We start from the raw sequence: 57,671 nt of genomic DNA, 5'->3' as shown, positions 1-57,671 counted from the left end.
CATGGACAGGCGAACACGCTCTTCCTTCTCGTTGGCGACCGGGTTGTAGAAACCAACGCGCTCGATGAAGCGGCCATCGCGACGGCTGCGGGAATCAGTTACTACCACGCTGTAGAACGGGCGGTTTTTAGAGCCACCACGTGCAAGACGAATCACTACCATTGTCGATTGTCCTTAAAATTACGGAATCGTAGAAAAGCTTCCGATTTTATGGCACTTTTCCCTTATACCGCAAGCGCTTATTGCAGCGACTTCACCGTCGCCTCGCCCTGCAGGTCTTTGGTCACGATGGTCAGCGCCCGGTCTTCCGGATGCGTGGTCACCACAAACCCCAGCCGTGCCATCAGTTTCAGCATGCCCTTGTTGCCGGCCAGCACCTCGCCGACCATGGTTTTCAGCCCCTGTTCGCGCGCCGCGTCGAACAGTGCCTGCATCAGGGTCACGCCGATACCCTTGCCCTGCCACGAGTCGGCCACCTCCAGCGCGAACTCGCAGCTCTCGTTGTCGGGGTCGGTAATGTAGCGTGCCACCGCCAGCTGCTCTTCGCCGTCATCGGTCTGCCGCACCATCGCCAGCGCCATCTCGCGGTCGTAATCGAGCTGGGTGAAGCGCACCAGCATGCTCTGCGACAGCTGCTTGATACTGGACATGTAGCGGTTGTAGCGGCTTTCCTCGGACAGGTTGCGCACGAACTCCTGTTGCATCTGCGCATCTTCCGGGCGCACCGGCCGGATCATCACCGTGGTGCCGTCCTTCAGCATCGCGCAGTGCACGATGTGCACCGGGTACGGCATGATCGCCATGTGGCCATAGGGTTTGCCCTGCGGTTGCGGTTGCACGATGATGCGCGCGTCCAGCGCCACCACACCGGACTCGTCCGCCATCAGCGGATTGATGTCCATCTCGCGCACTTCCGGCAGCTCGCACACCAGCTCCGACACGTGCAGCACGATATTCTTCAGCGCTTCCATATCAATGCCGGGCATGTTCTTGAACGGGCCGAGTATCTTGCCGATGCGGGTCTTGTCGATCATGCGCTCCACCAGATAGTGGTTGACCGGCGGCAGGCTCAAAGCGCGGTCCTGCATCACTTCGACCGCGATGCCGCCGGCACCGAAGGTGATCACCGGCCCGAACGAGGCATCGTGGGTCACGCCCACCATCAGCTCGCGGGCAAAGCGGCGCTTGCGCATCGGCTGCACCGAGATGCCGACGATCTTCGCCTCCGGCCGCGCCTGCAGCGTGCGGCCGATGATGCCGCGATAGGCGTCGCGCAGCGTGGCTTCATTGCTGATATTGAGTTCGACGCCACCGACATCCGACTTGTAGATGATGTCCGGCGAATCGATCTTCAGCACCACCGGGTAACCGATCTCGGCGGCGTAGCGCACCGCCTCGTCCTCGCTTGCGGCCAACCTTGTCGGGTTGACCGGGATGTTGAAGGCGGCCAGCACCGCCTTCGATTCGCGCTCCGACAGGATGCTGCGTCCTTCCGCCTGCGCCGTGGCGATTACCGCGCGGGCGCTGAGCACGTCCGGCACCAGCCGCTCGCCTTCCAGCGGCCCCGGTGTCTGCAGCAGCAACTGCTGGTTCTGGTGGTAGGACGCCAGGTTGCGGAACACCTCGATGGCGAACTCCGGCGCACGGAAATGTGCGCACTTCGACTTGGAAAACAGCTCACGGCTTTCCGATACCTTGGCATCGCCCAGCCACGACAGGAACAGCGGCTTGTTGCTCTCGCGCTGCAAGCCGACCATCAGCTGCGCGGTGGTCAGGTGGTCGGTACCGGCCTGCGGCGTGAAGATCACCAGCACGCCGTCGACATTGGGATCATCGAGACAGACCTTGACCGCGGTACGGAAGCGCACCGGGCTGGCGTCGCCGATGATGTCGACCGGGTTGCTGCCGGACCAGTTGCGCGGCAAGGATTCGTTGAGCAGGTCGAGACTGGCGGCAGACAGCTTGGCCAGCTCCACACCGTACATATAGGCACTATCGGCGGCCAGCACGCCGGGGCCGATGCCGTTGGTGACGATCGCCAGCCGTTTGCCGGTGACGCGATAGTTGGCCGCAAGCACCTTGGCGGCGGTAAACAGCTGCGCGATGGTCGCCACCCGCAGTACACCGGCCCGCGACAGCGCGGCATCGAATACATCGCCGCTTTCGACCATGTTCGAGGAGTGGGTGACACCGATCACGTCGTCCTCGTAACGCCCCGACTTCACCACCACCACCGGCTTGGTCCGCGCCGCCGCCCGCAGCGCGCTCATGAAGCGGCGCGAATCGTGCACGTGGTGCACGTGCAACAGGATGCCCTGGGTGAAGTTGTCGGCGATCAGGTAATCGAGGATTTCGCCGAACTCGACGTCCAGCGCCTCGCCGACCGACACCACGCTGGAAAAGCCGATGCCCTTGCTGTCCGCCCAGTCCAGCATCGCGGTACACAGCGCCGAGGATTGCGACACCAGCGCCAGATTGCCCGCCTTGACCCGGCTGTTGTAGTTGCTGGCATTGAAGCCGGCCACCGGCCGCATCAGGCCCAGCACATTGGGGCCGAGGATGCGGATGCCGTAGTGGCGCGCCAGCGAGCGCGCCTCGTCCATCGCCGCGCGCTCCACGTCCTCCGAATCGGAGAAATCCTTGGCCAGCAGGATCGCCTTGACCCCCTTCTTGCCACAATCCTTGACGATGGCCGGTAAACCGCGCAACGCCGTGGTCACCACCGCCAGGTCGATCGGCCCTTCGATCAACCGCACCGACGGGGTGGCGGCAATGCCGCCGACGATGCGGTGATTGAGGTTGACCGGATACAGCTTGCCCTGGAAATTGCCGGCCAGCAGGTTGGCAAACACCGCCTGCCCCACCGAGCCGGGCGTATCGCTGGCGCCGATCACGGCGACATTGCGGGGAGAGAACAACGGGGTCAGATAGTGCGGTTTCATAGTTTTGCCATCCTGATGGACAGAGGTTTTCCGGCCTGAGTGGCGCTACCGGCCGCCGGTTGCCATTGCAGATGTGTAAAGATACAGCTGCCACTTGCCTACGGCATACAACGCATCTCAACAGTAGCGCCGCGCGATCATTATTGCTAATCTTCCCTGTTTGGCGCTGCATTTTTGTTGCGCCGCATCAAGAATCAACGCCAACAGCCAGGGCCCACGCCCGCGCCGGGGATTGCTACCATGTCTAAACGCGTCGTCACACTTGCGCACTACTACACCCAGCCCGAAATCCAGCAAATGGCCGACAAGGTGGGAGACAGCCTCGAGCTGTCCTTGTTCGCGCGCGAATCCAAAGCCGACATCATCGTCTTCGCCGGTGTGCGCTTCATGGCCGAGACGGCAAAAATCCTGAACCCGCAAGCCGAAGTGATCCTGCCGGACGCCGGCTCCACCTGCTCGCTGGTGACGCAGACCGATGTCGAGGCACTGCGCCAGTGGCGCGAGAGCCACCCCGATCACGTGCACGTGTCCTATATCAACTCCTCGGCCGCGCACAAGGCACTGTCGGACTGGATCGTCACCAGCCGCAACGTCGACGACATCATTGCCCACCTGTATGAGCAAGGCAAAAAAGTCATCTTCTCGCCGGACCGCAACATGGGTGGCTACCTCAACTACCAGTACGGCTACGACATGCCGCTGTGGTCGGCGGTGTGCGAGGTGCACGACAAGTTCAACGAGGCCGCGCTCAACGAGGCGCTGGAAGCCGTCAACAGCAAGGCCTACCTGATTGCCCATCCGGAGAGCCCGCTGCCGGTGCTCAAACGCGCGCAGTACGTCGGCTCCACCTCCGGCATGCTCAACTGGATCAAGGCCTATGACGGCGCGGTCAGCGACGTGATCTTTGTCGCCACCGAAGACGGCATCCTCTACAACATGCGCCTCGTCCGCCCGGAACTGGACATCCGCCAGGCGCCGATCTACGCCGGCTGCCAGTGCAACTCCTGTCCGTACATGAAGATGAACACCATCGAAGCAGTCAAGCGCGCGCAGCAAGGCCTCGGCACCCGCATCGACTACCTGAGCCAGGCCGAGATGGACGCCGCCAGACTGCCGATCGAGCGCATGCTCGACTTCAGCCAGCGCTACTACGTCTGAGCGATAACGCAACGCAGCACACCGGGCCGGCCGTACGCCGGCCCTTTTTCATTCTGCGCCGGCGGCCGTGCCGGCCGGACAGAGAAATTTTGCGCCACCAGCATACGCGGATACAATCGGATGGTCTGGATGGAAGGTTGCCATGAAATTTCTTGTTAGCAATGATGATGGTTATTTCTCGCCGGGGATCGCGGCCCTGGCCAGCACCCTGGCCAAATACGGCGAGGTAGTGGTCGTGGCACCGGAGCGCGACCGCAGCGGCGCCAGCAACTCGCTGACGCTGGACCGGCCGCTGAGCGTGAAGCAGGCGGCATCCGGCTACTACTACGTCAACGGCACCCCCACCGACTGCGTGCACGTCGCCGTCACCGGTTTTCTCGACTTCAAGCCGGACATGGTGTTCTCCGGCATCAACCACGGCCCGAACATGGGCGATGACACGCTGTACTCGGGTACCGTTGCCGCCGCTACCGAAGCCTTCCTGCTCGGCATTCCGGCAGTGGCCGTTTCGCTGGCCGGCAAGCACCAGCACTTCGCCAGCGCCTGCCATGCCGTCGACCTGCTGATGGCCAATACCCTCAAGACACCGTTTACCCACCCTGTACTGCTGAACGTCAATGTCCCCGACGTGCCGGTAGCACAGCTGCAAGAGATCGAGGTCACCCGCCTCGGCCGCCGCCACCATGCCGAGCCGGTGATTGCCGGCAAGAATCCGCGCGGCGATACCGTGTACTGGGTCGGCCCGGTCGGCCCGGAGCAGGACGCCGGCGCCGGCACCGATTTCCACGCCATTCGCCATAACCGGATTTCGGTCACGCCGCTGATGATAGACCTGACCGCCAGCGAACAAATGGGATCCATCCGCACATGGCTCAACCAGTAAGCGTTGCCCAGGGCAGCTACGGCATGATTTCCGAGCGCACGCGCCTGCGCATGATCGAGCGCCTGCGCCAGCAGGGCATACGCGACGAGCGGGTGCTGGCGGCAATGTACGAAGTGCCGCGCCACCTGTTCATCGACCAGGCACTGGCAACCCGTGCCTACGATGACGTGTCGCTACCGATCGGGCAGGGGCAGACCATCTCCCAGCCGCTGACGGTGGCACGCATGACCGAAAAGCTGCTGGAAGGACGCAGCAGCCCCGGCAAGATCCTCGAGATCGGAACCGGCTGCGGCTACCAGACGGCCGTGCTGCTGAAAACCGGCGCCCAGGTCTATTCTGTCGAGCGCCTGTCCGGCATCCTCGACAAGGCACGGCTGAACCTTCGCAATGCCAAGCTGGTCCATGCCAGACTGGTGCATGGTGACGGCCATCAGGGCCTGCCTGATGTAGCGCCGTTTGACGGCATCATCATGACCGCCGCCGCCCGCCAGGTCCCACCAGCGCTGCTGCCACAGCTGGCAACCGGAGGACGGCTGGTTTTGCCGATCGGCGACCAGGAGCAGCACCTGTGGCTGTACGAAAAGACCGCCACCGCAATTCAGGAAACCCGGCTGGAAGCCGTCCGCTTTGTGCCGCTGCTACCCGGCAAGCAATGATGCAGGGCACAAACGCAACAACACGCCCCAGCCGGATTGTCAGACAATTTACAGCCAGCTCAGAACTGGCATATAACATCCTCAAGCCAATGTACAAGCAAGTATTTAAACTGATCCAACCGTTGCCTGTCGTCTTGCCACTGCTGTTGGCCGCCTGCGCCACCAGCAACCCGACGCCGGCACCGATTGTGGCCGGTCAGGCCAGCGTTCTCGGCAGCACCGCCAGCGGCAGCAAAGCCGCCAACAGCAGCCCGGTAACGGCTGGCACGCAGAGCAGCCCGATCCGGCTCGGCTCACTGCCGAAGGCGAATACGCCGACTGCCGGCAGCACGCACCAGGTCCAGGCCGGCGAAACGCTGTACCGCATTGCGGTTAATAATGGTCTGCGCTATCAGGATCTGGCGGAATGGAATAATCTGGATGGCTACAACATCAAGGTTGGCCAGACGCTGCGCCTGACGCCACCCGGCACCACCAGCCCGGTGACGGTGGCCAAGCCGCCAGCCGAAGTGGCAACGGCAAGCAATACGGTCAGCAGCGGCGCAAAGAACGGTAACGAGACGCTGAAACAATATCCGAAGGCATTGAAGCTGCAGTATTCGGAGAATGCGAACAAACAGCTGCCGCTATTGGCAGAGGGCAGCAGCGGCAGTAAGCCGCCGGCACCACTGGAGAAGCTGCCGCAAGAGAAGCAGCCACCGAAGGTTGCCGGCACCACGGCTCCGGGCACCCCGGGTGCGGCAGTCGACAGCAGCCGCCCGGAAGCCTCGGCCGCTACCGGCAGCCAGTGGCAGTGGCCGACGCAGGGCAAGGTGGTCCGGGGCTTCTCGGAGCAAAACAAGGGCATCAACATTAGCGGCAAACTGGGACAGCCGGTGATGGCAGCCAATGACGGCAAGGTGGTCTACAGTGGCAGCGGTTTGCGTGGTTATGGCAAGCTGATCATCATCCGCCACGACAAGACTTATTTGTCAGCCTACGCACACAACAGCGCACTAGTGGTCAAAGAAGGACAAGCGGTCAAGAAAGGCCAGAAAATTGCCGAAATGGGTGATACCGACGCAGATCAAGTAAAACTCCATTTCGAGATCCGGGAAATGGGCAAGCCGGTAGACCCGAGCAAGTTTCTGGAAGCTAAACCCTAGCAGGGACTCCCCTGCACCGGGGTAACTGCAAGCGGGGGAAAGCATCATGAGCGATGATCTGGAACTACTTGAAGAAGTGCTGGATGAAGAGGTAGAGCAGGAGGCGGAAGCCAAGGAAGCCGTCGAGGCCGAGGAAAGCAGTGTCAGCTCGGCGGTCAGCGAAGTCACCGACGTCACCCAGATCTACCTCAACGATATCGGCAACAATGCCCTGCTGACACCGGCGGAAGAAGTGGCGCTGGCGCGCCGCGTGGTGCAAGGCGATTTTGCCGCCCGGCAGAAGATGATCGAGCACAATCTGCGGCTGGTGGTCAACATTGCCAAGCACTACATCAATCGCGGGCTGGCCTTGCTCGACCTGATCGAGGAAGGCAATATCGGCCTGATGCACGCGCTGGAGAAGTTCGATCCGGAGCGCGGCTTCCGCTTCTCCACCTATGCCACCTGGTGGATCCGGCAGAGCGTGGAACGGGCGATCATGAACCAGTCGCGCACCATCCGCCTGCCGGTGCACGTCATCAAGGAACTCAACATCTACCTGCGCGCCTCGCGCCATCTGGAAAGCCAGATCGGCCGCGAACCGACCCTAGACGAAATCGCCCATCTGGTCGACAAGCCGGTGGAAGAAGTGCGCAAGGTGATGAGCCTCAACGAGCGCATGGCGTCACTGGATGCGCCACTGGATATCGATCCGATGCTGTCGATCGGCGAATCGATCCCCGACGAGCAGCACGAGGAACCGGACGCGCAGCTGCACAATGTGCAGATCGAGCATTTCGTGCATGAATGGCTGTCACAGCTGACCGAAAAGCAGCGCATGGTGATTGAGCGCCGCTACGGCCTCAACAACCACGAGATCTGCACTCTGGAAGAACTGGCCGCCACGCTGAGCCTGACCCGGGAGCGGGTGCGCCAGATCCAGATCGAGGCACTGGAGCACCTGCGCCGCATCCTGCGCCGCAAGGGCATCTCCAAGGACTTCCTGCTCTGAGATCACCACCAGCCGGCAACACGCACAGGTGCTAACGCCCTGTGCGTTTTTTTGCGGCCAACCTTGGTGGCCGGAAACGGCGCACCTGCCACCACCAGCCACGCCAGCGCGGATCGGCATCGGTGGCGCCCTCGGCGTAGCGCCATTGCTGCCAGTCAGCGAGCAGGCGCGCCAGTTGTTGCTGCAACACTGGCGCCAGCAGCACGGCCTTGTCGCGCAGCTGCGCCGGTGTATCGCTGGCCACGGCCGCGACACCGGCCTGCTGCAGACGCGACACCAGCAGGAGCCAGCCGCGTACCGGATAGCTGCGCGCTGGCGGCCGGCGCCACAACAGCCATAACAGCAACGGCAACACCAGCAACACACCGCCGAGCAGCAATAGCGTCATCACACTGCCCACCCCTACCCGGCCCAGCCCCAGACGCTGGAACAGGCTCTGCTGCCGCCGGGCATCGTAATCCACCACCCACTGCTGCCAGACAAAGCCCGCGCGCTGCCATTGCGCATGAACCGTGTGCCACCACTGTGGCGGACGGCGTCCCAGCACCGGCACCACCGCCTGCGCCTCCGGCACCAGCTCGCCGACCTCGCTGACGATGCGCGACGGCGCCACCAGTGCCGTCGGGTCCACCCGCTGCCAGCGTCCCTGCAGCCACACCTCGGTCCAGGCGTGGGCATCGGAGGAGCGCACCAGCCAGAACTGCCCGCCCGCGTTGAATTCACCGCCCTGAAAGCCGACCACGATTCGTGCCGGCAGGCCGGCGGCACGGGCCAGGGTGGCGAAGGCCGAGGCGAAGTGCTCGCAAAATCCCTGGCGGCTGGAAAACAGGAAATCATCGACCACATCACCCTGCAGCAGCGGTGGCGACAGGGTATAACGCAGTCCCTGCTGCTGCAGCCAGGCACGCAGCGCAGCCAGGCGCCCGGCCTCGTCCCGGAACTGGCGCGCGAAAAACTCTCCCTGCTGCCGGGTGCGAAGGTTGGCCGCAGGCAGTTGCAGATAGTGATCGCGCTGTTCGGCACTCAGCGCCGCCGGATAAGCGGCTTGTGCCACGCTGCGCACGTCGTAGCGCAGACGTGCCTCGTTGCGGGCATCGATACGCCGCACTAGCTGGGCGGCGACCTGCTGCACGCCCTCGCCGGCCCACACCGCGTGCTCCAGCACCGGCAGCGCGCCCTTGAACGGCGTGGCGGTAATCGAGTACGACAGCTCGCCGGCCACACCAGGCAGCAAGGCAGCGCCGCTGTCCGGCACGCTACCCGCCGTCCAGCGCGCACCGTCGAAGCGATCGAACACCATCACCCGCCAGTACAGTTGTTCTCGCACCGGCTGTCGTCCGCGAAACTGGGCGGTAAACGCCGGCTCACGCGACGGAATCATCTGCCCGATACTGCCCGGCGCCAGACTGTCACTGAGACCGCTGGTGGCGCGCTGATCCATTGTCGGCATGCTCCACAGCGGGCCGGGCAGCCGCGGCATGGCGACGAACAGCAGCAGCATCAGCGGCATCGCATATAGCAGCGCCAGCGCGGCGGCACGCGGACTGGCGGCACTATCGACCCCAGCGAGCAACACCATCGCCCAAGTCAGCACGAACAGCGACAACAACAGCCACAACGCCGACGGCAGACTCTGGTCGAACAGCAGCGGCGTCGCCGCCAGAAAAAAACCCAGCCCCAGCAGCACGCGCCAGTCGCGCAGCGTCACCGTCTCGAAGGCCTTGAATCCGGTCAGCAACAGCAGCAGCGCCACACCGCCTTCGCGGCCAACCAGGGTGCGCAGGCTGAGCCACAACAACAGCACTGGCACGATCATCGCCAGCAACAGCCACACACGATGCGGCAATTGCCGCCCCTGCCACGCCAGCCACGCGCGGCCGCCCAGCTGCAGCGCAAACAGCAGCGGCACCCACGGCGGCAACTGCAGGAACAGCGGCAGCACGGTCAGTGCCAGCGCCGCCAGCACGGCAAAGTGGGCCAGACGCGGTTCACTGCGCATCGCGTACTCCAAAGCCGGCCAGCGCCCGCAGTCCCGGCCGCACCTCGCCCGCCGTCAGCCGCAACTCCTGCTGCGGCAGCCGCAGGACGACATCTTCGCCGCGCCGCGCCGCCGCCAGCAGCTGCCAGCACAGCCGCGACAGGCGGGCCTCGGCCGCCATCTCCGCCGGATAGGCGGACCACTCCAGCAGGCAGGTCGCCCGCGCCGCTTGCGGCTCCTCGAAACGCCGCGCCAGCAGCACACCGCGGCGGGCGTAGGCTTTCCAGGCGATGCGCCGGGCACCCAGCTCCGGCTGCCAGGCCACCAGATGGGAAAACAGCTCGCCCGGCACCGGCTGCTGCTCGCGCAGCTGGCCGCCGTCGGGCAGGCTGGCCGCCGCCCGTTCGTCGGCACAGGGCAGTGGATAAACGCACACCTGTGTCTGCAGCCGCAGGTAGGCAAAGGCCCGCACCAGCCCCAACGGCGATTCGGAATAGACCCGCAGCGGCGGTATCGTCATTTGGCCGCGCTGCAGCGTCAGTCGCGGCAACAGCACCTCGCCGGGACGGTCCAGCACCACGCCACCGGCTTCGTCATGCCAGCCGAGGCGCAACAGCCGCGACTCGCCCTCCGGCCACTGCAGTTGCAGCGGAAACAGTGCGTGACTGCCAGCCACCACATCGTCGGGCGCCCCGCAACGGATCGCGAGGCCGGCCAGCTGGCGATAGGCCAGCACCACCGCAATCAGCACCAGCGACACGATCCAGAACGACAGCACGTAGGCGAGACTGACCGCATAGTTGAGCGCGCCGATCCACACCGCCCACGCCACCAGCAACAGTCCCCAGCCAAACGTGGTCGGCAGCAGGTAGATGCGCGACTGCCCCAGCACCAGCTGCTGCTGTCGCGGCAGCCGGCGCAGCAGCCAGGATGACGCCGCCTTACGCCAGCGGGACATGGTCCAGCAACCGCTGTGCGGCATCAATGCTGTTCATGCCCGGCAGCCGCGACTGCAGGCGATGCGCACACACCGCCACGAACACCGCCTTCACGTCTTCCGGCAGCACGTGGTCGCGACCGTCCAGCATCGCCCAGGCGCGGGCAGCGGCCAGAATGGCCAGGCCGGCACGCGGGCTGAGGCCATGCATGAACAGCTCGCGCTTGCGGCTGGCCAGCAGCAAGGCCAGCACGTAGTCGGCCAGCGCGCTGCTGACGGTGACCTGCGCCGCTTTCTGCTGCAGTGCCAGCAGCTCGCCGGCATTCATCGCCGCCGGCAATGCCGACAAGGCCTGCCGCCGGTCACCGGCCAGCAGCAATGCGCGCTCCGACTCCGGTGACGGATAGCCCAGCGAGATGCGCATCAGGAAACGGTCCAGCTGCGACTCCGGCAGCGGAAAGGTGCCCAGCTGGCCATCCGGATTCTGGGTGGCAATCACGAAAAACGGTTTGGGCAGCGCGTGCGTCTGACCATCGATCGACACCTGGCGCTCTTCCATCGCCTCCAGCAACGCCGACTGCACCTTGGGCGAGGCGCGGTTGATCTCGTCGGCCAGCAACAATTGCGAAAACACCGGTCCCGGCTGGAATTCAAAGCGCCCTTCGTCGGGGCGGAACAGGCTCACCCCCAGCATGTCGGCCGGCAGCAGGTCGCTGGTGAACTGCACCCGGCGATAGTCCAGCCCCAGCACCCCGGCCAGCGCATGCGCCAGCGTGGTCTTGCCGACGCCCGGCACATCCTCGATCAGTAGGTGACCACCGGCCAGCATGCAGGTCAGCGCCAAGCGGATTTGTAGCGGTTTACCCAGAATCAACGCGTTCAGTTGACGATACGCAAAGGAGATGGATTGCATTTGAAGTCCGTTGGCCGCACACTTTATAAAGATTTCATATATCCCTTTTGCCACCACAACGCAACAAGGAAACGCGCGTGCTCACCTGGCTCAAATCGCACCTGACCGGCGGTGGACTCACCGCCTTTATCAGCCACTCCGACTGCTTGCAGCACAATATGGGTAGCGGCCACCCGGAATGCCCGGAGCGCCTGGTCGCCATCAAGGACCAGCTGATGGCGGCGCAGCTGTTTGACAGCCTGCAGGAAGTGGAGGCGCCACTGGTGAGCGAACAGCAACTGGCCCGCGTGCACCCGCCCCATTACGTTGAATACATCGAGGCGTGCTCGCCGTCGGTGGGCACCTTCCGTGTCGACCCGGATACCGCGATGTGCCCCGGCACGCTGCAGGCCGCCAGGCGCGCCGCCGGTGCGGTGGTGAAGGCGGTCGACATGGTGTGCAACAAGGAGGCGCCGAATGCGTTCTGCTCGATCCGGCCGCCGGGGCACCACGCCGAAAGCGCCCGCTCGATGGGCTTCTGCTTTTTCAACAATATCGCGGTCGGCATTGCCCACGCACTGTCGACCTACAAGTTGCAGCGCATCGCCGTCGTCGATTTCGATGTCCACCACGGCAATGGCACCGAGGAAATCTTCCGCGATGATCCGCGGGTGATGATGGTGTCGATTTTCCAGCATCCGTTCTTTCCCTACAGCGGCGACCAGCCACTGGGGGCGAACATGCACCATGTACCGCTGAAAGCCGGCAGCGGCAGCCGCGAATTCCGTGAGGCGGTCGAGTATCTGTGGCTGCCGCAACTGGAGGAATTCAAGCCGGAAATGATCTTCATCTCGGCCGGTTTTGACGCCCACCGCGAAGACGACATGGCCTCGCTGGCACTGACCGAGGCCGACTACGAGTGGGTGACGCGCAAGCTGCTGCAGCTGGCGGCCACCCATTGCGAGGGACGCATCGTGTCGGTGCTGGAGGGCGGCTATGACCTGTCGGCACTGGGCCGCAGTGCCGCGGCACACATCAAGGTATTGTCCGACGGCTAATCGTGCCGTACGGTCGTAAAAAAACCTGCACCACGGTGCAGGTTTTTTGTTGGGGCTGGCGGGTGTTCAGCTTACGGCTTTTTCGCCGGGGCCGGTGCCGGTACCACGGTCGGCTTGGCGGTAGTCGCAGGTTTGGCTGCCGGTGTCTTGGTCGCCGCCTTGGCTGTGCCACCACCGACCTGCAGATCCGCCTTCAGCTTTTCCAGGGTCTTGGCACCGATGCCCGGCACGTTTTCCAGATCGGCGTAGCTCTTGAACGGGCCATTCTTGGTGCGATAGTCGATGATCGCCTTGGCCTTGACCGGGCCGATGCCGTTCAGCGACTCCAGCTCCTGCTGGCTGGCAGTGTTGGCATTGACGGCAGCGAACGCTGCCACGGAGAACAGCAGGGACAGCAATGCAGCGAAGAACAGTTTCATTATTTGGCTCCCATGGTTTTTAATGACCGCGCAACAAATATCCCAAATAAATAAACATCAATGCAAGACAAATTGCATTACCGCCTTGGTTCCGATGTACGCCAGCAACAACAGCGCAAAACCGCCCAGCGTCCAGCGTATCGCCATCCTGCCGCGCCAGCCGCGATACTTGCGGCCAACCAGCAAGGCGCCGAACACCAGCCAGGACGTCACCGCAAACACGGTCTTGTGGCTGAATACCGCCGGCTTGCCAAACACTTCCTCGGAAAAGAGCACGCCGCTGGCCAGACTGGCGGTCAGCAGTAGGAAACCGGTGCCCAGCGTCTGGAACATCAGGTTTTCCATCACCATTAACGGCGGCAGCTTGCCGGACAGGCGCCCCGGCTTGCGCTCGTGCAGTGCCCGCTCCTGCATCAGCATCAGGATTGCGATCAGTGCCCCGATGGCAAACAGGCTGTAAGCCAGCAGCGACACCACCATATGCAGCAGAAAAGCGACATCGTTCACGGCATAGGTATTGCGCGGCAGCGGCAGGATTTCCGCCAGCAGCACCGCGACGAACGCGACCGGCACCAGAAAGGTCTGCAGCCCTTCCATGCGGGAGAAATAGCTGCCGGTCCAGAAGATCAGCAACATCATCCACGACAGCAGCGACAGCGCGGTACCCAACCCCAGGCTCACCGTGCCGCTATGGAAAACCGGCAGCGTCAGCACGATGGCGTGCAGCAGCAGCAGCGCCCCCAGCAAGGAGTGCTCGATACCGCTCTGGCGTGGCCACAGCACATGCCCGCGCCAGTGGCCAAGGTAGTGAACCGCCAGGCCCAGGTAACCAAAAGTCAACAAAGTGACCAAGATGAAAAGTAATCCGCTCATGGAGGTGTGGCAGGTCTGCGAACCGGGGGCGGCTCGTGGTAAAATAAATGATTAAAGAGTCTACACCAAAGCAGCCCTTGCTTGGCAGACAGAAGGACACCGCATGCTCGACAACCTTACTTCCAGACTTACCAGTGCACTGAAAACCATCCGTGGTCAGGCGCGCATCAGCGAAACCAACATCCAGGACGCCTTGCGCGAAGTACGGCTGGCCTTGCTGGAGGCCGACGTCGCGCTCCCGGTCGTCAAGACTTTCATCGCGCAGGTCAAGGAACGCGCGCTGGGCCAGGAAGTGATGGGCAGCCTGACCCCGGGCCAGGCGCTGATCGGCATCGTCAACGACGAGCTGGTGCGACTGATGGGGGACAAGAACGACGCGCTGAACCTGGCCGCCGTACCGCCGGCGATCGTGCTGATGGCCGGCCTGCAGGGCGCCGGCAAGACCACCACCGTCGGCAAGCTGTCCAAGCTGCTGAAAGAGACCCAGAAGAAGAGGATTCTGGTGGTCTCCGCCGACGTGTACCGTCCGGCCGCGATCGAACAGCTGAAGACGCTGGCCGAACAGGTCGGCGTCGAGTTCTTCCCGTCGTCGCCGGACCAGAAGCCGCTGGACATCGCCGCCGCCGCGCTGGATCACGCCAAACGCCACCTGTTTGACGTGCTGATGGTCGATACCGCCGGCCGCCTCGCCATCGACGAAGCGATGATGGCCGAGATCAAGGCGCTGCACGCCTTCCTCAACCCGATCGAAACCCTGTTCGTGGTCGACGCGATGCAGGGCCAGGATGCGGTCAACACCGCCAAGGCCTTCAACGAGACCCTGCCGCTGACCGGCGTGATCCTGACCAAGATGGACGGCGACTCGCGTGGCGGTGCCGCGCTGTCGGTACGCCACATCACCGGCAAGCCGATCAAGTTCATCGGTGTCGGCGAAAAACTGACCGGCCTCGAGCCGTTCCACCCCGACCGTCTCGCCAGCCGCATTCTGGGCATGGGTGACGTGCTGTCGCTGATCGAAGATGTGCAGAAAGGCATCGACGAAAAAGAAGCGCAGGCGATGGCCAAGAAGCTGAAGTCCGGCAAGGGTTTCGACCTCGAGGACTTCAAGGCGCAGATGCAGCAGATGAAGAAGATGGGCGGCATGACCAGCCTGCTGGAAAAGATGCCGGGCGAGATCGGCCAGCTGGCCAAGGGCGTGCAGGGCGCCGAGGCCGAAAAATCCATGCGCCGCATCGAGGGCATCATCAACGCGATGACCATGGAAGAGCGCCGCAAGCCGGAATTGCTGAAAGCCAGCCGCAAGCGCCGCATCGCCACCGGCTCCGGCGTCAGCGTGCAGGAAGTCAATCGCCTGCTGAAACAGTTCGAGCAGACCCAGAAGATGATGAAGCAGTTCTCGTCCAAGGGCGGCATGATGAAACTGATGAAGGGCATGAAAGGCATGATGCCTGGCATGTAAGGCAACGGGTGCCGGCGACGGCCGGCCCCGTTTTTCACATTGCACACGGATTAGAGTACCGCATATGCATTACGACGTAGTCGTGCTGACCGATCACAAACTGCTGTCGCTGGATGCCGCCGACTGGTACAGCCAGCAGGTGCACACCGAGGACAATCTGGTGCTCGCCGCCCTGGAACAACAGGGACTCAAGGTTGGCCGCAAGGACTGGGCCGACCCGGCCTACGACTGGACACAATGTCGCGCCGCCGTGTTCCGCAGCACCTGGGACTACTTCCACCGCTTTGCCGAATTCGCACCGTGGCTGGCCCAGGTCAGCCGCAGCACCCGCCTGTTCAACGAGGCCGGCCTGATCCACTGGAACATCGACAAGCACTACCTCGGCGTGCTGGCCGAACGAGACGTCAACATCGTGCCGACCCTGTTCATCGAGCGCGGCGATCCGCGTTCGATGGCGCATATCGTCGCCGAGAGCGGCTGGGAAGAAGTCATCCTGAAACCCACCGTCTCCGGCGCCGCCCGTCACACCTATCGCTTCCACGCCCTCGACAGCGAACAGCACGAGTGCACCTTCGGCGAACTGGTGGAACAGGAAGCGCTGATGCTGCAACCGTTCCAGCGCAACATACTGGAACAGGGCGAGCTGTCGCTGATGGTGATCGACGGCCAGTACACCCACGCCATCCGCAAGACCCCCAAGGCCGGCGATTTCCGCGTGCAGGACGACCACGGCGGCAGCGTGCACCGCTTCGAGCCGTCGGCCGACGAGATCCTGTTCGCCGAGGCCGCGGTTGCGGCGGTACCGTTCGACGTGCTGTACGCCCGCGTCGACCTGATCCGCGACAACGATGGCGCGCTGGCGATCATGGAACTGGAAATGATCGAGCCGGAACTGTTTTTCCGCTTTTGCCCGCCCGCCGCCGACAAGCTGGCTGCCGGCATCGCACGCCGCCTGGCCGCTTGATTGCGGCCAACCTACCCCATTTCTTTTTGAAGCAACCGGCCAGTTCTGCTGGCCAGCAACCTGGAAGCACTGAGTGATGAATCTGACAACGCTGACCGCCCTCTCCCCGCTCGACGGCCGCTACTCCGGCCAGGCAGAGCCACTGCGCGCCATTTTCTCCGAATTTGGCCTGATGAAAGCGCGCATCAAGGTCGAACTGGAATGGCTGAAAATGCTGGCAGCCGAGCCGGGCATCGAGGAGGTAAAGCCGTTCTCCGCCGCCACCATCCGTGAAATCGACGACGTCATCGACAACTTCTCGATCCAGCACGGCGAAGAAGTGAAGGCGATCGAAGCCCGCACCAACCACGACGTGAAGGCGATCGAGTACTGGCTGAAAGAGCGCCTGTCCGGCAACCCGGAAGTGATGGCCGCCAGCGAATTCATCCACTTCGCCTGCACCTCGGAAGACATCAACAACCTGTCGCACGCACTGATGCTGAAGACGGCCCGCAACACCGTGATGCTGCCGGCAGTGGACGAAGTGATCGCCAAGCTGTCGCAACTGGCACACGACCAGGCCGCCATCCCGATGATGAGCCGCACCCACGGCCAGCCAGCCACCCCGTCCACCATGGGCAAGGAACTGGCCAACGTGGTGTACCGCCTCAAGCGCCAGCGCGAACAGCTTGTGAAGCAGGAGCTGCTGGGCAAGATCAACGGCGCGGTCGGCAACTACAACGCCCATATCGTCGCCTACCCGGACGTGGACTGGGAAAGCCTGGCCGGCCGCTTCGTGACCGGCCTGGGTCTGACCTTCAACCCGTACACCATCCAGATCGAGCCGCACGACTACATGGCCGAGCTGTACCAGCAACTGTCGCGCATCAACACCATCCTGATCGACCTGGATCGCGATATCTGGGGCTACATCTCGCTGGGCTACTTCAAGCAGAAGGTGAAGAAGGACGAAGTCGGCAGCTCGACCATGCCGCACAAGGTCAACCCGATCGACTTCGAAAACTCGGAAGGCAACTTCGGCCTCGCCAACGCCGTGCTGGGGCACCTGGCGGAGAAGCTGCCGCTATCGCGCTGGCAGCGTGACCTGACCGACTCCACCGTGCTGCGCAATATGGGCGTCGGCTTCGGCTACACCCTGCTCGGCTTCAAGGCGCTGATGAAGGGCCTCAACAAGCTGGAAATCAACCCGGCGATGCTGGCTTCCGACCTGGACGCCACCTGGGAGCTGCTGGCCGAGCCGATCCAGACCGTGATGCGCCGCTACGGCGTACCGAACCCGTACGAGCAGCTGAAAGAGCTGACCCGCGGCAAGGACGGCATCACCCGCGACACCCTGTCCGCCTTCATCAAGGGCCTGGAAATTCCGGAAGCGGAAAAAGTCCGCCTGCTGGAGCTGACCCCGGCCGGTTACGTCGGCAAGGCAGAAGAGCTGGCCCGCCGCATCTGAGCTGCGGCCAACCTTGCAAGCACAAAGCCACCCGTCGGGTGGCTTTTTTTCATGGCCGCACCATGATGGCCGCCGGTCTGCACAAAAATTGTGCACGACAAAAAGCCGTCAATCTGATTGATTGACGGCTTTTAAAATCCTTGGTTGCGGGAGCAGGATTTGAACCTACGACCTTCGGGTTATGAGCCCGACGAGCTACCAGACTGCTCCATCCCGCGACTGAGAAAGAGATAGTACCTTGCCTGGATCCCGCCGTCAAGCATTAAACGCTCCAGCTCACCCAGCCCCAGTACCAGGTCGCCAGGATGACCACACCGAACACGATACGGTACCAGGCAAAAACTTCGTAGGTATGGGTGGCGATGAAGCGTACCAGGGTGCGCACCGCCAGCAAGGCACTGATAAAGGCGGCCACGAAGCCGACCGCGAACATCGGCGCATCGCTCAGCGACAGCACGTCGCGATGCTTGTACAAGTCGTAGAAAGTGGCGGCAAACATGGTCGGCACCGCGAGGAAGAAGGAGAACTCGGCAGCGACCTTGCGATCCAGACCGAAGAACATGCCGCCGATGATGGTGGCGCCGGAGCGCGAGGTGCCCGGAATCATCGCCAGCACTTGGGCACAGCCGACCTTCAGCGCATCGCGCCAGCCGATGTCATCCACCTGGTGCACCCGTGCAGTGTGGGTGCGGCGCTCGGCGTACAGGATCAGCAGCCCGCCAACGATCAATGCAGTGGCGACGCTGACCGGATTGAAGAAGTAGAACTTGATCTGCTTGATGAACAGCAGCCCCATTACCGCCGCCGGCAGGAACGCCACCAGCAGGTTCAGCACGAAGCGTTGCGCCTTGGGATCGGAGCGCAAACCGGTCGCGACACTGACAAAACGCTGCCGGTACTCAAACAGCACCGCCAGGATCGCCCCCAGCTGGATCGCCACTTCAAACACCTTGCCTTCGTTAAAGAAGCCGATCAGGTCGCCGATCACAATCAGGTGGCCGGTACTGGATACCGGCAGAAACTCGGTCAAGCCCTCCACCACCCCCAACAACAATGCTTTCGCCAAAAACAACCAGTCCACCACGCCCCCGATCTTTCACTTCAATATAAAAGGGCCGTCCACAGACGACCCTTGTGTTGCCCGCGTGCGGCGCTTATTTGCCGCTCGCCACCTTGGCCACTAGCTCGTTGACCACCTGCAGCAGGCGTGCCGGCTCCGCCGGCTGCGCCATGTACTTGCCACCGACCACGATCGCTGGCGTGCCCTGCACCGCATAATCGCGGGTCATCTTGCTGGCGCGAGCTACCTGCGCATTCACGCCAAACGACTTGTAGGTCTGCATGAAGCTGGCGGTATTGACGCCCTGGCTTGGCAGCCACTGGCGCAGCTTGTCTTCCTCACCCAGGTTGATGCTCTTCTTCATCACCGCTTCAAACGCAGGCTGATGCAGCTTTTCCAGTGTCTTGGTAGCATTGAAGGTGGCATACAGGCGGGCCAACCCTTCCATCGGCTTGTTCCATACGATCTGCTCGCGACGGAACTCCACATTGGCTGGCAGCTTCTTGCGCCAGGCTTCCAGCGCCGGATCCAAGTTGTAGCAATGAATGCAGGCGTAAGAGAAGAACTCGATCACCTCCACCTTGCCGGCGGCAACGGTAGGCTGCGGCTTGGCCAGCACGGTGTAGTCACGGCCTTCGACCAGCGCAGCATGCACCAGCGACGACGACAGGAATAGTGCAGCTAATACCCATTTTTTCATCATGAAATCCACTAGATTATTGTTTGGCTGACAACTTCACCACCACGACATCAATACCGTCCTGCCGCAGGCGCTGACGCAAGGCGTCGACATCGGCAGCCCGCTCGAACGGGCCGATCCGCACCCGGTGAATCAGGCCTTTTTCCGGCACATTGCTGGACAGGATGTTGGCCTCCACCCCCATCAACGCCAGCTTGGCCTTCATATTGTCGGCATCGCTTTCGTTATTGAACGCGCCAGCCTGCAGATAGAGCTTGGCCGGTGCCACTGTCGGACGCTCGGCCTTGGCATCAGTTCCCTGCGCCGGATCGACCGGTACCGCTTCCAGCTGCCCCGGCAGGATCTTGTAAAAATCAAAGCGCTGCTCGTCGTCCTGCGGCGCCACGGTAGCACTCTGCGATGCCACCGCTTTCGGGGTCGTCACCACCGGTGCCGGCTCGGCGGTATTCAGTTTTGCCCCCGGCACCAACACCTCGGTAGCCGGAGCCGACGCGGTGGAGCGCGTAGCCTGCAAGCGCTCCAGATTGCTGTACGGCACGCTGGCCTTGTTCATGTAAAACGCCACGCCGATCGCCACGCCGACGCCGACGATCAGGCCGACCAGCACGCCGGCCATCATGCCGCCACCGCCCTTGCTGTTGCCGGACGGTTTGCGGGAGGAACTACGCACCTGCTTCAAATCTCGATTACTCATGAAACTCACTAAATGGAGGGTATTGCCAACAACACGGGGATTCAACGACTGCCAAAGCTGGCCAACCCTCGCCTGAATTGTACTGCCTGCAACAGATGTGACCGTAGCGGATAGGCGTGCCCGCCAAGATCCGCCAGCGTGCGCGCAATGCGCAGCACCCGGAAATAGGCACGCGCCGACAAGTCCAGCTTGTCCAGCATCTGGTTCAGTAATGCGCTTTCCGCCGCCGGCAACGGGCAGACCTCGGCCAGCTCCGCCGAGTTCAACTCGGCATTGATCTTGCCCTGCCGTTGCAACTGCCGCTCGCGCGCCGCGGCCACCCGCTCGCGTACCGCCTGGCTGCCTTCGCCACTGGGCAAGGCCTGCAGCTCGTCAAGCGACAAACCGCCGACTTCCACCATCAAGTCAAAACGGTCCAACAACGGACCCGATATTTTAGCGCGATATCGGCTGACCTGCTCGGGCGTACAGCGACACGGCTTGCGCGGATGGCCCAGATAGCCGCACGGGCAGGGATTCATCGCTGCCAGCAACTGGAAACGCGCGGGATAGGTTACCTGCCGCGCGGCTCTGGAGATATGGATCTCGCCGCTCTCCAGCGGTTCCCGCAACACCTCCAATACTTTGCGATCGTATTCCGGCAGCTCGTCCAGAAACAGCACACCGCGATGGGCAAGACTGATCTCGCCGGGACGCGGCTCGGAACCGCCGCCGACCAGTGCCACCGCAGAAGCGGTATGGTGCGGCGAGCGATACGGACGCGTCCGCCAGCGGGACAGGGCAAAACCCTGGCTGCCCAGCGACTGTACCGCCGCGCTCTCCAGCGCCTCGTCCAGTGTCATCGGCGGCAGGATGCCGGGCAGGCGTGCGGCCAACATCGACTTGCCGGTACCCGGCGGCCCCTGCATCAACAGGCTGTGGCCACCGGCGGCGGCCAGCTCCAGCGCCAGCTTGGCTGCGCCCTGGCCACGCACTTCGGACAGGTCGGGATAGCCTTGCTCCGCTGGCGGCGTCAGCGTTGCCGACACCGCCGGCAAACGGGCGACACCGGCCAGATGCGCGCACACCTCGGCCAGCGTATCGGCGGCAAAGATGCTGACGCCGTGCACCAGCGCCGCCTCGTTGGCGCTGGCACGCGGCAGGATGAACGCGCGGCCGCTGTCGCGCGCGGCACTGACCATCGCCAGCGCGCCACGCACCGGACGCAACTCGCCGCCCAGCCCCAGCTCACCCGCCAGTTCATAACCGGCCAGCTGTTCTGCCGGCAGTTGCCCGGCGGCGGCCAGCAAGGCGATCGCCAGCGGCAAATCGAAACGCCCGGACTCCTTCGGCAGGTCGGCCGGCGCCAGATTGACGGTAATGCGCCGCGCCGGGAAATCAAAGCCGGATTGCAGCAGCGCGGCACGCACCCGCTCACGGCTTTCCTTGACCTCGGTATCCGGCAGGCCGACCAGCGTGAACGACGGCAAGCCGTTTGACAGGTGCACCTCAACGCTGACTTGTGGCGCACACAAGCCGGACAGGGCACGACTGAAGCAAACGGCCAGCGTCATGGGTTTATTGTGCTTCGCTGTCAGCCACGGGGGCGTCAGTCGCAGCGGTGCCGTCGGCAGGCGCGGCAGCGGCTTCCAGCGCCTGCAGGCGCGTTTCCAGCTGTGTCAGCTGCTCGCGGGTGCGGGCCAGTACTTCCTGCTGCACGTCGAACTCCTCGCGCGTCACCAGATCCATGCGCGCGAAGGTGGCGCCCATCATCGCCTTGATGTTTTTCTCGATGTCCTTGGCCGGACTGGCGGCGATGGTCTCGCTGATCTTGTTGCTGATTTCATCGAACAGTTTCTGGCTAAGCATGGCAGTTCCTTGACTTTGTCATGATGGATTGAATTTGAGTTTAGCAAAAAGCGTTCACCACTGCAGAAACACGCACGCACCACACTGAGGCATGCGACGGCCGGATTGCAGTGCATGACGAGAAAAATGATGCACCAAAAAGGAAATCACAAACTATGCTGCTGATAAATAAGGGAAATACATTGCTGGCACAGTTCATGCATTGGCCAAATCGTCTTTTTACGCACAACCTCGCATCAAGGAGTCAAACATGAAACTGGTCAGCGCGATTATCAAGCCGTTCAAGCTTGACGAAGTCCGGGAGGCGCTTTCTGCCATCGGTGTTCAAGGCATTACCGTGACCGAAGTCAAAGGCTTTGGTCGCCAGAAGGGGCATACCGAGCTGTATCGTGGCGCGGAATATGTGGTCGACTTCCTGCCCAAGGTCAAACTGGAAATCGCCATCGCCAACGAATTGCTGGATCAGGTGGTCGAGGCCATCGAGAGCGCCGCCCGCACCGGCAAGATCGGTGACGGCAAGATTTTCGTGATGGATCTGGAACAGGTTGTTCGTATCCGCACCGGCGAAACCGGCGCCGATGCCGTCTGAACTTGATGCAAGGGGAAACATAATGAAGAAACTGTCAATCGGCGCCTCGGCGCTACTGTCGGCACTGTTCGCGGCACCCAGCTTTGCCAACCTGCCGCAACTGGTCGCCACCAGCACCATCAGCGGCGGCGACACCGCCTGGATGCTGACCTCCACCGCGCTGGTATTGTTCATGACCATTCCCGGCCTGGCCCTGTTCTACGCCGGCATGGTGCGCAAGAAAAACGTGCTGTCCACGCTGATGCAAAGCTTTGCCATCTGCGCCATGATCACCGTACTGTGGGCGGTGATCGGCTACAGCCTGGCGTTCATGCCGGGCAACCCGTACATCGGCGGTTTCGACCGCATCTTCCTCGACGGCATGCTGTACCTGAAGGACGAAGCCAAGCTGACGGTACATCCGCTGGCGGCCTCCATTCCTGAAGGCGTGTTCATGATGTTCCAGATGACGTTTGCCATCATCACCCCGGCGCTGATCGCCGGTGCCTTCGCCGAACGCATGAAGTTCTCGTCGATGATGGTGTTCATGGCACTGTGGTCGCTGGTCGTATACGTGCCGGTCGCACACTGGGTGTGGGCACCGGGCGGCTGGATGTTTGACCATGGCGTGCTCGATTTCGCCGGCGGCACCGTGGTGCACATCAACGCCGGTATTGCCGGCCTGGTGGCGGCACTGGTACTGGGCAAGCGGGTCGGTTACGGCCGCGAAGCGATGGCGCCGCACAACCTGGTGCTGACCATGGTCGGTGCCTCGATGCTGTGGGTCGGCTGGTTCGGCTTCAACGCCGGCTCCGCTGTCGCGGCTGACGGTCGTGCAGCGATGGCGATGGTCGCCACCCAGGTTGCCACTGGCATGGCGGCACTGGCATGGATGGCGGCGGAATGGATCGCCAAGGGCAAGCCATCGGTACTGGGCATCGTCTCCGGCGCCGTCGCCGGCCTGGTGGCCATCACCCCGGCAGCCGGTTTTGTCGATGCCAAAGGCGCACTGGCCATCGGCCTGATTTCCGGTCTGGTGTGCTACTGGAGCGCCACCTCGCTGAAGCACATGCTGAAGTATGACGATTCGCTGGATGCCTTCGGTGTGCACGGTGTCGGCGGCCTGATCGGCGCCATCCTCACCGGCGTGTTTGCGGTGAAGGAAATCGGCGGCGTGGAAGGCAGCGTGATGACCCAGACCGTGGGCGCGCTGGCGACCGCCGTTTACTGCGCCATCGTCACCTTCGTGCTGCTGAAGATCATCGATGCGGTAATGGGACTGCGTGTCAGCGAAGAAGAAGAACGCGAAGGTCTGGACGTGGCGCTGCACGGCGAACGGATCGAGTAAGCCTGCCGACATCGCCTGCGGCCAACGTTGGCCGCAATCACAACCGCCCGCTTGTCGGGCGGTTTTCCTATTGCCGCAAGCAGCGCGCGATGTTGTGCTCGGGCACCGGCCGGGGCAGCGCAGCAGCGCGGGGACTGGATAGCCAGTAACCAGTCCGCAACCGAGTCAGACCGCCTGCGGGCAACCTTGCCGCTGGTGCGACAAAAAAAACCGCCCCACTTCGGGCGGTTCTTTCATTGCCAGCGACAGCCGCATGACTTACTTGACGATACGCAGGTGCGCACGCGACGGCTTGTCCTTGCCGCTGACCGCGGTGTCGGTCGCGGCCGACTCCGACTCGGCAGCCGGCTGCGGCCGCTCGCCAGTGACCGGTTCCAGCTCGAAGCCCATGCCCTCGCCGGTTTCGCGCGAGAAGATGGACAGCACATTGCCGATCGGCACCCAGATGTCACGGCTGACGCCGCCAAAACGCGCCGAGAACGACAGCCAGTCATTGTCGATCTGCAGGTTCTTGGTGGCGTTGTAGCCGATGTTGAGCACGATCTCGTTGTCTTTCACGAACTCCAGCGGCACCGTGACACTGCCATCGACATGCACCACCAGGTACGGTGTCTGCTCGTTGTCGGTGCACCACTGGTGTAGTGCGCGGATCAGGTAGGGCTTGGTACTGGTCGACACGGCGGTCCCTTACTTGCGCATGGCTTTTTCAGCCGGGGTCAGCGAATCGATGAACGACTGGCGCTGGAACAGGCGCTCGGCGTACTTCAGGATCGGCGCCGCGCTCTTGCCCAGGTCGATGCCGTAGTGCTCCAGACGCCACATCAGCGGCGCGATCGCCACGTCGATCATCGAGAACTCTTCGCCGAGCATGAACTTCTGCTTGGCGAAAATCGGGGCGATGGTCACCAGACCGTCGCGGATGCCTTCGCGGGCCTTGGTGGCTTCCTTGCCGCTGGCACCGTTTTCCAGCGCCTTGACGTGTACGAACAGCTCCTGCTCGAAACGGAACAGGAACAGGCGCGCACGGGCACGCATCACCGGATCGGCCGGCATCAGTTGCGGGTGCGGGAAGCGCTCGTCGATGTACTCGTTGATGATGTTGGATTCATGCAGGATCAGGTCGCGTTCGACCAGCACCGGTACTTCGTTGTACGGGTTCATCACAGCCAAGTCTTCCGGCTTGTTGTGGATATCCACGTCGATGATCTCGAAGTCCATGCCTTTCTCGAACAACACGATGCGGCAGCGCTGGCTGAAAGGGCAGGTAGTACCGGAGTAGAGGGTCATCATGGCGGATTGGATTCCTTAAAGCGGGCAAGTTGATGAAATAACAGGCAATTTTAACACTTTTGACTTGACAATTACCAGAAAAGTTTCACAAGCCATTGATTGCAAACAAAAAAGGCGATGCCGCAGCATCGCCTTTTTTCTGTCAAAGCCCGCTTAGTGCACGTCTTTCCAGTATTCCTTCTTCAGGAAGTAGGCCAGCGGCAACAGCAGCAAGGACAGGAACAGCAGCACCATGTAACCGATTTGCTGACGCTTGACCTGCATCGGCTCGGCCATGTACACCATGAAGTTGGTCAGGTCAGCCATACGCTTGTCAAACTCGGCGGTGTTGGCCTTGCCGTTTTCCAGCTTGGTCAGCGTGCCGGCCTTGACCAGCTTCAGCTGGTGCTCTTCGTGGCCTTCCGCATTCTTCACGGTTTCCAGCACCTGCTCACCCTGCCAGTTCCACAGGATGTGCGGCATGCCCACCTTGTCGAACACCAGGTTGTTCCAGCCGGTCGGACGGCTCTCGTCGCGGTAGAAACCGCGCAGGTAGCCGTACAGGTAATCGGCGCCACGCGAACGCGCGATCACCGACAGGTCCGGCGGTACCGCACCGAACCATACCTTGGCATCCTTCTTGTCCATCGCCACGTTCATCTGCTCGCCGATCTTGTCCGTCGCCAGCATCAGGTTGCCCTTGATCTGGTCTTCGGTCAGGCCGATTTCGGTCAGACGGTTGTAGCGCATGGCGCTGGCCGAGTGGCAGGACAGGCAGTTGTTGACGAAAATCTGCGCACCGCGCTGCAGGCTTTCCGTGTCCTGGACGTTGATCGGCGCTTTTTCCAGCGCCGGACCGGCCGCAGACGCAAATGCGCCGGCAGCAGGAACAACGAGGGCGACAGCGGCGATCAGTTGACGAATAGTCTTGTTCATAGTGCCCCCTCTATCAGATGAATTTCGCAAACAGGGTTGCGGCCACCAGCGTCACGACCACCAGTACTGCGAAGCGTACCTGACGGGCAGGCGTGCTCATGGTGACGCGAGTCGGAACCGGGGTCGAACCCACATCATTCTTGGTGTAGAACGGCATGGCCAGGAAGAATGCGAAGTACACCACAGAGAAAATCTGGGCCACGAGCGTCCGCACGTTGGTCGACGGCAGTGCACCAAGGATGCCAAGACCGATGAAGCTGATGATGAACAGCACCAGCATGGTCTTGAACTTGGAGCCGCGATAACGGATCGACTTCACCGGCGACTTGTCCAGCCACGGCAGGAAGGCGATCAGCACCACGGCGGCACCCATCGCCAGCACGCCCCAGACCTGGGTACCGGCAAACGACGGTACCGCACGCAGAATGGCGTAGAACGGGGTGAAGTACCATACCGGCGCAATGTGTGCCGGGGTCTTCAGCGGATCGGCCTGGTCGAAGTTAGGATGCTCCAGGAAGTAGCCGCCCATCTCCGGTGCGAAGAACACGATCGCGGAGAACACGATCAGGAACACGGCCACACCCAGCACGTCTTTCACGGTGTAGTAAGGATGAAAAGGAATGCCGTCCAGCGGAATACCCTTGTCGTCCTTCAGCTTCTTGATCTCGACGCCGTCCGGGTTGTTGGAGCCGACTTCGTGCAGTGCGATCAGGTGGGCCACCACCAGCGCCAGCAGGATCAGCGGTACCGCGATCACGTGCAGCGCGAAGAAGCGGTTCAGCGTTGCGTCGCCGACCACGAAATCACCACGGATGAATACCGACAGGTCCGGACCAATCACCGGGATCGAGGCAAACAGGTTGACGATCACCTGCGCGCCCCAGAACGACATCTGGCCCCACGGCAGCAGATAGCCCATGAATGCTTCCGCCATCAGGCACAGGAAGATCAGGGTACCGAACACCCACACCAGTTCGCGTGGCTGCTTATAGGAACCGTAGATCAGGCCGCGGAACATGTGCAGGTACACCACCACGAAGAACATGGATGCGCCGGTGGAGTGCATGTAACGGATGACCCAGCCGCCGGCCACGTCGCGCATGATGTACTCGACGGAAGCAAACGCCACCGGGATGCCGGCGCCGTTCAGGGTACCGTCCGGCTTGTAGTTCATGGTCAGGAAAATGCCGGTCACGATCTGGATCACCAGCACCAGCATCGCCAGGCTGCCGAAGAAGTACCAGAAGTTGAAGTTTTTCGGCGCGTAGTATTCGGTAACGTGCTCTTTCAGCATCGACGACAGCGGGAAGCGGTCATCAATCCAGTTAAGCACTTGTTGTCCTTTGCTCATGTGTTCTCCCCTCGCTTATTTGTCGTCGCCAATCAGCAGACGGGTATCGGACATGTATTTGTGCGGCGGGACTTCCATGTTCTTCGGCGCCGGCACACCGTTGTAGACACGGGCGGCCAAGTCGAACTTGGAGCCGTGGCAAGGACAGTAGAAACCACCGACCCATTTCGGACCCAGATCGGCAGGCGCCAGATCCGGACGATGGGTTGGCGAACAGCCCAGGTGCGTACAAATACCTACCGCGACCAGAATCTCCGGCTTGATGGAGCGGGTCGCGTTCTTGCAATATGCCGGCTGTTCCGGCGATTCCGATTTCGGATCCAGCAGTTCGCCTTCGATGGTCGCCAGGTTCTTCAGCTGCTCCGGCGTGCGGGACAGCACCCACACCGGCTTGCCACGCCATTCGACGTTGATCTTCTGGCCCGGCTCCAGCTTGCTGATATCGACCTCGACCGGCGCACCAGCAGCCTTGGCACGCTCAGAAGGTGCAAAGCTCATCAAAAACGGCACAGCCACCCCGGCTGCCGCCACACCACCAACCGCGCTGGTGGCCACCGTCAGAAAGCGACGGCGCCCCGTGTCAACGTGTTGTTCACTCATTACAGTCATCCTCAAACGTGGAAACCGAGCTCTAAACTTAAAACCTCGTAATTCTACCTGATTACCGGATGGAACTTGAAGCACAGCGACGACAAATCACCTGATTGACGTCATGGACATCGCATTAAACCGGGTTGTACAGGTCAATAAACTGCACATTTAGCGCACATTCCGTCGCCAGCCATTCACCCAGTGCTTTTACACCATAACGCTCGGTCGCATGATGACCTGCCGCAAGAAATACGACACCGCTCTCTTCGGCAAGGTGCAGATTCTGCTCGGAAACCTCGCCGGAAATGAACACATCCACCCCCAGCGCGATCGCCTGCTCGAAATAGCCCTGCGCGCCGCCGGTACACCACGCGATGTGGCGGGCACGGCGCTGCGCGTTGCCCAGCAGCAGCGGCGTGCGCCCCAGGCAGCTGGCCAGCTGCGCGGCAAAGTCCGCGGCGGTGCCCTGCCCCCAGTCGCCCTGCCACAGCAAGGGCTCCGTCGCGGTCGGCTGCGGGTTGGCAATGCCGAGCTGCCGCGCCAGCTGCGCGTTATTGCCCAGCTCGGGGTGGGCATCCAGCGGCAGGTGGTAGGCCAGCAGGCTGATGCCGTGCTGCAGCAGGCTGGCGATGCGCTGGCGCTTGATGCCGACGATCGGCGCCGCCTCGTTTTTCCAGAAATAGCCGTGATGCACCACGATGGCATCGGCCTGCGCCGCGATGGCGGCGTCGATCAGCGCCTGCGAGGCGGTAACGCCGGTCACGATCTTCCTGACCTCGCTGCGGCCCTCCACCTGCAAGCCGTTGGGGGCGTAATCCTTGAACCGTGCCGGCTCCAGTTTGGCGTCGAGCACCGCCAGCAATTCCGTCAATTGCATGATCATCTCCTTGAATTGCCGCCATTGTGCCAGAGCAGCGCCGGAAAACAATGCGGCCAACCTTGCCGCAAGGTTGGCCGCAATAAAAAACCCCACGCCGTAGCGTGGGGTTTCCAGGTCGCGGAAGCGAGGCTGCTTACATCATGCCGCCCATGCCGCCCATACCACCCATGCCGCTCATGTCCGGCATCGCTGGCTTGTCTTCCGGCAGTTCGGCAACCATGCAGTCGGTGGTCAGCATCAGACCGGCGATGGACGCCGCATTTTGCAGTGCAGTGCGGGTCACCTTGGCTGGATCCAGCACGCCCATTTCCAGCATGTCGCCGTATTCGCCAGACGCCGCGTTGTAACCGAAGTTACCCTTGCCTTCCAGCACCTTGTTCACCACCACCGATGGCTCGTCACCAGCGTTCTGCACGATCTGGCGCAGCGGGGCTTCGATCGCCTTCAGCACGATCTTCACACCGGCGGCCTGGTCGGCGTTGGAGGTAGCCAGGCTGGTCAGGGTGGAGCGGGCACGCAGCAGGGCAACGCCACCGCCAGGCACCACGCCTTCTTCAACGGCAGCACGGGTCGCGTGCAGCGCGTCTTCGACACGAGCCTTCTTCTCTTTCATTTCCACTTCGGTGGCAGCACCAACCTTGATCACGGCCACACCGCCGGCCAGCTTGGCCACGCGCTCTTGCAGCTTTTCACGGTCGTAGTCGGAAGTTGCGGCTTCGATCTGCTGGCGTACTTCGGCCACGCGTGCCTGGATGGCAGCAACGTCACCGGCGCCGTCGATGATGGTGGAGTTTTCCTTGCCAACTTCAACGCGCTTGGCTTGACCCAGCATTTCCAGGGTCACTTTTTCCAGGGTCAGGCCCACTTCTTCAGCGATCACGGTACCGCCGGTGAGGGTGGCGATGTCCTGCAGCATGGCCTTGCGACGGTCGCCGAAACCTGGCGCCTTCACGGCAACTACTTTCAGGATGCCACGGATGGTGTTCACCACCAGGGTGGCCAGCGCTTCGCCTTCCACGTCCTCGGCGATGATCAGCAGCGGGCGGCCGGACTTGGCCACCTGCTCCAGTACCGGCAGCAGGTCGCGGATGTTGGAGATTTTCTTGTCGAACAGCAGGATGAACGGATTGTCCAGGGCGGCGATCTGTTTTTCCTGGTTGTTGATGAAATACGGGGACAGGTAGCCGCGATCGAACTGCATGCCTTCCACCACGTCCAGCTCGTTGTTCAGCGATTTGCCGTCTTCAACGGTGATCACGCCTTCCTTGCCGACTTTTTCCATCGCGGTGGCGATGATGTCGCCGATATCGCTATCGGAGTTGGCGGAGATGGAGCCAACCTGGGCGATTTCCTTGGTGGTCGCGCATGGCTTGGCGATCTTGGCGATCTCGCCGACCAGGGCAATCACGGCCTTGTCGATACCGCGCTTCAGGTCCATCGGGTTCATGCCGGCAGTCACGAACTTCATGCCTTCGTGCACAATGGCCTGGGCCAGTACGGTGGCGGTAGTGGTGCCGTCACCGGCCACGTCGGAAGTCTTGGAAGCGACTTCTTTCACCATCTGCGCGCCCATGTTCTCGAACTTGTCCTTCAGTTCGATTTCCTTGGCAACCGATACACCGTCCTTGGTGATGGTTGGCGCGCCGAAGGAGCGATCCAAGACCACGTTGCGGCCTTTCGGGCCGAGGGTCACTTTTACGGCATCAGCCAGCACATTGACACCCACCACCATCTTGGCGCGGGCGGAATCACCAAAGCGTACGTCTTTTGCAGCCATGTTCTTCAATCTCCAGAATTCAGTTCAATAAAACGGTAACGGGTCGGATTACTCGACGATGCCCATTACGTCTTCTTCGCGCATTACCAGCAGCTCGTCGCCGTCAACCTTGACGGTCTGGCCGGAGTACTTGCCGAAGATAACCTTGTCGCCGACTTTCAGTTCCAGAGCGCGACGCTCGCCGTTTTCCAGAATCTTGCCGTTACCAACCGCAACGACTTGGCCCATGTCCGGCTTTTCAGCAGCGGCGCCAGGCAGAACGATACCGGAAGCTGTCTTCTCTTCAGCCTCAAGGCGCTTGATAACAACACGATCGTGTAAAGGACGAATTGCCATTGATCTCTCCTAATAGCAGTGGCTGTTGAAAGATGAATACCTATCAAAGCAGCAGATTGACCGAGCGACTGGCACTCGGCGCTTGCGAGTGCTAATGGTAGGGATGGGGTGGGTGGTTTTCAAGAGGGGGTGATAAACTTTTCACGCAAGACACTAGCACCAATGGCATGCATACACCATCCGGGTATGGCACAATACCCGACAGCTTCCGGCAGTTTGGCTGGCAAAATTAAGTATTCAGATTGCTCTGAAACAGAAATGACTACAAATACACACCGCTCATACGAAGACGACGAAATCAATCTGACCGAACTTTTGGTCAAACTCTGGCAAGGCCGATGGGCGGTTGCAACTACAACGGGGTTAGGGTTGGTGCTTGCGAGCCTTTATGCCATAACTGCACCTCAGGTATGGATAGCCAGTGCCACGCTTGCTCCACCATCTTATGAGCAGATGGGCGACTACTACTTGGTCAAAACACAGCTGGATAGCACACCATTCTTCAAAAGTGCTAAAAAGCTCCCTACAATTACGCTGGATCAATCCCCCCCCACAACCCCCCCAAAAACTGGCGATGAAATAAGCGATCAATTATTCGAGTCGATGCAACTACTATTAGATACGACACCAGAAGTAACAGTCTTGCGTCCAGATCGCCGCAAGCAACAACTTTACCAAGTACAGGCTAGTGCCACAAACCCAACTGCAGCCCAGCAAAAACTAACCCACATCCTGACAAAAATTAATCGCCAGCTTGCAGATCAAAAAACACGGGAGTTACGCAGTCAATTGGCCTTGCTGCAGCGTTCACTTCGTAGCGAACTGGAGATCATCGCCAGGCAAGCACGTGCCGCGCGAGCACAAGAGCTTGCATCAACCCACCAAGCGCTAGACAGTGCCAAGCGAGCAAATCTTGTGCACTTTGAAGGTAGCAACTACACCGGGCTGGATACCCCTAGCATGCGCTACCTGCTAGGCAGCAAACTATTGCAGGCAAGACTTGCCACGCTGAAGCAATCAAGCCCAGACTATCCTCCGCGTTATTACGAAGTAACCACGCAGCTAGCAGACATACAGGAACTCCCCCAAATTCAGACAGGTAACCTTGCAGGCTTTCAGCTTGTGACGTCCCCCACCGCATCCGACAAGCCGTCCAGCCCAAAAGGTATATTAGTAATAGCCTTGGGCATAGCTGGAGGTCTGCTACTAGGCTGTGCTCGGGTACTTTGTCGAGACCCACTAGTACGTCTACAAGCTAAACTGAGGCATTGAGTGACAAAAATATAGCGGCCTACGGAATGAAAACCGATGCGTCCAGTACGTCTGCATTACCTGCTTGAGCCGGGGTAATTCAATGAAAATTGCTAGGGTTGTTCTAGTTTTCATAACGGATCACCAAAAAAACCACAGGAAGATTACGTACCGCTAATACTTACTTGGCCATGCGAGTGGTGCACCTCAATGAACTAGACCCCTCGACAGCCACCCATGGGTTGGATAGGTAGCAAAATATAGACGGAACATGCCTTTATCGCCTTATCATGAAACTAGGGGTGGACAACTTCAAGCCGCCCTCCATTCAGGATGGTTATAAAGTGGACAAAAGGAGTTTAGATATAAAAACTTGCCACACCGTCACAAATTATAAACCCTGTTTCAATAGAAAAATTAACCTGACGTTATCACAAGATTGAAACGTCAAACAAAATCAATCCGGCCTGATAAAAACAATCAGACCCCACAATAAATTTCTCACTTATTGAATAAGGCGAGCACTCTCATGTTGAAATTTGCACTGATTGGATGCGGCAGAATTGCCAAAAGACATGCCGAGCTTCTTGGACTCAAGCAAATTGAAGGCGCGCAGTTAGCCGCAGTTTGCGATCTTTCCCCGTCAAAAGCCAAGTCGATCGGTGATCGCTTCTCTGTGCCATATTACACAGATATGCATCAGATGATGCAGGAAAAAGATATTGATGCCGTAGTTGTCTTGACTGAAAGTGGCAACCATGCACGGAACGTGGTGGATCTGGCGCAATATGGCAAGCATATCATCGTTGAAAAGCCCATGGCACTGACACTGGATGATGCCGATGCCATGATTCGCGCCTGCGACAATGCCGGCGTTAAGCTGTTTGTCGTCAAGCAGAATCGCTTCAACGTTCCCGTCGTAAAACTGCGCGAAGCCCTGGAGCAAGGCCGCTTTGGCAAGCTCATCCTGGGCACGGTGCGCGTGCGCTGGTGCCGCCCCCAGGAGTACTATGATCAAGCGCCCTGGCGTGGCACTTGGGCCATGGATGGTGGCGTACTCACCAACCAGGCAAGCCACCATGTAGATATGCTTGAGTGGATGCTAGGCGAAGTGGATAGCGTGTTCGCCCGCAGCACCACCGCTCTGGCAAAAATCGAAGCGGAAGACACCGCGGTGGTAACGCTCAAGTTCCGCAATGGCGCACTTGGCATTATCGAAGCCACTACCGCGGTACGCCCCAAGGATCTAGAAGGTTCCATATCTGTACTGGGGGAAGGAGGCACAGTCGAAATCGCCGGCTTCGCTGTCAACAAAATGAAGGTCTGGAACTTTGTTGAATCCATGCCGGGCGACGATGCAGTCATGGAAACGTATTCGGTCAACCCGCCGAATGTGTATGGCTTTGGCCACCAGGCTTACTATGAGCACGTAGTTGACTGTATCAAAAACAATCGCCGGCACCTTGTAGATGGACTGGAAGGACGCAAGAGTCTCGAGCTGATCAATGCCATTTATGAGTCCATCGAAACCGGCAAAGAGGTTCACCTGCGCTTTCGTCCCCAGCACTGCAAACTGGGTGGCTCGTTTTGAACGCACCCAAACTACGCGAAGCCGGAATTGTTGATGTTGCGTTTGGTGAGAATGTCGTGGTCGTTCAACCAGTCAATTTGTACGGCAGTTCCATTGGCGATGATGCTTTCATTGGCCCCTTCGTCGAGATACAGCGTGGCGTAACAATCGGCAAACGCACCAAAATCCAGTCTCACAGCTTTATCTGTGAACTGGTGGAGATTGCCGACGACTGTTTCATCGGCCATGGCGTGATGTTCATCAATGATTTATTCAGCAACGGCGGCCCCGCGCGTGGTGATAAGTCTTTATGGCTAGGCACCAAAATTGGTAAAAATGTTTCCATCGGCAGCAATGCAACTATTTTGCCAGTGTCGATCTGCGACAACGTCGTTATTGGCGCAGGCTCGGTGGTAACAAAAAATATCGATATACCAGGGATTTATGCCGGCAACCCTGCCCGCCTCACCAAAAAACAGAATTGAAATTAGCAAACCATGAATATCCCATTTGTAGATTTGCATGCCCAACATACAGGCATCAAGACTGAAATTGATTCGGTTATCAGCGATGTGATCGAAAAGTCACTTTTCGTCCGTGGCCCGTATGTAGACAAGTTCGAGCAGATGTTTGCCGAGTTGATGAATCGCCAACACTGCGTCTCCTGCGCCAACGGTACCGATTCGCTCTACATCGCCATGATTGCGCTGGGCGTCAAGCCGGGGGATGAGGTCATCGCCCCCGCACACTCCTGGATCTCCACCACAGAGACTATCACCCAAGCCGGCGCCAAAGTTGTATTTTGTGACACCGAGCCAGACACTTTCACCATTGACCCGCGCGCCATCGAGGCCAAGATTACGGCGAAAACCGTCGGCATCATTCCCGTGCACCTATACGGCCAAGCTGCCGACATGGAGCCGATCATGGAAATTGCCCGCAAGCACAAGTTATGGGTGTTGGAAGATTGTGCCCAGGCGCATCTTGCCCGCTACAAGGGCAAGTTGGTTGGCACCTTCGGTGATGCGGCTTCCTTCTCCTTCTATCCGGGTAAAAACCTTGGAGCCATGGGCGATGCCGGTGCTGTCGTCACCAATGATTCCGCACTGGCGGAAAAGATGGCAATGTTCGCCAGGCATGGCGGCCTTCGCAAAGGAGATCACCAGATTGAGGGCATCAATAGCCGGCTGGATGGAATCCAGGCGGCCATCCTGTCGGTCAAACTACTGCACCTTCCCGCCTGGACCGCGCAGCGCCAGAATCGTGCCCAGCGCTACAGCGACTTGCTCTCCAGCGTCGCCAGCATCGAAACCCCACATGTGGCCGATGGCCGCGATCATGTATGGCATCTCTATGTGATCAAACATGAGCAGCGGGACGAGCTTGCACAGCATCTGGCAGCCAAAGGCATTCAGACAGTCATCAACTACCCGGTCGCCCTGCCTTTCCTGCCGGCGTATCGCCGCTTCGAGCACCAGCCTGCCGACTTTCCAAATACGTATACCAACCAGTCACGCATCCTGTCGCTTCCCATTTATCCGGAGTTGACGGATGCGCAAATGGATTATGTGGTGGCTGCTATTACCGAATTTTGCGAGAAAACCGAATCATGAGCACGCTCAAGAAAGTCTTGGTTACCGGTGCTGATGGCTTCATCGGCTCCCACCTGACCGAGTTGCTGGTAAAAGAAGGTTATGCTGTCCGGGCACTTTCCCAGTACAACTCCTTCAACCACTGGGGCTGGCTGGAGGACGTCGAGTGCCGCAAGGAAATCGAGGTGCTTAACGGCGACGTGCGTGACCCGCACTACTGCAAGCACATTACCAAAGACGTCGACCTCGTCTTCCATCTGGCCGCCCTGATTGCGATTCCCTATTCTTATGTGGCCCCAGATAGCTATGTTGACACCAACATCAAAGGGACGCTGAACATTTGCCAGGCCGCGCTGGAGAATGGGGTGCAGCGCGTCATTCACACCTCGACCAGCGAGGTGTACGGTACTGCACAGTATGTACCGATCGACGAAAAGCACCCCCTTCAGCCGCAATCCCCGTATAGCGCCTCCAAAATCGGCGCGGATGCCATGGCGATGAGCTTCTTCAACACCTTCAACCTACCACTGACGATTGCAAGGCCGTTCAATACCTATGGCCCGCGCCAGTCTGCCAGGGCAGTAATTCCCACCATCATCAGCCAGATTGCCAGTGGCAAGAAGCAGATCAAACTCGGGGATATTACCCCGACTCGCGACTTCAACTATGTAACCGACACCTGTCGCGGCTTCCTTGCCTTGGCGCGCTGCGATAAGGCGATAGGCGAGACGGTCAACATTGGTTCCAACTTTGAAATCTCCGTCGGGGACACCCTGAATCTCATCCGTGAACTGATGCAGAGCGATGTGCAATTCATCACCGATGAGCAGCGTATCCGCCCCGAAAAGTCGGAAGTATTCCGCCTGTGGTGCGACAACCGGAAAATCCGCGAGCTGACTGGCTTCGAGCCGGAATACAGCATTCGGGACGGTCTGCAATCCACCGTGGAATGGTTTACCCACCCCGAGAATCTGGCCAAGTACAAGGCCGATATTTACAACGTCTGAGCCCGCTATGTTCGACTCTCTCATCCGGTTTGTTCGCGAACAATACCAAACCAACGAGTTTATTCCGCTGCACGCGCCGGTGTTCATGGGTAATGAGCGGGAATACGTCGTGAAAACCATCGACTCAACCTTCGTTTCCAGTATTGGCGCCTATGTGGACCGCTTTGAGAGCGAAATGGCTGCCTATACCGACAGCCCGCGCGCCGTCGCCACAGTTAACGGCACCGCGGCGCTGCATATCGCCTTGCTGCTGGCAGGCGTGAAACAGGGGGATCTAGTCATTACCCAGCCCCTCACGTTTGTCGCCACCTGCAATGCGATTGCTTACTGTGGCGCAGAGTCGGTGTTCGTCGATGTAGATCGCGACACCATGGGACTGTCACCCGCGGCACTGGCAGACTGGCTGGAAACCAATGCACTGCTACACGATGACGGTACCTGCCGCACTAGGGATGACGGCCGTGTGATTCGTGCCTGCCTGCCGATGCATACCTTCGGGCACCCAGCCGACCTGGACGGACTGGTAGCCGTGTGCCAACGCTGGCATCTGGCCCTGGTGGAAGACGCCGCCGAATCACTCGGCAGCCTCTACAAGGGACGGCACACTGGCACATTCGGCCTGGTCGGCACCCTGAGTTTCAATGGCAACAAGATCATCACCACCGGCGGTGGTGGCATGATTCTGGCCAATGACGAACTCGGTCGGCGGGCAAAGCACATGACCACCACGGCCAAACAACCCCACCCCTACGAATACGTGCATGACGAGGTCGGCTACAACTACCGGTTGCCCAACCTGAACGCGGCACTAGGCTGTGCCCAGCTTGAGCAACTGGAAAGTTTCGTCACCAGCAAACGTCAGTTGGCCGCACGCTATGCCGAAGCCTTGAAGAACAGCGATCTCCGGTTTGTCTCCGAGCCGGCAGATTGCCGCTCGAACTACTGGCTCAATGCCGTGCTATGCGACGACCACGAACACCGGGATGCCTTACTGAAGGAAACCAATGCGCAGGGCGTCATGACCCGTCCGATCTGGGCGCTGATGAATCGCCTGCCCATGTATTCGCATTGCAGGCATGGCGAGCTGGACAATGCCAAGTGGCTGGAAGCACGCGTCGTCAACCTACCAAGCAGCGTGCGAACGGAAGTCCGGTCATGAAACGCATCGGTATCTTCGGCACATCCGGCATGGCCCGCGAAACAAGGGATATAGCCCATGCACTGGGCTATGACGCAGTTTTTGTGGCCCGCTCCGCCGCCGAGCGTGCGGCATTCAGCGATAGCGGAGATGTGATTCTCGAATCCGACGTAGGCAGCTACAAGGACATGCCTTATGTCATAGGTGTCGGAGAGGGTGCTCTGCGCGCAAAAATTGCGGTGCGCCACGCCAATATTATCCGTTTTGGCAATCTGATTCATCCCAGCGCCACATTTGGTTGCGGCCAACGTCAGCACATCGAAACCAGAAGCGGCGTTATCGTATGCGCCGGCGTGCGATTCACCAGTAACATTTCAGTTGGTGATTTCACCCTTTTTAATCTCAATGCAACCATCAGTCACGATTCCGTCATTGCCGATTACGTCACCGTTTCTCCAAACGCCTGCATTTTGGGCAATGTCAGCATCGGGGAGGCTGCCTGGATTGGTGCTGGCACCATCGTCAATCAAGGCAGTAATGATAGAAAGGTCACTATCGGAAAAAATACCTTAATCGGCTCCGGGGCAGTAATCATCGCCGATTGCGATGCGGATTCTGTCTATGTAGGCGTTCCTGGCAGGAAAATAAAATGAAGACTCTCATCATTGCCGAAGCTGGCGTTAATCACAATGGCGACATGGCGCTTGCCAAGCAGCTCATCGCGGCGGCCGCGGCAGCCGGGGCCGACCTGGTCAAGTTCCAGACATTTCAAGCCAAGAAAATCGTTGCAGCCACGGCACCCAAGGCTGATTATCAAAAGAAGACCACGAGTGTAGATGAGAGCCAACTGGAAATGATCCGTAAACTGGAACTTTCCCGAGCGGATCACGAAGCACTCATCGCCGAATGTAAAAAGTATGGCATCGGTTTCTTTTCCACCGCCTTCGACTCGGAAAGCCTTGAGCTACTAAGCGAGCTGGGCTGCCTGGAAATGATCAAGATTCCTTCCGGCGAGCTAACCAATCTGCCGCTGTTGCGCCAGATGAGCAAGCTCGGCAAACCCATCCTGCTATCCACCGGCATGGCCAATCTGGCCGATATCGAAGCTGCGATCGAGGCCATCGAAGCCAATGGCATATCGCGCAGCCTGATTACGGTTCTGCATTGCACTACCGAGTACCCCACGCCGATGGAGGAGGTTAACCTCCGCGCGATGCTCAGCATCAAGCAAGCATTCAGTGTTGAAATCGGCTACTCGGACCATACGCCAGGCATTGAGGTGCCGATTGCCGCGGTGGCCTTGGGCGCACGGATCATAGAAAAGCACTTTACGCTGGATTGCAATTTGCCTGGCCCCGATCACCGTGCCAGCCTGGAGCCACAACAGCTCGCGGAAATGGTTCGCGGCATCCGCAATATCGAGCGTGCATTGGGTGACGGCATCAAGCGCCCAAGCAAGAGCGAACTTAAAAACAAGCCAATTGCCCGCAAATCAATCGTGGCACTTCACGATATCAAGGCAGGGGAGCTGTTCAGTACGGAGAACCTGACGACCAAGCGGCCTGGCACGGGTATTTCGCCCATGAAATGGGATGACGTCATCGGAAAAGCTGCACCCCGAGACTTTGCCACCGATGAACTGATCGAACTATGAGCCGCAAAATTTGTGTGGTCACCGGCACGCGCGCCGAATTCGGGCTGCTGCGATGGCTAATGCAGGAAATCAAGAATACACCCGACCTCACCCTGCAGGTGGTCGCCACCGGCATGCATCTGTCCCCCGAATACGGTCAGACATACTGCGAGATCGAGCAGGCGGGATTCGTCATCGACCAAAAAGTGGAAATGCTATTGGGGGCCAATAGCGCAAGCGCCATTACCAAATCGATCGGTTTGGGCACCATTGGTTTTGCCGATGCCTATGCCAACTTGAAGCCAGATCTCATCGTTGTGCTTGGCGACCGCTTCGAACTACTCTCAGCGGTTACTGCGGCGCTGATTGCCGGCATACCAGTGGCTCACTTGCACGGAGGTGAGACCACTGAGGGTGCCTTCGACGAAGCCATCCGGCATTCAATTACCAAAATGTCACATCTGCATTTTGTTGCCGCATCCGACTATGCCCGTCGGGTAATCCAGCTGGGCGAACAGCCGGAGCGGGTCTTCCTTGTTGGCGGCTTAGGAATAGATGCCATAAAACGAAGCCAGCTGTTGGATCGCAAATCACTAGAAGAGGCATTGAACTTCAAGCTGGGTAAAAAGAATCTGCTGGTAACCTTTCACCCGGTAACTCTGGATGAGCAAAGCTCTGCCTGCCAGATGCAAGCCATGCTGGCTGCACTTGCAGAGCTGCAGGACACTCACCTGATCTTTACCATGCCGAATGCTGATACTGGCGGGCATGAGCTGACGGCAATGCTGGAGAACTTCACCCGCAGTCGACCGCATACCCGTCTGTATTCATCGCTGGGCCAAATGAGATACTTGTCTTGCATGCAATTCATCGATGGTGTCGTTGGCAACTCATCAAGCGGACTCGCCGAAGCGCCGAGCATGCACATCGGCACTATCAATATTGGAGATAGACAAAAAGGCCGGCTATCTGCCAGCAGTGTCATCCACTGCGCCCCCAATCTGGAAAGCATACGGATGGCCCTGCAGCAACTGTACCACCCAGCCTTTAGGGCAACACTGCCACTCACGGTAAATCCATATGGTGATGGGGGAGCATGTGAAAAAATCGTTGAAGTAATGAAAAATTGGCCACTCGAAGGGTTAATAAAAAAGAGATTCTACGATCTACCACTACAGGCCATATAAACAAAACACTAGCACCTTTACCTAAAGCTCGCCCACGAAAATGAATACTGGTTATGAATTACATCCTTGGCAAACAACCCTAGTACCACTAGGCTCAACGATTCAGCAAGCCATTCATAGTCTTGAAACATCTGGCATGCAAATCGTGTTAGCTGCGACAGAAGATAATAAGCTTGCAGGCACCCTGACAGACGGAGACATCCGTCGGGCGTTCCTGAAAGGGCTGACTCTTGATAGCACCATCGATAGTATAATTCATCGCACTCCTCTGGTGGTGCCACCTGAAATTGGCCGAGAGAATGTTCTGCAACTCATGAAGGCCAACAAAATCCACCAGTTGCCGATAGTGGATAACGAGGGCAAAATTATCGGGCTCCACGTTTTGGACTCAATTATCACTCCTGCCCTGCTCAGCAATCGAATGGTCATCATGGCAGGAGGCAAAGGTACCAGGCTGCGCCCACACACTGAGAACTGTCCCAAACCGATGCTGGAAGTCGGAGGCAAGCCGATGCTGGAGCACATTATTGAACGTGCCATGGCAGATGGTTTTCAAAATTTTTCCATTTCTCTGCACTACCTCGGCAGCATGATTGAAGAACATTTTGGAGATGGCAGCAAATGGGGAGTCAATATTGAATATCTGCGTGAGGAATCACCACTTGGCACAGCGGGCTGTTTAAGCATCATGCCTAAAATCCCGGATGTACCATTTATCGTAACCAACGGTGATGTACTGACCGACATTCACTACAAGGACATTTTAGACTTCCACATTCGTTACAGTGCAACAGCAACAATGGCCACTCGCCAGCACGAAATTCAAAATCAGTTTGGCGTCGTAAAAATAAAAGGAATTGAAATAGAGGGCTTTGAAGAAAAGCCAATCTATCACAGTCATATAAACGCTGGAATTTATGCACTAAATCCTGAGGCTTTGCACTACCTGAACGCAAACCAGCACTGCGACATGCCAACACTATTCGAGCGGATAAAACAAAATACCGGTCGTACAATCGTTTATCCAATGCATGAACCGTGGTTAGATGTTGGCCGGCCGGATGATTTAATTGAAGCAAGAAAAAAGCAAAAATAACAGCAGAGCCAATACGAACAAATTGATAAGTTTACAGCATACCTGAAGGAAACATATGAAGATCGGACCATCACCCTCCGTTGATCTCTCCCGGTACACAAAACCTGAGGAGGAACTGGATGTCTTGTATGGACTGCCACGACATGTGCAGTTCTGCAAGAAATGCAACATGTCCAATCAGCAACCCATGTCGAGCAATGAGTATGCGCATAGCAAGGACTCCAAGAAAACGACCATGTCGTTTGATGAGAATGGCGTCTGCCATGCTTGCAACTTTAACGAACTGAAAGAAACGGGCGAAATTGATTGGGAAGAGCGCGAACGTGAGCTTATCGAGCTGTGCAATCAATACCGTCGCAATGATGGCAGTTATGACTGCATAGTGGGTGGCAGCGGAGGCAAGGATAGCGCTATGCAATCCCACCTCCTCAAGTACAAGTATGGAATGAATCCGCTGACCGTAACATGGTCTCCTCACCTTTACACTGAGATTGGCTGGAAGAACTTCCAGAACTGGTTGCATGTCGGTGGTTTCGATAATTACCTGTATACGCCCAATGGAAAAATTCATCGCTTGCTGACACGCAATGCAACAATCAATCTGCTACACCCATTCCAGCCATTCATTCTTGGCCAGAAAACTTTTGTTGCAAAGATGGCAGCACGTTTGAATATTCCGTTGATTTTCTATGGCGAAATGCCTGGCGAATACGGTGAAAAGATTTCCCATAAAACGTCTTCTTATGCGGGAAAAGACCAACAGACAGAAAGTGAAGGCTTCTCGCTGGACTACCTTGGTGGCAAGGATGTCCGGGATGTATTCCTCGGAGGCAAGCAGATTGGTAGCTATCTGGATGACGGCGTGCCGCTGGTTGATCTGATGAGCTATCTGCCCATGGATCCAGAAGTGCTGCACAAGAAAGGTATCGAGTTCAAATACCTTGGTTACTATAAAAAATGGGTACCACAAGAGGCTTATTACTATGCCGTCGAGCATACCGGCTTTGAAGCCAACCCGGTTCGCACCGAAGGCACCTATTCGAAGTACAACAGCCTTGACGACAAGGTAGATGGGTTCTTCTACTACACTCGCTGGATCAAATTCGGCGTAGGCCGAGCGATGATGGATTCAGCACAGGAGATTCGCAACCATCACATCACCAAGGATGAAGGCATCGCGCTGATGAACCGCTATGAAGGTGAATATCCTTCGCGTTATGAGAAAGAATTCCTCGACTATATCAGCATGACGAGAGAAGAATTCTTCGAAACTTGTGATCGTTTCCGTTCGCCCCACCTCTGGCAGGTTGTTGATGGCAATTGGAAACTGCGGCATGCTCCCGAATAACCGGCTCGACGTAGATCAACATCTCAATTGAATAGCAATAAAACAAACAATCAAGGCAAGCAGTTGCTTGCCTTGATTACAGCCAGGGGCGGCTCGAAAGGGTTGCCACGCAAAAACGTACTGCCCGCTAACGGCAAACCGCTCATCGCCTGGACGGTCACTGCCGCGCTAGAGGCGCAGTGTGTTGACCGGGTAGTTTTGTCGACCGATGACGACGAGATCATGTCGGTGGCAACCGCTTGGGGCTGCGAAGTCCCCTTTCGCCGCCCCAGTGAACTGGCCAGCGATACTGCCAGTTCCATGGATGTCGTATTGCACGCTCTAGACCAGCTGCCCGACCACAGCTTTATAGCACTGCTACAGCCAACCTCACCTCTGCGTACCGGGACCGATATCGATGCGGCCTTTGCACTACTGCAATCCAGTGGCGCTCCGAGTTGCGTATCGGTATGCGAGGCGGAACAATCGCCCTACTGGATGTATCGCTTGGGGGAAAATGGCAGACTGCAAAGCCTCCTCCCGGAGCGGAGCACGGCAAGCCGACGGCAGGACCTGCCTGCCGTGTATGTTCTCAACGGCGCAATATACATCGCACGGGTTGACTGGCTGCGCACCACAAAAAGCTTCCTTGCCGAGGATAGCATCGCCTACGTCATGCCAAGAGAAAGGTCTATCGATATTGACAATGCCGAAGATTTTGAATATTTCCGCCGCAAAGTCGAACAAAATTGATTTGCAGCTGTTCAGCTGATTAGACAGACCATCAGGAATAGAAATGGGTGCTAAAGACAGATCGGTTCGCCTGATTGCCAGGCTGGACGTCAAGGGTGAAAACCTTATTAAAGGGGTACACCTAGAGGGCCTCCGCGTAATTGGCGACCCGCAAGAATATGCTCGCCGTTATTATGAGCAAGGTGCCGATGAATTGATTTACATGGATATTGTGGCAAGCCTGTACGGCCGGTCGAATCTTGTGGAAATTGTTCAACGCACCGCACACGACGTATTTGTTCCACTGACCGTGGGTGGTGGCATCAGGTCGATTGAGGATGTCAGCAACCTGCTGCGCGCCGGGGCAGATAAAATCGCCATCAACACGGCTGCCGTTCATCGCCCTGAGTTGATACGCGAGGTTGCCCAGAAATTCGGTTCCCAGTGCATGGTGCTTTCCATTGAAGCCAAGCGTCATGGTGATAACCATTGGGAAATCTATACCGATTGTGGCCGAGAAAAAAGCGGCCTGGATGTGATTGAATGGGCCAAGCGCGGCATTGAGCTTGGTGCCGGTGAAATTCTGCTAACCTCCATAGATCAGGAAGGTACCCGAAAAGGCTTTGACCTTGAACTGCTGAAAGCAGTCAGCGAAGTGTCGCCTGTCCCCGTAATCATGAGCGGTGGCTACGGAGAACCGCAACACCTGAGAGATGTAATTGCCAACGGTGCAGATGCGGTTGCATTTGCCGATACCCTGCATTACACCCGGACAGAATTGTCCGAGTTGCGAAACATAGCAGCAGAAATGAATGTCAAGGTGAGAATGGAATGAAAACCACGAGGGTTACCATCGTCGACTATGGTATCGGCAACCTGTACAGCGTAAAGCGGGCTTTTGAGGTCTGCGGTACTGCCAGTATTTGCATCAGCAACGATCCGGCAGAAATTCTGGCCGCCGACCGTGTAGTGCTACCCGGAGTAGGGGCCTTTGCCGACGGCATGCGCGGCCTACAAGAACGCGGGCTAGACCAAGCGATACGTGAATTTGCCGCCAGTGGCCGGCCACTACTCGGTATATGCTTGGGCATGCAGTTATTCGCAACCACGAGCATGGAGTTCGGCAATCACGCAGGGCTGAACCTGATACCAGGCCAGGTCCACGCCATTCCGGCAGCTAGCCGCGATGGCACAGCCCTCAAGATTCCCTTTATCGGCTGGAGTCCGCTGCAGCAGCCGACACATGCCAACTGGGATGAAAGCGTGCTCGCCTCGCTCGCTCAGCAACAGAGCATCTACCTCGTGCACTCGTTTCATTACACACCAGACAAGCAGTCGCACACGTTGGCCACTTATCAGTACGGTGGGCATGACATTATTGCCGCCATCAAAAAAGACAACATCACAGGCTTGCAATTTCACCCGGAAAAAAGTGGGAAAGTGGGCTTGGCCATTCTTTCAGCCTACCTTAAACAAGAGCCAATCTGCAAACCATCATGAAACTGCGCACCAAACTCATCGGTGATGCAGCTATCTATACGATTTCCAATTTTGCTGTTGCCGGCGTTCCCTTTTTGCTGCTGCCGGTCCTGACCCGCATACTATCCCCGGAAGACTATGGCCTGATTGCCATGTTTACCATGGTAGTCTCTTTTTTTGTGGTTGCAGCGGGCCTCAATATACATGGTGCAGTAATGGTTCGATATTTCGAGCCAAAGAAATTCAGCATGCCGTGCTATGTCTCCACCACACTCTGTATTTTAATTATAACCACAGTATTGCTGGCTTTATTTGTCTGGATATTTTCAAGAAAAATACAATTGATAACCGCTCTGCCCTTGAAATGGCTGATGCTGGCAGTCGTTGTTGCTGCGCTCCAGTTTCTGGTGCAGACATTGCTCACCTTGTGGCAGGCCTCCAAGCAGCCGTTGAAGTTCGGCGCGCTGCGGTTGAACCACGCCCTGATGGACGGACTGGTCTCCATCCTCCTGGTGGTAGTGATGCTGTACTCGTGGCAAGGTCGACTGTTTGGCATTGCCCTTGCTTGGACAGTCACTGCACTAATCGCCCTCTACTGGCTGCGTCGTGAGCACTGGCTGACGCGCAATTTGAACATGGCTTATGCCAAAGATGCGTTGCGCTATGGTATCCCCTTGCTACCACATGCCATTGGAGGCTTGCTACTGGCTACCGCCGACCGATTCATGGTTACCAACTTTCTAGATGTCGCCAGCACCGGTATCTACCTAGTGGCGATACAGATAGGGCTGATTCTGGGAATAGCGGCTGATGCGTTTAACAAAGCTTTTGCTCCATGGTTAATGGAGGCCCTCCATAACGCGGATCTAGCTAAAAAACGGAAAATCGTCCGCAACACCTATCTCTACTTTATTGTGATCGTATTCCTAGCACTGGCCGGTAGTGTATGCGCACCACAACTACTGGGAATAATGGTCGGCCCCAAGTACCAGTCTGCCTCGCCAATAATTGGCTACATCATGCTGGGCAATGCTTTTACTGGCATGTACTACATGGTAACCAATTACATTTTCTTTGCCAGGCGCACTGAACTGCTATCAGTTTTGACAATTTCTGTCGGCGTGATAACCACCCTGTTCAACTGGCAACTCATCCAGATAAACGGCATAACTGGTGCCGCACAGGCATTCATGATCGGCCTGGCGTTACTGTTTTTTGGCGCCTGGGGGCTATCACAAATCTGCTATCGCATGCCCTGGTTTGACCTGACAGCAGCCAGTGCCATAAAACCATGACTCAAGAAAAACAAAACTACACACTCCAGCAGCTACTGGCGCTTGAGGATGACGAGGCCTTGCTGCAATTCAGCTGTCCAGGCTCCACTCTACCCGCCTGGCCGTTGATCCGAACTCACTTCATTCGGACACTCATGTCCGACCTGCTCTATACATCCGGCGGCCTGAATGCCGCACCGGGCAAGCCTAGCTTGCTGCAAATGGCCAGCTACCTAGCACGCAGCCAGTACCATAACTGGATAAACCGCCACGCCTTCTCGGCTGAGATCTGTTTCTTCACCACCGGGCTGGGTAATTTCAGTAAAGATCAAAAGACCCACGAACGGCTGGCCGGCTACTTTGCCAGCAGCTACCCGGAGCAGAGCATGCTGTATCAGGCTCAGGGCGACTGGACCTGGTGGCAGAATCACCACTTCAGCACCATACTGCACGCCACCCCGTTCAATACCTATCTGCACCTGATGGGCAGACTGAGAGTCACGGCAACCAATTGGAAGCTGGCCAACGCGATCATCGAGCATGCCTCACGCAACACAGTCAGTCGTCTTGGCTACCAGCTAGCATCAGGACAAAAAGACACACTCAAAACCGCCCTGTCCAGGCAGTTGGCCGCATTTCCCATTTCAGCGAATTACCATGCCAACTGGTTTTCTCGGCATAACACCAGACTTTTGTTTCTGGAGGCCGCGTGCTACGGCGCTCGCTCACTCCCCATACTTCATGCAGCAAGAATGGCAGGAGTGACAACGGCCGAACACCAGCATGGCGCTATATCCAAAGGACATGATGGCTATAACGTTGCTCCCACTCTGGCTGCCAGTCCTTCATTTCGCCAAACCCTGCCGGATTACCTACTGACCTACGGCAACTGGTGGAGCCAACAAAGCAATATGCCCGTTGCCAAGCTAGCCATCGGCAACCCTCACCTAGCCGAGTCGTTGAAACGATTCATGCCAGCAAGCTGCAGAAACAACCGCGTTCTGGTACTGGGAGATGGCATCGAAACACAGCTCTATCTCGACCTGGCTGCCCGGGTACACACAATAGCGGGTAAGCATGGCTACAACATCGTGTTTCGCCCCCACCCGCTGGAGAAGGAACGATTAAAGACGGTACCAATACCAGCAGGAGTAGCGCTCGACAGCAATGGTGATATATATGCATCGTTGCAACAGGCCACAGTAGTGATAAGCGAACTGTCAACCGGACTGTTTGAAGCTGTCGGTCTGGTAGACAAAGTAATTTTGTGGAAAACCGACAAATCAAGATTCGCCTACCCAGAATTACCATTCCCTGCCTTTTCCACAATGCAGGAACTGGAAATGCTATTATTGGGTGGCGACGCAGTTTCGGAAAGCCCCCCTTCTGCGATACAGGCGCATGAATTATGGCAGCCTAATTGGGAAGAAAACTACCGAAACTTCGTGGAAAAAACTATAGGCATCAATAATAAAGCCGGAGAGATGAATGGTAGTCATCATTGATTATGGAGTAGGGAATCTTGGCTCCATCCAGAACATGCTGCGCAAAGTTGGATGCCAAGCCATAACCTCCAGCGACCCGGATGTAATCATGAATGCCCCCAAGCTGCTGCTACCGGGGGTAGGCGCTTTCGACGCCGGCATGCAGTGTCTGACTGAGCGCGGTCTCAAGCCCGTACTGAATGATTATGTCATTTCGCGCAAAAAACCGGTGCTGGGTATCTGCTTGGGCATGCAGCTCATGACGGCATCAAGCGACGAAGGTAGCATTCCTGGCCTGGGCTGGATTGATGCTCAGGTCAAAAGAATCAGACCGAGCGACAGCACGCTCAAGGTACCACACATGGGCTGGAACCAGGTCAGACAGGTCAAGGATGACCCGCTGCTGACGAACTTGGTCACGGGCTCTCGCTTCTACTTTGTGCACTCCTACCATGTCGAATGCCACAACCCGGAAGACGTCTTGCTGACCACCAACTATGGCGGCGAGTTTCATAGCGCGTTTCGGCACGGCAACATTTGGGGCTTCCAGTTTCATCCGGAGAAGAGTCACAAATTCGGCATGCAGCTACTGAAGAACTTTGCGGAGCTTAACCAGTAATGTTGCAAAATCGAATTATTCCGTGCCTGCTGCTGAAAGGCCAAGGCCTAGTCAAGACCACCAAGTTCAAAGACCCTAAATATGTTGGGGATCCGATCAATGCCATCAAAATCTTCAACGATAAGGAAGTCGACGAACTTATCCTGCTGGACATCAGTGCCACCCGGGAAAAGCGCAAACCCAATTTTCAGCTGATCGAAGAAGTGGCCAGCGAATGCTTCATGCCATTGGCTTACGGCGGCGGCATTCATAACCTGGAAGACGCTAGGCGCATACTAAAATCCGGGGTGGAGAAAGTTATTTTCAATACTGCCGCGTGGAAAAGTCCGGAAGTGATCAGACAAGCTGTCAACGAGTTCGGCTCCCAGGCAGTAGTGGTCTCGATTGATGTCAAGCGTAAACTGCTGGGCCGTTATGAAGTGTTAGTGGAGTGCGGCAGCGGCAGAACCGGTCTGACTCCCGTTGATTTTGCCAGGAAAATGCAGGCTTTAGGAGCTGGCGAGCTGTTCCTGAATAGCATAGACCGCGATGGAACGATGAGCGGCTACGACTTGGAGCTGATCAGCAAAACACTGCATAGCGTCGATATTCCGGTAATCGTTGCCGGTGGCGCTGGCAGCATTGCCGACTTCAAGGCTGCGGCCAACGTTGGTGCCAAGGCGATGGCAGCGGGCGCCATGTTTGTCTTTCATGGACCGCATCGCGCGGTGTTGATTACATATCCATCCACCCTAAGCAATGGACATTGCGATAATGATTAAGAAAATCAAAAATTGGCAAGCATCATGTGTATTGCTAATATTTGTTTTCTTTTTTTGTGTCACTTTCTTACATTACATTGGAATTGACGCACTGGAGGAGCGCAATGATATTCAATTCTTTGCCGACTCATGGACTTATCACAAATTAGCAAGCAGCTCGAATGACTGGCTAGCACAGGATGTTAGCGTCATATCTGTAGGTGGTAACTTTCTAGGCCCGCTACTAATCTTAAATCTGCTCAATCAAAATTACTATTTAGTTCTGATTTTTAATTTTATTGTTTTTTCTTGGGGAGTGATAAAAATATCTCAAGAATTGAAGCTGGACTCATTAAAGTTATTATTAATTATACTAATCAACCCAACAACAATTTCCAGTCTAATCTCCATCAACAAAGAAATAATATCATTCTTGTTTGTTGCTTACACAGTATCGTTTTATCACCGCCGATCTTTTTTAGGCTTTATGTTTTCCCTGTTTTTAGCAATTCTTACAAGATGGCAATTGGCGATCTTTGCAATATTAGTTTTTTGTTTTCACTCCCCACTCAACCCTCTCAAAAACAAGAGGCGAACATTTATTTTCTTGACCCTACTTGCCATCTCCTTGGCATACTACATGGCCAACGAAATTCTTGCCCCTGTAATTGAAAGCTTTGAGTTTTCAGCAGATCAGCATGATGGATCAGGAATTTGGAACAAGCTAATTGAATTACAAGGCACAGGACTTTACATTCTCGCATTCCCATTAAAAGCAGCACAACTTTTATTTGGCCTCAGTTTTAATATTTTTGGAATTTACGACCATCAGGTTTTTTACAATGATGTTGTTCAAACCCTAGCTTCTGCAGCCTCACTTGGATTATTGCTATTGATTTTTTTAAAAAAAAATCCAACCTTAGAATCCAATGCAACTCTTGCCTCAATAATTTATTTGGCAATATTTTCACTATCCCCAATATTTACCCCAAGATATTTATACCCAGTTTACATCTACTGGGCCATATTTTACTGCCAAAAACAATATAACAAAAATACAAAAAAATCTTACAACTAGAAATATAAACTCACCAAGATAGATTAAAAATTCCTCCTATCTTTATGCAGAATCGCACAAAACTGACAAATACACGACTAGTTTTTTGGCCCCAACCAAAACACCATCACAAAACAATCCATTCAAGGTAAAATAAACAATGAAATATGCAACATGTTCAAATTGCATTATGGACAAATCAGACCCCGATATCCATTTTGATAGCCAAGGCCACTGCTCTCACTGCCATCGATATGAACTATTAAAAACTACTAGATTAATTTCCAAAGAAGAACGAAACACCAAACTGGATAGCCTCATCGCTGAAATTAAAGCCACCGGCAAGGGGAAACCGTATGATTGCATCATTGGCATCAGCGGTGGCGTCGACAGCACTTACGTTGCCTGGCTAGTTAAGAAATTCGGCCTGCGACCGCTGGCTGTGCATCTCGACAATGGCTGGAACTCCGAGCTTGCCGTTGCCAACATCCAGAAGACCTTGCAGAAACTGAATATCGATTTGTATACCCACGTGATCGACTGGGAGGAGTTCCGAGACCTGCAGCTTTCTTTCCTGAAAGCGTCCACACCCGATGGCGAAGTTCCGACAGACCATGCCATATTCGCCTTGTTGTATAAAATGGCCAACAAGTATGGCCTTAAGCATGTCATTACTGGCACAAACGTGGTAACTGAAGCAATCCTGCCAGAAAAGTGGGGGTATGGTTACTTCGACTGGCGCTATATAAAGGATGTTCACAAGAGCTTCGGAAAATCCAAGTTGACGACTTACCCACACTTTTCCCTAGCGAAACTTGGCTATTATGTTTTTGCCAAAAAAATAAGAATGGTTTCCATTCTAAACTATGTCGAATATGAGAAAACTGAAGCCATGCGGGTGCTGCAAGACGAACTGGATTGGGTTTATTACGGAGGAAAGCACTACGAATCGATCTACACTCGCTTTTACCAAGCATACATCCTGCCGCGCAAGTTCAATATTGACAAACGCAAAGCCCATTACTCCAATCTTATCTGCTCCGGTCAACTGAGCAAGGAACAGGCACTTGAATTGATGAAGGAGCCAGTCTACCCAGAAAACCTGCTACAGGAGGATCGGACCTACGTCATCAAGAAGCTACAAATCAGTGAGGCGGAGTTCGAGACCATCATGTCGGCTCCGACTTTGACATTCGAAAGCTACAACACCAGCCACTCACTCTTCGAGCGCGCCAAGAAGATTGTCAACACCACCCGCAGGTACATCGGATGAAACCGCTCAAGGTACTGTGCCTGCATTTTACCGGCGCATTTGGCGGGGCTTCGCGCAGCCTGTTCGAGGCTTTATCCGAAATGCCGGCCAAATCGGTTAGCCCGCTGTTTGTCACCCAGCAGGGTACTGTCGCAGAGTTTTTCAGCAAACTGGGGCCTGTAGTCGCAGCCAAGGGGCTTACGCAGTTCGACAATACCCGCTACAGCTACTACCGGGGCACCAGATGGCTGGTGCTACTGCGTGAAATCGCCTACCTGCCTTATACCATCAAGGCGCTGCGCCAGGCTCGCGCGCAGTTCGGCAGCGTGGATCTTATTCATGTCAATGAGTTCACTGGTCTGCTGACACTATGGCTGGCCAAGCGCATTTTTGATGCGCCGGCACTGGTGCACGTACGCTCGGTAGCCCGGGATGATCCCGCGTCCTGGCGCACACGGCTGGTGAACCGTTTGTTCCGCAAGCTGGCGGCAGGCATTGTGGCCATCGACCAGAACGTGCGAGCCTCCCTGCCGCAGAACATGCCGGTCAACATCATTCACAACTCTTTCCGCGTTAAAGAGCAAGCGGACACCGCGGCGGTGTCCAACGCCCTGAACAAGCTTTCTACGACGTCGTTTAAAGTGGGCTTTGTCGGCAACCTGCTGAAGGTAAAAGGCATTCAGGAATTGTTGCAAGCCGCACTGCTGCTGAAGAATAAAGGGCTGGACGTGGAGTTCATCGTGGTAGGTGACGATGCCAGACCATCGAAGGGGCTCAAGGCCAGACTGGTAAAAGCGCTGGGCCTGCAGCAGAATTCGCGCGCGGAGGTAGAGCAGTTTCTGGATCAGCACGCGCTGCGGCCAACCTTCCACCTGCTGGGCTTCACGTCGAATATCGGCCAGGTCTACAAGCACGTGGACGTGCTTTGCTTCCCCTCGCATTACGATGCCCCCGGCCGCCCTATTTTCGAAGCCGCATTCTATGGCGTGCCCAGCATCGTGGCGGTCAAGAATCCGTTCAGCGACACGCTGATTCACGGCGAAACCGGGCTGGCGATTTCGCCGAAATCAGCAGAAGAAATTGCCACTGCCATCGAATACTTGTTGAATAATCGCGAAAACTGCAGCGTAATGGGTAGTTCGGCAAAAGCACTTGCACACCGGAATTTTGATGTTACCAACAATTCCAGAGAGCTGCTGTCTATGTATCGCTCCCTTGCTGGTAAGCATAATTAGGAACCACCATGTTTAATGATAAAACGCTGCTTATTACCGGTGGTACCGGCTCATTCGGTAATGCCGTCCTGCGCCGCTTTCTGGCATCTGATTTACGTGAAATTCGTATCCTGAGCCGTGATGAGAAGAAACAGGACGACATGCGCAAGAAGTACGACAGTCCAAAGCTGAAGTTTTATATTGGCGACGTACGAGACTACCAGTCGGTATTGAATGCGGTGCGCGGCGTTGATTTCATTTACCATGCGGCCGCGCTCAAGCAGGTGCCGTCCTGCGAGTTTCACCCCATGGAGGCGGTGAAGACCAACGTGCTGGGCACCGAAAACGTGCTTGAAGCCGCCATCAACTGCGGGGTGAAGCGCGTGGTCTGCCTGAGCACGGACAAGGCGGTTTACCCCATCAATGCCATGGGTATCAGCAAGGCGATGATGGAGAAGGTAATTGTCGCCAAATCCCGTTCCAGTAATGGCACCGTGATTTGCACCACCCGCTACGGCAACGTGATGGCATCGCGCGGCTCTGTCATTCCACTGTTTACCAAGCAGATTCGCGCCGGGCAACCAATTAGCATTACCGACCCAAACATGACCCGCTTCATGATGACGCTGGATGACGCGGTGGACCTGGTGTTGTTTGCCTTCGAGCATGGCAACCCTGGGGAGATATTCGTGCAGAAAGCGCCAGCGGCCACCATCGAGACACTGGCCAAAGCGTTGACCGGGCTGCTCGGCGTGCCGGCGCACCCCATCAATATCATCGGCACGCGACACGGAGAGAAGCTGTTCGAGGTACTGCTCAGTCGCGAGGAGATGGTTGCCGCCCAGGACCTGGATGGCTATTACCGCATTCCGCCCGACCTGCGCGATCTGAATTACGGCAAGTTCGTCGAGCAGGGCGAAATCAAGATATCGGAAGCTGTCGAGTACAACTCCCATAATACGGCACGCCTGGACGTGCAGGGCATGCAGGCATTGTTGATGAAGCTGCGGTTCATGCGGGCAACCATTGATGGCGAACACGTAGAGCCCGAGGAATAAGCATGAAAGTGTTGATTACGGGTGCGAACGGCTTTGTTGGCAAGAACCTGCAACTGCATCTGGCTGAACGTAAAGACGTAGATGTGGTCTGCTTCACACGCGAACATGATGCAGCGCAACTGCCTGTCTTGCTGGAAGGGGTAGATTTTGTCTTTCACCTCGCGGGTATCAACCGGCCAGAGGACCCGCAGGAGTTTGCTACCGGCAACGCCGGGTTGACCAGCTTGCTGTGTGCCGCGATACGTGCCAGCGGCCGTCACCTGCCGGTGGTGTATACCTCCTCCATTCAGGCGGCGCATGATAATCCGTATGGTGTCAGCAAGCGTGTCGCCGAGGATGCCTTGTTCGAGTTACAGCGCGCTAGCGGCATACCCGTGCACGTGTTCCGTCTGCCCAATGTATTTGGCAAATGGTGCAAGCCGAATTACAACTCCGCGGTGGCCACCTTCTGCCACAACATCGCCCGTGACCTGCCAATACAGGTCAATGATCCGGCCGCCCCGCTGACGCTGGTTTACGTGGATGATGTGATCGAGCGTTTTATCCAGCTCATGGACGGTGCGGACAGCACCGTAGATGCCGATGGATTCGAGATGCTCGCTCCACGCTATAGCACCACCGTCGGCGAACTGGCACAGCAGATCCAGGCATTCCGCGACAGCCGCGCCACGCTGCTTACCCCCCGCGTAGGCACCGGCCTGATGCGTGCGCTGTATTCCACCTACGTAAGCTACCTGCCAACCGAGCGCTTTGCCTACCAGGTACCGCGACATGGTGATGCGCGCGGTGTATTCGTGGAAATGCTCAAGACACCGGATTGCGGGCAATTCTCGTTCTTTAGCGCCCATCCCGGCATTACGCGAGGCGGCCACTATCACCACAGCAAGACCGAGAAATTCCTGGTGATCAAGGGGCTGGCGCGCTTCAAGTTCCGCCACATGGGCACCGGCGAAACATTCGAGCTCGTCACCAGCGGCGAGCAGTCGGAAATCGTCGAAACTGTCCCGGGCTGGACCCATGACATTACCAATATCGGCACGGACGAGTTGGTGGTGATGCTGTGGGCCAATGAAATCTTCGACCGTGCCAAGCCGGATACCTACGCCAGCCCGCTGTAAGAGAAAACCATGAAAAAACTGAAAGTTATGTCGGTGGTCGGCACCCGACCCGAAATTATCCGGCTATCCCGCGTGCTGGCCGCCCTGGATGAGCACTGCGAGCATGTGCTGGTACATACCGGGCAGAACTACGACTACGAATTGAATCAGGTTTTCTTTGACGATCTCGGCATCAGAAAACCGGATCACTTCCTGAACAGTGCGGAAGGCAGTAGCGGCGCCGCCCACACCATCGGCAATCTGATCATTGCCGTTGATCGTGTGCTGGCCAGCGAGCAGCCGGATGCCATGCTGGTGCTGGGCGACACCAATAGCTGCCTGTCCGTGATCCCAGCCAAGCGACGCAAGATTCCCATCTTCCACATGGAGGCAGGCAATCGCTGCTTCGACCAGCGTGTGCCGGAAGAAACCAACCGCCGTATCGTGGATCACACGGCAGACATCAACCTTACCTACAGCACCATCGCCCGTGACTATCTGCTGCGGGAAGGCCTGCCCCCGGATCAGGTAATCAAGACCGGGAGCCCGATGTACGAAGTGCTGCATCACTACCTACCCCGGATCCAGTCCTCGGACATCCTGCAGCGCCTGCAACTGCAGGAGCAGGCCTACTTTGTGGTCAGTGCCCACCGCGAGGAAAATATCGAGTCCGAACAGGCCTTCTCCAGGATAGTGGGTGTACTGAATGCCGTGGCCGAGGATCATGACCTGCCGGTCATCGTTTCGACCCATCCCCGCACCCAGAAACGCGTCGACGCAACCGGTGCCAGATTCCACCCCCGGGTGCGTTTGCTCAAGCCGCTTGGCTTTCACGACTACGTCAGATTGCAGATGTCAGCCAAGGCAGTATTGTCGGACAGCGGCACCATCAATGAAGAATCATCGATCCTGAACTTTCCCGCCCTGAACTTGCGTGAAGCCCATGAGCGCCCAGAGGGGATGGAGGAGGCAGCAGTCATGATGGTCGGGCTTGCCACCGACCGGGTGCGCCAGGGCTTGGCAATACTTGATTCACAGTTGCGCGGCACCGAGCGCAACCTGCGTCTGGTTACCGATTACAGCATGCCGAATGTGGCCGACAAGGTTGTCCGCATAATCCATAGCTACACCGACTACGTGAACCGTGTGGTATGGAAACAGTACTGATGGCGCAGCCCATGAAAATAGCCCTCATCGCCGATACCTTCCCGCCGCTGCGCACATCCGGAGCGGTACAGCTGCGCGATCTATCGCGCGAGTTCGCACGCCAAGGCCACCAGCTGACCGTGCTGCTGCCCTCGGCAGAGCTGGCTAGCCCCTGGCAATTGGAAACGCTGGACGGTGTGCGCGTTCTGCGCCTGCGCGCGCCGCGTACAAAGGATATCGGCTATGTACGCCGCACGATCGGCGAGTTTCTGATGCCATTTTCCATGCTGCGCAATCTGCACAAGAGCCCGCTTGCCCAGGAACAATGGGATGGCGTGGCCTGGTACGCCCCCTCCATCTTTCACGGCCCACTGGCCAGCTCGCTCAAGCGATCGAGCAAGTGCAAGGGCTACCTGATCATTCGCGACATCTTCCCTGAATGGGCGGTGGACATGGGGCTGATGGGTCGGGGCCTACCCTATCGTTTTTTTTCGGCAGTGGCACGCTACCAGTACTCGATTGCCGATGTTGTCGGCGTACAGACCCCCGGCAATCTGTCCTACTTTGACCGCTGGTCACAACGGGCAGGGCGACGCGTCGAAGTGCTGCAGAACTGGCTGGCGGATGCCCCGGTCGGCCACTGTTCGATCAAGCTGGCCGATACCACACTGGCCGGACGGAAGATCTTTGTCTATGCCGGCAATATGGGCATCGCACAAGGCATGGCAATCATGCTGGACTTGGCGGAACAACTGCAGGCACGCGCGGATGTAGGTTTCCTGTTTGTCGGCCGCGGCAGCGATGCCAAAAACCTTGCGACGGATGCGGCGACACGTGGTCTGGATAATGTACTGTTCCATGATGAAATCCATCCGGACGAAATACCCGGTCTTTATGCGCAATGCAGCGTCGGACTCGTGGCACTGGACCCCCGGCATAAATCGCATAATATCCCTGGAAAATTCCTGACCTATATGCAGAGCGGGCTCCCCGTGCTGGCTAATATCAACGCCGGAAATGACCTTGCGGATATCATTCGCCAGGAAAAGGTTGGCTTTGTGTGCGAAAACAATTCGCTGGCTACCCTGCAACAACTTGCCATGACATTACTACAGGCGCTGGATAGCGGGACGCCATTCAAGGAGCACTGTCGTGCCCTGTATGCACGGCTATTTTCCACGGAAACGGCGGTATCGCAAATCGTTGTGGCACTCAACGGTGGCCAGAGGAAATGAACTCGGCAACAGCCGGTCAGACTGTATCAGGGACGCGGGGACATAAGGCCCCCTTTCTCTGCAAGCTAGCAAAATAGACTGTCTCCCACACAATCTGTTTTTTCGACTTGATTCACAGGTTCAATCCTGATTTTCGATAGATACGGTAAGCCTACTTGTGACTCAAGCCATAGTCTTCACATCCTGCAGATATGATCTGCCCCCGCCAGCCATACCAGCGATAAGGAGAGAAGTCCTAGGTTTGCATGGTAGTGGTACTGCTTGATAGTTCGGTGGCCCGCTGCTGGCGGTAGCGTGCCGCAAACACTGCTGGCGGTATCCGG

56 protein-coding genes and 1 tRNA gene (1 of these 57 running past the window's edge) are annotated in these 57,671 nt (G+C 57.6%); 36 read left to right on the top strand and 21 right to left on the bottom strand.

What is annotated here, in order from left to right; all coding sequences use genetic code 11:
- Positions 1 to 162: the 5' portion of a 30S ribosomal protein S16 gene (gene rpsP / locus C8E02_RS08380; RefSeq protein WP_047966732.1), read on the bottom strand. The gene continues 87 nt to the left of window position 1, outside the view; the window shows 162 of its 249 coding nt (coding positions 1-162); it begins with the start codon at positions 160 to 162; its stop codon lies beyond the left edge, outside the window.
- A gap of 77 nt (positions 163 to 239) precedes the next feature.
- Positions 240 to 2,942, bottom strand: a complete 2,703-nt coding sequence (locus C8E02_RS08375) for a bifunctional acetate--CoA ligase family protein/GNAT family N-acetyltransferase (RefSeq protein ID WP_120810432.1) — start codon at positions 2,940 to 2,942, stop codon at positions 240 to 242.
- 240 nt (positions 2,943 to 3,182) lie between these two features.
- Here C8E02_RS08375 and nadA point away from each other — a divergent pair, with 240 nt between their 5' ends.
- From nadA to rpoS, 5 genes are all read left to right on the top strand, one after another.
- The gene (gene nadA / locus C8E02_RS08370; RefSeq protein WP_120810431.1) at positions 3,183 to 4,100 is read left to right on the top strand and encodes a quinolinate synthase NadA; all 918 of its coding nucleotides are present in this window, start codon (positions 3,183 to 3,185) and stop codon (positions 4,098 to 4,100) included.
- 142 nt (positions 4,101 to 4,242) lie between these two features.
- Positions 4,243 to 4,983, top strand: a complete 741-nt coding sequence (surE, locus tag C8E02_RS08365) for a 5'/3'-nucleotidase SurE (RefSeq protein WP_120810430.1) — start codon at positions 4,243 to 4,245, stop codon at positions 4,981 to 4,983.
- Positions 4,968 to 5,639, top strand: a complete 672-nt coding sequence (locus tag C8E02_RS08360; protein ID WP_047966736.1) for a protein-L-isoaspartate(D-aspartate) O-methyltransferase — start codon at positions 4,968 to 4,970, stop codon at positions 5,637 to 5,639. The genes surE and C8E02_RS08360 overlap by 16 nt, the downstream gene beginning before the upstream one ends.
- The gene (locus C8E02_RS08355) at positions 5,636 to 6,784 is read left to right on the top strand and encodes a peptidoglycan DD-metalloendopeptidase family protein (RefSeq protein ID WP_211329206.1); all 1,149 of its coding nucleotides are present in this window, start codon (positions 5,636 to 5,638) and stop codon (positions 6,782 to 6,784) included. Before C8E02_RS08360 ends, C8E02_RS08355 begins: the two co-directional genes overlap by 4 nt.
- Before the next feature lie 46 nt (positions 6,785 to 6,830).
- On the top strand, positions 6,831 to 7,775 hold the full coding sequence (rpoS, locus tag C8E02_RS08350; protein ID WP_047966738.1) for an RNA polymerase sigma factor RpoS: 945 nt from the start codon (positions 6,831 to 6,833) through the stop codon (positions 7,773 to 7,775).
- A 31-nt stretch (positions 7,776 to 7,806) separates the two neighbouring features.
- Here the strand turns inward: rpoS and C8E02_RS08345 are convergent, their stop codons facing one another.
- From C8E02_RS08345 to C8E02_RS08335, 3 genes are read right to left on the bottom strand one after another with little or no spacing between them, the layout of a single operon-like run.
- Complete coding sequence (locus tag C8E02_RS08345; RefSeq protein ID WP_047966739.1) at positions 7,807 to 9,774, bottom strand: transglutaminase TgpA family protein; 1,968 nt, start codon at positions 9,772 to 9,774, stop codon at positions 7,807 to 7,809.
- On the bottom strand, positions 9,764 to 10,711 hold the full coding sequence (locus C8E02_RS08340) for a DUF58 domain-containing protein (RefSeq protein WP_053068105.1): 948 nt from the start codon (positions 10,709 to 10,711) through the stop codon (positions 9,764 to 9,766). The genes C8E02_RS08345 and C8E02_RS08340 overlap by 11 nt, the downstream gene beginning before the upstream one ends.
- Entirely contained in the window at positions 10,695 to 11,603 is a 909-nt protein-coding gene (locus C8E02_RS08335) for an AAA family ATPase (protein ID WP_047966740.1), read from the bottom strand. The genes C8E02_RS08340 and C8E02_RS08335 overlap by 17 nt, the downstream gene beginning before the upstream one ends.
- A 77-nt stretch (positions 11,604 to 11,680) precedes the next feature.
- Between C8E02_RS08335 and C8E02_RS08330 the strand changes: the two genes are divergently transcribed.
- On the top strand, positions 11,681 to 12,640 hold the full coding sequence (locus tag C8E02_RS08330) for a histone deacetylase family protein (RefSeq protein WP_120810644.1): 960 nt from the start codon (positions 11,681 to 11,683) through the stop codon (positions 12,638 to 12,640).
- 71 nt (positions 12,641 to 12,711) lie between these two features.
- On the opposite strand, the gene C8E02_RS08325 is transcribed toward C8E02_RS08330, so the two are convergent.
- Both C8E02_RS08325 and C8E02_RS08320 read right to left on the bottom strand, forming a co-directional pair.
- Positions 12,712 to 13,059, bottom strand: a complete 348-nt coding sequence (locus C8E02_RS08325; RefSeq protein WP_211329205.1) for a ComEA family DNA-binding protein — start codon at positions 13,057 to 13,059, stop codon at positions 12,712 to 12,714.
- A gap of 57 nt (positions 13,060 to 13,116) precedes the next feature.
- On the bottom strand, positions 13,117 to 13,899 hold the full coding sequence (locus tag C8E02_RS08320; RefSeq protein WP_245961107.1) for a cytochrome C assembly family protein: 783 nt from the start codon (positions 13,897 to 13,899) through the stop codon (positions 13,117 to 13,119).
- 136 nt (positions 13,900 to 14,035) lie between these two features.
- Here C8E02_RS08320 and ffh point away from each other — a divergent pair, with 136 nt between their 5' ends.
- The 3 genes from ffh (at position 14,036) to purB (ending at position 17,802) form a co-directional block, all read left to right on the top strand.
- Entirely contained in the window at positions 14,036 to 15,391 is a 1,356-nt protein-coding gene (ffh, locus tag C8E02_RS08315) for a signal recognition particle protein (RefSeq protein WP_120810427.1), read from the top strand.
- A gap of 64 nt (positions 15,392 to 15,455) precedes the next feature.
- Positions 15,456 to 16,355 (top strand): ATP-grasp domain-containing protein, encoded by a 900-nt coding sequence (locus tag C8E02_RS08310; protein ID WP_120810426.1) that lies wholly within the window; start codon positions 15,456 to 15,458, stop codon positions 16,353 to 16,355.
- 76 nt (positions 16,356 to 16,431) lie between these two features.
- A complete protein-coding gene (purB, locus tag C8E02_RS08305) occupies positions 16,432 to 17,802 on the top strand; it encodes an adenylosuccinate lyase (protein ID WP_047966743.1) in 1,371 nt (456 codons plus the stop codon).
- Positions 17,803 to 17,943: 141 nt separating this feature from the next.
- On the opposite strand, the gene C8E02_RS08300 is transcribed toward purB, so the two are convergent.
- The 6 genes from C8E02_RS08300 to C8E02_RS08275 form a co-directional block, all read right to left on the bottom strand.
- A tRNA-Met gene (locus C8E02_RS08300) sits at positions 17,944 to 18,020 on the bottom strand.
- A gap of 44 nt (positions 18,021 to 18,064) precedes the next feature.
- Positions 18,065 to 18,883, bottom strand: a complete 819-nt coding sequence (locus C8E02_RS08295) for an undecaprenyl-diphosphate phosphatase (RefSeq protein WP_120810642.1) — start codon at positions 18,881 to 18,883, stop codon at positions 18,065 to 18,067.
- Between the two features lie 73 nt (positions 18,884 to 18,956).
- Positions 18,957 to 19,565, bottom strand: coding sequence for a thiol:disulfide interchange protein DsbA/DsbL (locus C8E02_RS08290; RefSeq protein ID WP_245961106.1), 609 nt, complete (start codon positions 19,563 to 19,565; stop codon positions 18,957 to 18,959).
- Between the two features lie 13 nt (positions 19,566 to 19,578).
- Positions 19,579 to 20,256, bottom strand: a complete 678-nt coding sequence (locus tag C8E02_RS08285; RefSeq protein ID WP_211329204.1) for an SPOR domain-containing protein — start codon at positions 20,254 to 20,256, stop codon at positions 19,579 to 19,581.
- A gap of 41 nt (positions 20,257 to 20,297) precedes the next feature.
- Positions 20,298 to 21,809, bottom strand: a complete 1,512-nt coding sequence (locus tag C8E02_RS08280) for a YifB family Mg chelatase-like AAA ATPase (protein WP_120810425.1) — start codon at positions 21,807 to 21,809, stop codon at positions 20,298 to 20,300.
- Positions 21,810 to 21,813: 4 nt separating this feature from the next.
- Positions 21,814 to 22,104 carry an accessory factor UbiK family protein gene (locus C8E02_RS08275; protein WP_120810424.1) on the bottom strand — a complete coding sequence of 97 codons (291 nt, stop codon included), beginning with the start codon at positions 22,102 to 22,104 and terminating at the stop codon, positions 21,814 to 21,816.
- A gap of 250 nt (positions 22,105 to 22,354) precedes the next feature.
- On the opposite strand from C8E02_RS08275, the gene glnK reads away from it, so the two are divergent.
- Both glnK and C8E02_RS08265 read left to right on the top strand, forming a co-directional pair.
- Complete coding sequence (glnK, locus tag C8E02_RS08270) at positions 22,355 to 22,693, top strand: P-II family nitrogen regulator (RefSeq protein ID WP_047966746.1); 339 nt, start codon at positions 22,355 to 22,357, stop codon at positions 22,691 to 22,693.
- 22 nt (positions 22,694 to 22,715) lie between these two features.
- Complete coding sequence (locus C8E02_RS08265) at positions 22,716 to 24,020, top strand: ammonium transporter (RefSeq protein ID WP_120810423.1); 1,305 nt, start codon at positions 22,716 to 22,718, stop codon at positions 24,018 to 24,020.
- Between the two features lie 258 nt (positions 24,021 to 24,278).
- On the opposite strand, the gene C8E02_RS08260 is transcribed toward C8E02_RS08265, so the two are convergent.
- The 8 genes from C8E02_RS08260 to groES all read right to left on the bottom strand — a co-directional run bounded on the left by C8E02_RS08260 (position 24,279) and on the right by groES (position 31,160).
- Positions 24,279 to 24,698, bottom strand: coding sequence for a ClpXP protease specificity-enhancing factor (locus C8E02_RS08260; RefSeq protein WP_120810422.1), 420 nt, complete (start codon positions 24,696 to 24,698; stop codon positions 24,279 to 24,281).
- Positions 24,699 to 24,707: 9 nt separating this feature from the next.
- Positions 24,708 to 25,310 (bottom strand): glutathione S-transferase N-terminal domain-containing protein, encoded by a 603-nt coding sequence (locus C8E02_RS08255; RefSeq protein WP_047966749.1) that lies wholly within the window; start codon positions 25,308 to 25,310, stop codon positions 24,708 to 24,710.
- Positions 25,311 to 25,463: 153 nt separating this feature from the next.
- A complete protein-coding gene (locus C8E02_RS08250) occupies positions 25,464 to 26,225 on the bottom strand; it encodes a cytochrome c1 (protein WP_047966750.1) in 762 nt (253 codons plus the stop codon).
- 13 nt (positions 26,226 to 26,238) lie between these two features.
- A complete protein-coding gene (locus C8E02_RS08245; RefSeq protein WP_047966751.1) occupies positions 26,239 to 27,576 on the bottom strand; it encodes a cytochrome b in 1,338 nt (445 codons plus the stop codon).
- 15 nt (positions 27,577 to 27,591) lie between these two features.
- Positions 27,592 to 28,176: a ubiquinol-cytochrome c reductase iron-sulfur subunit gene (gene petA / locus C8E02_RS08240; RefSeq protein WP_047966752.1), complete on the bottom strand. Its 585-nt coding sequence runs from the start codon at positions 28,174 to 28,176 to the stop codon at positions 27,592 to 27,594.
- Between the two features lie 124 nt (positions 28,177 to 28,300).
- Positions 28,301 to 29,044, bottom strand: a complete 744-nt coding sequence (locus C8E02_RS08235) for a Nif3-like dinuclear metal center hexameric protein (protein WP_120810639.1) — start codon at positions 29,042 to 29,044, stop codon at positions 28,301 to 28,303.
- A 136-nt stretch (positions 29,045 to 29,180) separates the two neighbouring features.
- Positions 29,181 to 30,824: a chaperonin GroEL gene (gene groL, locus C8E02_RS08230; protein WP_047966753.1), complete on the bottom strand. Its 1,644-nt coding sequence runs from the start codon at positions 30,822 to 30,824 to the stop codon at positions 29,181 to 29,183.
- Between the two features lie 48 nt (positions 30,825 to 30,872).
- A complete protein-coding gene (gene groES, locus C8E02_RS08225; protein WP_047966754.1) occupies positions 30,873 to 31,160 on the bottom strand; it encodes a co-chaperone GroES in 288 nt (95 codons plus the stop codon).
- A gap of 258 nt (positions 31,161 to 31,418) precedes the next feature.
- Between groES and C8E02_RS08220 the strand changes: the two genes are divergently transcribed.
- From C8E02_RS08220 to C8E02_RS08105, 25 genes are all read left to right on the top strand, one after another.
- The gene (locus C8E02_RS08220; RefSeq protein ID WP_170152127.1) at positions 31,419 to 32,432 is read left to right on the top strand and encodes a Wzz/FepE/Etk N-terminal domain-containing protein; all 1,014 of its coding nucleotides are present in this window, start codon (positions 31,419 to 31,421) and stop codon (positions 32,430 to 32,432) included.
- Between the two features lie 508 nt (positions 32,433 to 32,940).
- Positions 32,941 to 34,002, top strand: a complete 1,062-nt coding sequence (locus tag C8E02_RS08215) for a Gfo/Idh/MocA family protein (RefSeq protein WP_120810420.1) — start codon at positions 32,941 to 32,943, stop codon at positions 34,000 to 34,002.
- Complete coding sequence (locus C8E02_RS08210) at positions 33,999 to 34,466, top strand: acyltransferase (RefSeq protein ID WP_082133688.1); 468 nt, start codon at positions 33,999 to 34,001, stop codon at positions 34,464 to 34,466. Before C8E02_RS08215 ends, C8E02_RS08210 begins: the two co-directional genes overlap by 4 nt.
- Positions 34,467 to 34,478: 12 nt before the next feature.
- Positions 34,479 to 35,594, top strand: coding sequence for a DegT/DnrJ/EryC1/StrS family aminotransferase (locus C8E02_RS08205; RefSeq protein ID WP_120810419.1), 1,116 nt, complete (start codon positions 34,479 to 34,481; stop codon positions 35,592 to 35,594).
- Entirely contained in the window at positions 35,591 to 36,580 is a 990-nt protein-coding gene (locus C8E02_RS08200; RefSeq protein WP_047966758.1) for an NAD-dependent 4,6-dehydratase LegB, read from the top strand. Before C8E02_RS08205 ends, C8E02_RS08200 begins: the two co-directional genes overlap by 4 nt.
- Positions 36,581 to 36,587: 7 nt before the next feature.
- Positions 36,588 to 37,739, top strand: a complete 1,152-nt coding sequence (locus C8E02_RS08195) for a LegC family aminotransferase (RefSeq protein ID WP_047966759.1) — start codon at positions 36,588 to 36,590, stop codon at positions 37,737 to 37,739.
- Entirely contained in the window at positions 37,736 to 38,371 is a 636-nt protein-coding gene (locus tag C8E02_RS08190; RefSeq protein WP_120810418.1) for an acetyltransferase, read from the top strand. Before C8E02_RS08195 ends, C8E02_RS08190 begins: the two co-directional genes overlap by 4 nt.
- Complete coding sequence (gene neuB / locus C8E02_RS08185) at positions 38,368 to 39,372, top strand: N-acetylneuraminate synthase (RefSeq protein ID WP_120810417.1); 1,005 nt, start codon at positions 38,368 to 38,370, stop codon at positions 39,370 to 39,372. The genes C8E02_RS08190 and neuB overlap by 4 nt, the downstream gene beginning before the upstream one ends.
- A complete protein-coding gene (gene neuC / locus C8E02_RS08180; RefSeq protein ID WP_047966762.1) occupies positions 39,369 to 40,538 on the top strand; it encodes a UDP-N-acetylglucosamine 2-epimerase in 1,170 nt (389 codons plus the stop codon). Before neuB ends, neuC begins: the two co-directional genes overlap by 4 nt.
- Before the next feature lie 40 nt (positions 40,539 to 40,578).
- Positions 40,579 to 41,634 (top strand): nucleotidyltransferase family protein, encoded by a 1,056-nt coding sequence (locus C8E02_RS08175; protein WP_120810416.1) that lies wholly within the window; start codon positions 40,579 to 40,581, stop codon positions 41,632 to 41,634.
- A 55-nt stretch (positions 41,635 to 41,689) separates the two neighbouring features.
- Complete coding sequence (locus C8E02_RS08170; RefSeq protein ID WP_120810415.1) at positions 41,690 to 42,982, top strand: N-acetyl sugar amidotransferase; 1,293 nt, start codon at positions 41,690 to 41,692, stop codon at positions 42,980 to 42,982.
- Between the two features lie 27 nt (positions 42,983 to 43,009).
- Entirely contained in the window at positions 43,010 to 43,714 is a 705-nt protein-coding gene (locus C8E02_RS08165) for an acylneuraminate cytidylyltransferase family protein (RefSeq protein WP_120810414.1), read from the top strand.
- Between the two features lie 43 nt (positions 43,715 to 43,757).
- Positions 43,758 to 44,528 (top strand): imidazole glycerol phosphate synthase subunit HisF, encoded by a 771-nt coding sequence (gene hisF, locus C8E02_RS08160; RefSeq protein ID WP_082133689.1) that lies wholly within the window; start codon positions 43,758 to 43,760, stop codon positions 44,526 to 44,528.
- Positions 44,525 to 45,193 carry an imidazole glycerol phosphate synthase subunit HisH gene (gene hisH / locus C8E02_RS08155; protein ID WP_120810413.1) on the top strand — a complete coding sequence of 223 codons (669 nt, stop codon included), beginning with the start codon at positions 44,525 to 44,527 and terminating at the stop codon, positions 45,191 to 45,193. Before hisF ends, hisH (C8E02_RS08155) begins: the two co-directional genes overlap by 4 nt.
- The gene (locus tag C8E02_RS08150) at positions 45,190 to 46,467 is read left to right on the top strand and encodes a lipopolysaccharide biosynthesis protein (RefSeq protein ID WP_120810412.1); all 1,278 of its coding nucleotides are present in this window, start codon (positions 45,190 to 45,192) and stop codon (positions 46,465 to 46,467) included. The genes hisH (C8E02_RS08155) and C8E02_RS08150 overlap by 4 nt, the downstream gene beginning before the upstream one ends.
- A complete protein-coding gene (locus C8E02_RS08145; protein ID WP_120810411.1) occupies positions 46,464 to 47,951 on the top strand; it encodes a hypothetical protein in 1,488 nt (495 codons plus the stop codon). Before C8E02_RS08150 ends, C8E02_RS08145 begins: the two co-directional genes overlap by 4 nt.
- Positions 47,935 to 48,549, top strand: a complete 615-nt coding sequence (gene hisH, locus C8E02_RS08140) for an imidazole glycerol phosphate synthase subunit HisH (protein WP_047966770.1) — start codon at positions 47,935 to 47,937, stop codon at positions 48,547 to 48,549. The genes C8E02_RS08145 and hisH (C8E02_RS08140) overlap by 17 nt, the downstream gene beginning before the upstream one ends.
- Complete coding sequence (locus C8E02_RS08135; RefSeq protein ID WP_047966771.1) at positions 48,549 to 49,310, top strand: AglZ/HisF2 family acetamidino modification protein; 762 nt, start codon at positions 48,549 to 48,551, stop codon at positions 49,308 to 49,310. Before hisH (C8E02_RS08140) ends, C8E02_RS08135 begins: the two co-directional genes overlap by 1 nt.
- A complete protein-coding gene (locus C8E02_RS17220; protein ID WP_147424475.1) occupies positions 49,303 to 50,367 on the top strand; it encodes a hypothetical protein in 1,065 nt (354 codons plus the stop codon). The genes C8E02_RS08135 and C8E02_RS17220 overlap by 8 nt, the downstream gene beginning before the upstream one ends.
- A 139-nt stretch (positions 50,368 to 50,506) precedes the next feature.
- Positions 50,507 to 51,619, top strand: coding sequence for an N-acetyl sugar amidotransferase (locus C8E02_RS08130; RefSeq protein ID WP_120810410.1), 1,113 nt, complete (start codon positions 50,507 to 50,509; stop codon positions 51,617 to 51,619).
- Positions 51,616 to 52,833, top strand: a complete 1,218-nt coding sequence (locus C8E02_RS08125; protein ID WP_120810409.1) for a glycosyltransferase family 4 protein — start codon at positions 51,616 to 51,618, stop codon at positions 52,831 to 52,833. Before C8E02_RS08130 ends, C8E02_RS08125 begins: the two co-directional genes overlap by 4 nt.
- Before the next feature lie 8 nt (positions 52,834 to 52,841).
- Positions 52,842 to 53,870 (top strand): polysaccharide biosynthesis protein, encoded by a 1,029-nt coding sequence (locus C8E02_RS08120; RefSeq protein ID WP_120810408.1) that lies wholly within the window; start codon positions 52,842 to 52,844, stop codon positions 53,868 to 53,870.
- A gap of 2 nt (positions 53,871 to 53,872) precedes the next feature.
- Positions 53,873 to 54,988, top strand: a complete 1,116-nt coding sequence (gene wbjC / locus C8E02_RS08115; RefSeq protein WP_120810407.1) for a UDP-2-acetamido-2,6-beta-L-arabino-hexul-4-ose reductase — start codon at positions 53,873 to 53,875, stop codon at positions 54,986 to 54,988.
- A gap of 9 nt (positions 54,989 to 54,997) precedes the next feature.
- Positions 54,998 to 56,134, top strand: coding sequence for a non-hydrolyzing UDP-N-acetylglucosamine 2-epimerase (wecB, locus tag C8E02_RS08110; RefSeq protein WP_120810406.1), 1,137 nt, complete (start codon positions 54,998 to 55,000; stop codon positions 56,132 to 56,134).
- 11 nt (positions 56,135 to 56,145) lie between these two features.
- Positions 56,146 to 57,348 carry a glycosyltransferase family 4 protein gene (locus C8E02_RS08105; protein WP_047966794.1) on the top strand — a complete coding sequence of 401 codons (1,203 nt, stop codon included), beginning with the start codon at positions 56,146 to 56,148 and terminating at the stop codon, positions 57,346 to 57,348.
- Positions 57,349 to 57,671 lie beyond the last annotated feature (323 nt).

The organism is Vogesella indigofera, assembly GCF_003633895.1.
GTDB lineage: Bacteria > Pseudomonadota > Gammaproteobacteria > Burkholderiales > Chromobacteriaceae > Vogesella > Vogesella indigofera.
The sequence above is the reverse complement of the archived record's forward strand: the minus strand, read 5'-3'. Positions and strand labels throughout refer to the sequence as shown.

Coding starts and splice junctions, on each gene's coding strand:
- purB (WP_047966743.1), top strand. CDS start 16,432: ATGAATCTGACAACGCTGACCGCCCTCTCCCCGCTCGACGGCCGCTAC.
- C8E02_RS08150 (WP_120810412.1), top strand. CDS start 45,190: ATGAAACTGCGCACCAAACTCATCGGTGATGCAGCTATCTATACGATT.
- C8E02_RS08130 (WP_120810410.1), top strand. CDS start 50,507: ATGAAATATGCAACATGTTCAAATTGCATTATGGACAAATCAGACCCC.
- C8E02_RS08170 (WP_120810415.1), top strand. CDS start 41,690: ATGAAGATCGGACCATCACCCTCCGTTGATCTCTCCCGGTACACAAAA.
- C8E02_RS08340 (WP_053068105.1), bottom strand. CDS start 10,711: ATGTCCCGCTGGCGTAAGGCGGCGTCATCCTGGCTGCTGCGCCGGCTG.
- C8E02_RS08125 (WP_120810409.1), top strand. CDS start 51,616: ATGAAACCGCTCAAGGTACTGTGCCTGCATTTTACCGGCGCATTTGGC.
- C8E02_RS08215 (WP_120810420.1), top strand. CDS start 32,941: ATGTTGAAATTTGCACTGATTGGATGCGGCAGAATTGCCAAAAGACAT.
- C8E02_RS08275 (WP_120810424.1), bottom strand. CDS start 22,104: ATGCTTAGCCAGAAACTGTTCGATGAAATCAGCAACAAGATCAGCGAG.
- C8E02_RS08245 (WP_047966751.1), bottom strand. CDS start 27,576: ATGAGCAAAGGACAACAAGTGCTTAACTGGATTGATGACCGCTTCCCG.
- C8E02_RS08145 (WP_120810411.1), top strand. CDS start 46,464: ATGACTCAAGAAAAACAAAACTACACACTCCAGCAGCTACTGGCGCTT.
- nadA (WP_120810431.1), top strand. CDS start 3,183: ATGTCTAAACGCGTCGTCACACTTGCGCACTACTACACCCAGCCCGAA.
- C8E02_RS08205 (WP_120810419.1), top strand. CDS start 34,479: ATGAATATCCCATTTGTAGATTTGCATGCCCAACATACAGGCATCAAG.
- C8E02_RS08285 (WP_211329204.1), bottom strand. CDS start 20,256: ATGAGTAATCGAGATTTGAAGCAGGTGCGTAGTTCCTCCCGCAAACCG.
- C8E02_RS08325 (WP_211329205.1), bottom strand. CDS start 13,059: ATGAAACTGTTCTTCGCTGCATTGCTGTCCCTGCTGTTCTCCGTGGCA.
- hisF (WP_082133689.1), top strand. CDS start 43,758: ATGGGTGCTAAAGACAGATCGGTTCGCCTGATTGCCAGGCTGGACGTC.
- ffh (WP_120810427.1), top strand. CDS start 14,036: ATGCTCGACAACCTTACTTCCAGACTTACCAGTGCACTGAAAACCATC.
- C8E02_RS08175 (WP_120810416.1), top strand. CDS start 40,579: ATGAATACTGGTTATGAATTACATCCTTGGCAAACAACCCTAGTACCA.
- C8E02_RS08360 (WP_047966736.1), top strand. CDS start 4,968: ATGGCTCAACCAGTAAGCGTTGCCCAGGGCAGCTACGGCATGATTTCC.
- C8E02_RS08355 (WP_211329206.1), top strand. CDS start 5,636: ATGATGCAGGGCACAAACGCAACAACACGCCCCAGCCGGATTGTCAGA.
- C8E02_RS08310 (WP_120810426.1), top strand. CDS start 15,456: ATGCATTACGACGTAGTCGTGCTGACCGATCACAAACTGCTGTCGCTG.
- C8E02_RS08220 (WP_170152127.1), top strand. CDS start 31,419: ATGACTACAAATACACACCGCTCATACGAAGACGACGAAATCAATCTG.
- C8E02_RS08375 (WP_120810432.1), bottom strand. CDS start 2,942: ATGAAACCGCACTATCTGACCCCGTTGTTCTCTCCCCGCAATGTCGCC.
- C8E02_RS08255 (WP_047966749.1), bottom strand. CDS start 25,310: ATGATGACCCTCTACTCCGGTACTACCTGCCCTTTCAGCCAGCGCTGC.
- C8E02_RS08135 (WP_047966771.1), top strand. CDS start 48,549: ATGTTGCAAAATCGAATTATTCCGTGCCTGCTGCTGAAAGGCCAAGGC.
- C8E02_RS08345 (WP_047966739.1), bottom strand. CDS start 9,774: ATGCGCAGTGAACCGCGTCTGGCCCACTTTGCCGTGCTGGCGGCGCTG.
- groL (WP_047966753.1), bottom strand. CDS start 30,824: ATGGCTGCAAAAGACGTACGCTTTGGTGATTCCGCCCGCGCCAAGATG.
- hisH (WP_120810413.1), top strand. CDS start 44,525: ATGAAAACCACGAGGGTTACCATCGTCGACTATGGTATCGGCAACCTG.
- C8E02_RS08105 (WP_047966794.1), top strand. CDS start 56,146: ATGAAAATAGCCCTCATCGCCGATACCTTCCCGCCGCTGCGCACATCC.
- C8E02_RS08280 (WP_120810425.1), bottom strand. CDS start 21,809: ATGACGCTGGCCGTTTGCTTCAGTCGTGCCCTGTCCGGCTTGTGTGCG.
- C8E02_RS17220 (WP_147424475.1), top strand. CDS start 49,303: ATGATTAAGAAAATCAAAAATTGGCAAGCATCATGTGTATTGCTAATA.
- wecB (WP_120810406.1), top strand. CDS start 54,998: ATGAAAAAACTGAAAGTTATGTCGGTGGTCGGCACCCGACCCGAAATT.
- rpoS (WP_047966738.1), top strand. CDS start 6,831: ATGAGCGATGATCTGGAACTACTTGAAGAAGTGCTGGATGAAGAGGTA.
- C8E02_RS08290 (WP_245961106.1), bottom strand. CDS start 19,565: ATGATGAAAAAATGGGTATTAGCTGCACTATTCCTGTCGTCGTCGCTG.
- hisH (WP_047966770.1), top strand. CDS start 47,935: ATGGTAGTCATCATTGATTATGGAGTAGGGAATCTTGGCTCCATCCAG.
- C8E02_RS08200 (WP_047966758.1), top strand. CDS start 35,591: ATGAGCACGCTCAAGAAAGTCTTGGTTACCGGTGCTGATGGCTTCATC.
- C8E02_RS08235 (WP_120810639.1), bottom strand. CDS start 29,044: ATGCAATTGACGGAATTGCTGGCGGTGCTCGACGCCAAACTGGAGCCG.
- glnK (WP_047966746.1), top strand. CDS start 22,355: ATGAAACTGGTCAGCGCGATTATCAAGCCGTTCAAGCTTGACGAAGTC.
- wbjC (WP_120810407.1), top strand. CDS start 53,873: ATGAAAGTGTTGATTACGGGTGCGAACGGCTTTGTTGGCAAGAACCTG.
- neuC (WP_047966762.1), top strand. CDS start 39,369: ATGAGCCGCAAAATTTGTGTGGTCACCGGCACGCGCGCCGAATTCGGG.
- C8E02_RS08335 (WP_047966740.1), bottom strand. CDS start 11,603: ATGCAATCCATCTCCTTTGCGTATCGTCAACTGAACGCGTTGATTCTG.
- C8E02_RS08265 (WP_120810423.1), top strand. CDS start 22,716: ATGAAGAAACTGTCAATCGGCGCCTCGGCGCTACTGTCGGCACTGTTC.
- C8E02_RS08120 (WP_120810408.1), top strand. CDS start 52,842: ATGTTTAATGATAAAACGCTGCTTATTACCGGTGGTACCGGCTCATTC.
- petA (WP_047966752.1), bottom strand. CDS start 28,176: ATGAGTGAACAACACGTTGACACGGGGCGCCGTCGCTTTCTGACGGTG.
- C8E02_RS08190 (WP_120810418.1), top strand. CDS start 37,736: ATGAAACGCATCGGTATCTTCGGCACATCCGGCATGGCCCGCGAAACA.
- surE (WP_120810430.1), top strand. CDS start 4,243: ATGAAATTTCTTGTTAGCAATGATGATGGTTATTTCTCGCCGGGGATC.
- neuB (WP_120810417.1), top strand. CDS start 38,368: ATGAAGACTCTCATCATTGCCGAAGCTGGCGTTAATCACAATGGCGAC.
- groES (WP_047966754.1), bottom strand. CDS start 31,160: ATGGCAATTCGTCCTTTACACGATCGTGTTGTTATCAAGCGCCTTGAG.
- C8E02_RS08250 (WP_047966750.1), bottom strand. CDS start 26,225: ATGAACAAGACTATTCGTCAACTGATCGCCGCTGTCGCCCTCGTTGTT.
- C8E02_RS08195 (WP_047966759.1), top strand. CDS start 36,588: ATGTTCGACTCTCTCATCCGGTTTGTTCGCGAACAATACCAAACCAAC.